At 65.3% G+C, this 57,671-nt stretch carries 45 protein-coding genes, 1 tRNA gene and 2 pseudogenes (1 of these 48 running past the window's edge); 34 read left to right on the forward strand and 14 right to left on the reverse strand.

Annotated elements, in window-relative coordinates; all coding sequences use genetic code 11:
* Positions 1-111: 111 nt before the first annotated feature.
* Positions 112-963, reverse strand: coding sequence for a hypothetical protein (locus tag E1263_RS15955; RefSeq protein WP_132168100.1), 852 nt, complete (start codon positions 961-963; stop codon positions 112-114).
* A 580-nt stretch (positions 964-1,543) separates the two neighbouring features.
* Between E1263_RS15955 and E1263_RS15960 the strand changes: the two genes are divergently transcribed.
* The gene (locus tag E1263_RS15960; protein ID WP_132168101.1) at positions 1,544-2,242 is read left to right on the forward strand and encodes a hypothetical protein; all 699 of its coding nucleotides are present in this window, start codon (positions 1,544-1,546) and stop codon (positions 2,240-2,242) included.
* Between the two features lie 116 nt (positions 2,243-2,358).
* Here the strand turns inward: E1263_RS15960 and E1263_RS15965 are convergent, their stop codons facing one another.
* On the reverse strand, positions 2,359-3,120 hold the full coding sequence (locus tag E1263_RS15965) for a hypothetical protein (RefSeq protein ID WP_132168102.1): 762 nt from the start codon (positions 3,118-3,120) through the stop codon (positions 2,359-2,361).
* 258 nt (positions 3,121-3,378) lie between these two features.
* On the opposite strand from E1263_RS15965, the gene E1263_RS15970 reads away from it, so the two are divergent.
* The 10 genes from E1263_RS15970 to E1263_RS16015 all read left to right on the forward strand — a co-directional run bounded on the left by E1263_RS15970 (position 3,379) and on the right by E1263_RS16015 (position 16,974).
* Positions 3,379-5,106 carry an N-6 DNA methylase gene (locus E1263_RS15970; RefSeq protein ID WP_202868906.1) on the forward strand — a complete coding sequence of 576 codons (1,728 nt, stop codon included), beginning with the start codon at positions 3,379-3,381 and terminating at the stop codon, positions 5,104-5,106.
* Positions 5,107-5,129: 23 nt separating this feature from the next.
* Positions 5,130-7,010: a type I restriction-modification system subunit M gene (locus tag E1263_RS15975; protein WP_202868907.1), complete on the forward strand. Its 1,881-nt coding sequence runs from the start codon at positions 5,130-5,132 to the stop codon at positions 7,008-7,010.
* 63 nt (positions 7,011-7,073) lie between these two features.
* Complete coding sequence (locus E1263_RS15980) at positions 7,074-8,336, forward strand: restriction endonuclease subunit S (RefSeq protein ID WP_132168103.1); 1,263 nt, start codon at positions 7,074-7,076, stop codon at positions 8,334-8,336.
* Complete coding sequence (locus tag E1263_RS15985) at positions 8,333-11,458, forward strand: type I restriction endonuclease subunit R (protein ID WP_132168104.1); 3,126 nt, start codon at positions 8,333-8,335, stop codon at positions 11,456-11,458. Before E1263_RS15980 ends, E1263_RS15985 begins: the two co-directional genes overlap by 4 nt.
* A complete protein-coding gene (locus tag E1263_RS15990) occupies positions 11,455-13,008 on the forward strand; it encodes a serine/threonine-protein kinase (protein ID WP_202868908.1) in 1,554 nt (517 codons plus the stop codon). The genes E1263_RS15985 and E1263_RS15990 overlap by 4 nt, the downstream gene beginning before the upstream one ends.
* Before the next feature lie 61 nt (positions 13,009-13,069).
* Positions 13,070-13,155 (forward strand) — tRNA-Leu (locus E1263_RS15995).
* A 102-nt stretch (positions 13,156-13,257) separates the two neighbouring features.
* Positions 13,258-14,028, forward strand: coding sequence for a transcriptional regulator (locus E1263_RS16000; protein ID WP_132168105.1), 771 nt, complete (start codon positions 13,258-13,260; stop codon positions 14,026-14,028).
* 16 nt (positions 14,029-14,044) lie between these two features.
* Positions 14,045-14,629 (forward strand): ANTAR domain-containing response regulator, encoded by a 585-nt coding sequence (locus E1263_RS16005; protein ID WP_132168106.1) that lies wholly within the window; start codon positions 14,045-14,047, stop codon positions 14,627-14,629.
* Between the two features lie 100 nt (positions 14,630-14,729).
* The gene (locus tag E1263_RS16010; RefSeq protein WP_132168107.1) at positions 14,730-15,335 is read left to right on the forward strand and encodes a hypothetical protein; all 606 of its coding nucleotides are present in this window, start codon (positions 14,730-14,732) and stop codon (positions 15,333-15,335) included.
* A 55-nt stretch (positions 15,336-15,390) separates the two neighbouring features.
* Entirely contained in the window at positions 15,391-16,974 is a 1,584-nt protein-coding gene (locus tag E1263_RS16015) for a hypothetical protein (RefSeq protein ID WP_132168108.1), read from the forward strand.
* On the opposite strand, the gene E1263_RS16020 is transcribed toward E1263_RS16015, so the two are convergent.
* Together E1263_RS16020 and E1263_RS44350 are read right to left on the reverse strand one after the other, a co-directional pair.
* The gene (locus E1263_RS16020) at positions 16,961-19,585 is read right to left on the reverse strand and encodes a BTAD domain-containing putative transcriptional regulator (RefSeq protein ID WP_238161270.1); all 2,625 of its coding nucleotides are present in this window, start codon (positions 19,583-19,585) and stop codon (positions 16,961-16,963) included. The genes E1263_RS16015 and E1263_RS16020 overlap by 14 nt on opposite strands.
* A gap of 54 nt (positions 19,586-19,639) precedes the next feature.
* Positions 19,640-19,885 (reverse strand): annotated as a pseudogene (locus tag E1263_RS44350) (AfsR/SARP family transcriptional regulator); the annotation flags it as partial.
* 554 nt (positions 19,886-20,439) lie between these two features.
* Here E1263_RS44350 and E1263_RS16025 point away from each other — a divergent pair.
* The 5 genes from E1263_RS16025 to E1263_RS16045 all read left to right on the forward strand — a co-directional run bounded on the left by E1263_RS16025 (position 20,440) and on the right by E1263_RS16045 (position 26,487).
* Complete coding sequence (locus E1263_RS16025) at positions 20,440-21,678, forward strand: branched-chain amino acid ABC transporter substrate-binding protein (RefSeq protein WP_238161271.1); 1,239 nt, start codon at positions 20,440-20,442, stop codon at positions 21,676-21,678.
* Positions 21,679-21,762: 84 nt separating this feature from the next.
* Entirely contained in the window at positions 21,763-23,076 is a 1,314-nt protein-coding gene (locus tag E1263_RS16030; protein WP_132168110.1) for a branched-chain amino acid ABC transporter permease, read from the forward strand.
* On the forward strand, positions 23,073-24,782 hold the full coding sequence (locus tag E1263_RS16035) for a branched-chain amino acid ABC transporter permease (RefSeq protein WP_132168111.1): 1,710 nt from the start codon (positions 23,073-23,075) through the stop codon (positions 24,780-24,782). Before E1263_RS16030 ends, E1263_RS16035 begins: the two co-directional genes overlap by 4 nt.
* Entirely contained in the window at positions 24,779-25,747 is a 969-nt protein-coding gene (locus E1263_RS16040) for an ABC transporter ATP-binding protein (protein WP_132168112.1), read from the forward strand. Before E1263_RS16035 ends, E1263_RS16040 begins: the two co-directional genes overlap by 4 nt.
* Entirely contained in the window at positions 25,744-26,487 is a 744-nt protein-coding gene (locus E1263_RS16045) for an ABC transporter ATP-binding protein (RefSeq protein WP_132168113.1), read from the forward strand. The genes E1263_RS16040 and E1263_RS16045 overlap by 4 nt, the downstream gene beginning before the upstream one ends.
* 48 nt (positions 26,488-26,535) lie before the next feature.
* On the opposite strand, the gene E1263_RS16050 is transcribed toward E1263_RS16045, so the two are convergent.
* Positions 26,536-27,276, reverse strand: coding sequence for a DUF554 domain-containing protein (locus tag E1263_RS16050; protein ID WP_132168114.1), 741 nt, complete (start codon positions 27,274-27,276; stop codon positions 26,536-26,538).
* A gap of 116 nt (positions 27,277-27,392) precedes the next feature.
* Here E1263_RS16050 and E1263_RS16055 point away from each other — a divergent pair, with 116 nt between their 5' ends.
* Positions 27,393-28,013: a GNAT family N-acetyltransferase gene (locus E1263_RS16055; protein WP_132168115.1), complete on the forward strand. Its 621-nt coding sequence runs from the start codon at positions 27,393-27,395 to the stop codon at positions 28,011-28,013.
* On the opposite strand, the gene E1263_RS16060 is transcribed toward E1263_RS16055, so the two are convergent.
* Complete coding sequence (locus E1263_RS16060) at positions 27,976-28,395, reverse strand: PaaI family thioesterase (RefSeq protein ID WP_238161272.1); 420 nt, start codon at positions 28,393-28,395, stop codon at positions 27,976-27,978. The two genes, E1263_RS16055 and E1263_RS16060, sit on opposite strands and share 38 nt — an antisense overlap.
* A gap of 85 nt (positions 28,396-28,480) precedes the next feature.
* Between E1263_RS16060 and polA the strand changes: the two genes are divergently transcribed.
* Both polA and E1263_RS16070 read left to right on the forward strand, forming a co-directional pair.
* Entirely contained in the window at positions 28,481-31,198 is a 2,718-nt protein-coding gene (gene polA, locus E1263_RS16065; protein ID WP_132168116.1) for a DNA polymerase I, read from the forward strand.
* A 2-nt stretch (positions 31,199-31,200) separates the two neighbouring features.
* The gene (locus E1263_RS16070; protein WP_132168117.1) at positions 31,201-32,052 is read left to right on the forward strand and encodes a hypothetical protein; all 852 of its coding nucleotides are present in this window, start codon (positions 31,201-31,203) and stop codon (positions 32,050-32,052) included.
* Positions 32,053-32,236: 184 nt separating this feature from the next.
* On the opposite strand, the gene E1263_RS16075 is transcribed toward E1263_RS16070, so the two are convergent.
* Complete coding sequence (locus E1263_RS16075; protein WP_132168118.1) at positions 32,237-33,265, reverse strand: chymotrypsin family serine protease; 1,029 nt, start codon at positions 33,263-33,265, stop codon at positions 32,237-32,239.
* Between the two features lie 143 nt (positions 33,266-33,408).
* Entirely contained in the window at positions 33,409-33,879 is a 471-nt protein-coding gene (locus E1263_RS16080; protein ID WP_132168119.1) for an NUDIX hydrolase, read from the reverse strand.
* Positions 33,880-34,039: 160 nt separating this feature from the next.
* On the opposite strand from E1263_RS16080, the gene E1263_RS16085 reads away from it, so the two are divergent.
* The 3 genes from E1263_RS16085 to E1263_RS16095 are packed head-to-tail and all read left to right on the forward strand — an operon-like array spanning position 34,040 to position 37,680.
* Positions 34,040-35,779 carry an extracellular solute-binding protein gene (locus E1263_RS16085; RefSeq protein WP_132168120.1) on the forward strand — a complete coding sequence of 580 codons (1,740 nt, stop codon included), beginning with the start codon at positions 34,040-34,042 and terminating at the stop codon, positions 35,777-35,779.
* The gene (locus E1263_RS16090; RefSeq protein WP_165956632.1) at positions 35,779-36,699 is read left to right on the forward strand and encodes a carbohydrate ABC transporter permease; all 921 of its coding nucleotides are present in this window, start codon (positions 35,779-35,781) and stop codon (positions 36,697-36,699) included. The genes E1263_RS16085 and E1263_RS16090 overlap by 1 nt, the downstream gene beginning before the upstream one ends.
* A 6-nt stretch (positions 36,700-36,705) precedes the next feature.
* On the forward strand, positions 36,706-37,680 hold the full coding sequence (locus E1263_RS16095; RefSeq protein ID WP_132168122.1) for an ABC transporter permease: 975 nt from the start codon (positions 36,706-36,708) through the stop codon (positions 37,678-37,680).
* Here the strand turns inward: E1263_RS16095 and E1263_RS16100 are convergent.
* Complete coding sequence (locus tag E1263_RS16100; RefSeq protein ID WP_132168123.1) at positions 37,666-38,592, reverse strand: hypothetical protein; 927 nt, start codon at positions 38,590-38,592, stop codon at positions 37,666-37,668. The genes E1263_RS16095 and E1263_RS16100 overlap by 15 nt on opposite strands.
* 60 nt (positions 38,593-38,652) lie before the next feature.
* Positions 38,653-39,876 carry an MATE family efflux transporter gene (locus tag E1263_RS16105; protein ID WP_132168124.1) on the reverse strand — a complete coding sequence of 408 codons (1,224 nt, stop codon included), beginning with the start codon at positions 39,874-39,876 and terminating at the stop codon, positions 38,653-38,655.
* A 134-nt stretch (positions 39,877-40,010) separates the two neighbouring features.
* On the opposite strand from E1263_RS16105, the pseudogene E1263_RS43665 reads away from it, so the two are divergent.
* Positions 40,011-41,792, forward strand: a pseudogene (locus tag E1263_RS43665) (alpha-(1->3)-arabinofuranosyltransferase domain-containing protein); the annotation flags it as partial.
* Positions 41,793-42,372: 580 nt separating this feature from the next.
* Here the strand turns inward: E1263_RS43665 and E1263_RS43670 are convergent.
* From E1263_RS43670 to E1263_RS16125, 4 genes are read right to left on the reverse strand one after another with little or no spacing between them, the layout of a single operon-like run.
* A complete protein-coding gene (locus tag E1263_RS43670) occupies positions 42,373-43,533 on the reverse strand; it encodes an acyltransferase family protein (RefSeq protein WP_238161273.1) in 1,161 nt (386 codons plus the stop codon).
* Positions 43,530-44,330: a class I SAM-dependent methyltransferase gene (locus tag E1263_RS16115; RefSeq protein WP_238161274.1), complete on the reverse strand. Its 801-nt coding sequence runs from the start codon at positions 44,328-44,330 to the stop codon at positions 43,530-43,532. Before E1263_RS16115 ends, E1263_RS43670 begins: the two co-directional genes overlap by 4 nt.
* Positions 44,331-44,339: 9 nt before the next feature.
* The gene (locus E1263_RS16120) at positions 44,340-44,855 is read right to left on the reverse strand and encodes an SRPBCC domain-containing protein (protein WP_132168126.1); all 516 of its coding nucleotides are present in this window, start codon (positions 44,853-44,855) and stop codon (positions 44,340-44,342) included.
* Complete coding sequence (locus E1263_RS16125; RefSeq protein ID WP_132168127.1) at positions 44,852-45,418, reverse strand: TetR/AcrR family transcriptional regulator; 567 nt, start codon at positions 45,416-45,418, stop codon at positions 44,852-44,854. Before E1263_RS16125 ends, E1263_RS16120 begins: the two co-directional genes overlap by 4 nt.
* A gap of 118 nt (positions 45,419-45,536) precedes the next feature.
* On the opposite strand from E1263_RS16125, the gene E1263_RS16130 reads away from it, so the two are divergent.
* From E1263_RS16130 to E1263_RS16185, 11 genes are all read left to right on the forward strand, one after another.
* The gene (locus E1263_RS16130; RefSeq protein WP_202868909.1) at positions 45,537-46,400 is read left to right on the forward strand and encodes an SGNH/GDSL hydrolase family protein; all 864 of its coding nucleotides are present in this window, start codon (positions 45,537-45,539) and stop codon (positions 46,398-46,400) included.
* A 58-nt stretch (positions 46,401-46,458) separates the two neighbouring features.
* On the forward strand, positions 46,459-47,343 hold the full coding sequence (locus E1263_RS16135; protein WP_238161275.1) for a phosphotransferase family protein: 885 nt from the start codon (positions 46,459-46,461) through the stop codon (positions 47,341-47,343).
* Positions 47,344-47,593: 250 nt separating this feature from the next.
* The gene (gene rpsA / locus E1263_RS16140) at positions 47,594-49,090 is read left to right on the forward strand and encodes a 30S ribosomal protein S1 (protein WP_132168128.1); all 1,497 of its coding nucleotides are present in this window, start codon (positions 47,594-47,596) and stop codon (positions 49,088-49,090) included.
* Between the two features lie 87 nt (positions 49,091-49,177).
* Complete coding sequence (coaE, locus tag E1263_RS16145) at positions 49,178-49,786, forward strand: dephospho-CoA kinase (protein ID WP_132168129.1); 609 nt, start codon at positions 49,178-49,180, stop codon at positions 49,784-49,786.
* A gap of 84 nt (positions 49,787-49,870) precedes the next feature.
* Positions 49,871-51,067: a zinc ribbon domain-containing protein gene (locus E1263_RS16150; protein WP_238161276.1), complete on the forward strand. Its 1,197-nt coding sequence runs from the start codon at positions 49,871-49,873 to the stop codon at positions 51,065-51,067.
* On the forward strand, positions 51,064-52,092 hold the full coding sequence (locus E1263_RS43245; RefSeq protein WP_202868910.1) for a hypothetical protein: 1,029 nt from the start codon (positions 51,064-51,066) through the stop codon (positions 52,090-52,092). The genes E1263_RS16150 and E1263_RS43245 overlap by 4 nt, the downstream gene beginning before the upstream one ends.
* Positions 52,089-53,042: a hypothetical protein gene (locus tag E1263_RS16165; RefSeq protein WP_165956633.1), complete on the forward strand. Its 954-nt coding sequence runs from the start codon at positions 52,089-52,091 to the stop codon at positions 53,040-53,042. Before E1263_RS43245 ends, E1263_RS16165 begins: the two co-directional genes overlap by 4 nt.
* A gap of 28 nt (positions 53,043-53,070) precedes the next feature.
* On the forward strand, positions 53,071-53,874 hold the full coding sequence (locus tag E1263_RS16170; RefSeq protein WP_132168133.1) for a hypothetical protein: 804 nt from the start codon (positions 53,071-53,073) through the stop codon (positions 53,872-53,874).
* 64 nt (positions 53,875-53,938) lie between these two features.
* Positions 53,939-56,041: an excinuclease ABC subunit UvrB gene (uvrB, locus tag E1263_RS16175; RefSeq protein WP_132168134.1), complete on the forward strand. Its 2,103-nt coding sequence runs from the start codon at positions 53,939-53,941 to the stop codon at positions 56,039-56,041.
* Between the two features lie 68 nt (positions 56,042-56,109).
* The gene (locus tag E1263_RS16180; protein WP_132168135.1) at positions 56,110-56,820 is read left to right on the forward strand and encodes a nucleotidyltransferase domain-containing protein; all 711 of its coding nucleotides are present in this window, start codon (positions 56,110-56,112) and stop codon (positions 56,818-56,820) included.
* Positions 56,821-56,874: 54 nt separating this feature from the next.
* A protein-coding gene (locus tag E1263_RS16185) for an amidohydrolase family protein (RefSeq protein ID WP_132168136.1) crosses the window boundary here: on the forward strand, positions 56,875-57,671 show its 5' portion. 16 nt of this gene lie beyond the right edge of the window; the window shows 797 of its 813 coding nt (coding positions 1-797); its start codon is at positions 56,875-56,877; the stop codon falls past the right edge of the window.

Raw genomic sequence — 57,671 nt, forward strand, 5'->3', positions numbered from 1 at the left:
CCCTCAACCCCGCAGCCCTCACCAAAACCTTCCTGGCGGCCTACTAAGCCTTCGGCCCCACCAGCTCGTCGAGCCGAGCAACCCCTTCCCGCCGAGCCACCGACAAGGGGCTCAGGAAAGTTGCTCGAGTTCGCGCCTGACTTTGGCAGCGTCGGCTTCGAGTTTGTTGAGTCGGCGGGTAAGTAGTTCACGTTTGGATGGCTTCGGCTTCTGTCGTGGCACCAGCCAGCCCAGGCTGTGATAGCCGACGATCCAGCGAGCGTAGGAGCAGGCCCAGCAGCGCGCCTCCGGGTCCGGAACTGGAAAGCCGTCGTTCAGCCTTCGGTGCCAGTGATCGCGTTCCAGTTGCTCCTGGGCATCGGGGTCCGGCTCCGACGCCCAGGAGGTTTCAGCCTCATCGATCATTTCGCGCTGATGCTCTGGTGTCGCCAATCGACGGGGCTCGTCGCCCGGCTTCCACTCCAGGGGTGTGGTCACCTCAGTCTGGTGATCGCAGGACAGGTGCACAGTCCACCGGGCGCAGATGTGTTCGTGGTCGTTCCGGAAGACTTGCCAGAGTTCAGGCTCGAAATTGTATTTCGGTTCGACCGGATCGGGCGGGAAGGTGACCACGCGACGCTCAAGCCACTCGTCGATGGCCCTGAAGGGTGTTGGCTGGTGGTCATGCTTCAAGCAGAGTCGTTGCCCGGGGGGCAGCGTGCCGCCGTGGAGAAAGTTTCGCAATGGGCGTTCGGAAGGTACTTCACCGTGGGTCAGACGCTCCTCAACACATCCGCAGTCAAGCTTGCTCTGCCACCTCCACAGCCTGTTCCGGTCGTACTTATAGCCGAGCTGGGACGACGGCGCAATCCGCTCGCTGAACTCATCGGCTCCTCTGAGAACCTCTGCGCGGGGGCGAGCAATGCCGGAGATATGCACCTTCCGTGCGACTACGGGTATGTCCGGTTCGGTCTCACTGGCCATGGGGATTTACACTCCCTTCCTTACGCCGTTGAGTGACGGATTCGTATCTCGGTGTAGTTTATCGAGGCTGTGCGCCGCGCGAGAACAACAGTGCTCCTGCGGAGGGACCGTAGAGAACGCCGAGAGGCGTGATCGGGGTGTCCCCCTTCGGAGTTGTTGCCCGATGCCCATGTTGGACGGTTGTCAATAGTGCGCTCTGCGCTTTCGAAGGCGAGGAAATAGTGTGGTTCTGAGAATTCTTAGCGCGTGCGCGTTGGTGCTTGTGCCTGTCGGGTCCTGCGCTGCATTCCGGTACGGGCTGCATGCATGGCCGCTGCCGTTGGCCGATCGTTGGTACCGGCGACGGGTCGTTGGCGCGCCTCGAAACCTCGCTGCGTACGTCACCTTCACCTGGTGGGCGGTGACAGGAACGATCCTCATGATGTACGTCGTCGTCGTTTCGAGCTTGCGGTTGACCAACGGAATCTATGGTTTGGCGTTCGCGATCTGCGTGGTCGTATCGCTGGCAACGATGGTGTTCTGCATGTGCGTTGGCGTCAGGACGCATCTCAGCCCAGGCCGCGTCAGGTGGGTGTGCGGGTTGAAGCCGGACGAAGTGCGGGACGGCCTTCGACTTCTGGCGCGATGGGATCTGTGGACGGCGCTGTGCGGCGTGAGCTTGTTCGACGCGATCATGATGTGGTTCGCTGTGACTGCCATCCGGGGAGCCGATCCTTCTGGTGCGATTGGTGGTGGCCTGGCGGCCGTGCTGGTGGTGTCCGTGGGTGTCGGAGCGATGAGATATCTCGATCGGCGAATGGCGGACGCCCGGTTCCTCGTCGGTGTCGCCATCGCCCTGGGGCGCGGTGCAGGGCAGCCGCTTCGTGGGCTTGTCCAGCGGGTGGTTCCAACGCGGTACTCACTGCACCTCGGCCCGGGCGGCGCAGATCTCCTGGACGCGTTGCCATACCTGCAGGTTTCGCTCGCCGGGACTCTCGGCGCGACGCCTGCCGTCGACCCGAACGCGGGGCTGAAGGCGGCTGACTCCCTATTTGCCGCTCTGCGTGAGCAGGCGGTTTCCGGCTCCGCTGTCGTTGCAACTGCGGAGCTCAAGCAGGCGATTCGTGCAGTCCTCGGGCGGCTCGATCCTGAGTGGGTGCAACTCCGCGAGGTCGCGGCCACGACCGAATGGATTCGTGCTGGCAAGATCTCGTCACCTGCCCGGAGGATGGTCAAGGTCATGACGGCGGCGGTTGCGGCAGTCACTGCGATCACGGGCCTTCTGCAGGCACTGAAGTGAGAAACCTCGATCTGAGGAGCTGACCGAAATGGGCTGCACCCTCGCGGCGGAACTGCGGCACCCGCATCATCGTCCGTAGCCGGTCGAGCCGGGCAACTGGAGACTGCTGAGCCCTGTCAGGGGAGCTGCTCGAGTTCGCGCCTGAGTTCGGCTGCGTCGGCTTCGAGCTTGTTGAGCCGGTTGGTGAGCAATTCGCGTTTGGGTGGCCTCGGATTCGGTGGCTTCGGACGCGGCACCAGCCAATCCAGACTCTGATATCCGACGATCCAGCGGGCGTACGAGCATGTCGAGCACTGTGCCTCTGGGCTTGGACTCGGCCAGCCGTCATTCAGCATGCGCCTCAGATGGTCGCGGATCATCTGCTCCTCGACATCGGGTTCCGGATTCAGCAGCCGGTCGGCTTCGTTTTCCTCCAGCATTTCGCGCTGACGCTCTGCCGTGGTCCTAGGTTCGTCGCCCGGTCTCCAGCCCAGGTCCGTGACCACCTTGGTTTGGTGACTGCAGGACAGTTTGACGGTCCAGTAGGCGACAGTGCGCTCGTAGTCCTTTCGCATGAGTTGCCAGATTCCGGGCGCAAGATCGTATTTCGGTTCGACCGGATCAGGAGGGAAGATAACCTCGCTGCGTTCAAGCCAATCGTCGATAGTCCTGTACGGCGCAGGCCCGGCAGCATGGCTCTTGCAAAGTCGCTGTCCGAGAGGCAGGGGAACGCCCGTGAGGGTATCCCGCATCGGACATTTGTTGGGAGGTTCACCGTAGGTCAGGCATTCCTCGACGGATCCGCAGTCAAGCTTGATCCGCCATCTGTGCAGCTTGTTCGGGTCGTGACCATAGAAGATCTTGAACGGTGCTCGGATTCCGTTGTTGAATGCTTGCACCTCTCTGAGGACCTCTGCGTGAGGACGTGCGGTGCCAGGGATCCGCATCCTTCGCGCGACGACGGGTGCACCCGGCTGAGACTCGCTGACCATGAGACTGGAACCTCCCCCTCGTGTCTGCTGAGTGATGGAATGGCATCAATGACAACGTGCAGATGCCGGCACAGTCACGCGGCTCAGAGCGATTCATCTGTGAACATTGACGTTTATGTACACAGCTGTTGCCCGGGTGGCCTCTATGCAGTAGCGTTCCCTTGGGTGAGCTCGAACCGGTCCGATGTGCTGAGCGCCGCCGCGATTGCTCGGATGACCAACGTCGGTCGTGCCGCTGTATCCAATTGGCGTGCTCGGTACCCGGATTTCCCTCAGCCTGTTGGGGGAACCGAGCTTAGGCCGACGTTCTCCCGGGCGGAGGTCGAAGCGTGGCTGGTCTCGACAGGCAAGGCCGATCAGCTTGCGACTTCGGGTTACACGGGAACCGGAACGCGCATCCTTGGTCATGTCGATCCGGCGGGTGCGTCGGTGGTAGACCTGACCGCCGGGGAGTTGCTCGCCAAGGTCATGGTCTCCTTGCTGCCGCATTTGGGTGCGGACGTTCTCCCGCCGGGTGCTGAGGCGGAACCCGGCGATGCTGCTGACCTGCCTGTGATCGTGGACCCGGCATGCGCGGATGGGACGCTGTTGATCGCTGTCGCCGACCGTTTTGGTGACCAGGTCCGTCTCGCTGGTCAGGAGATGATCGAGGCGGCCGCCACGCTCGGCGCATCGCGGCTGCGAGGCCACTTCAGTGCTCCTCTGTACGAGCTACACATCGGCGACTCGCTGCGTACCGACTGGTTTCGTGAGTACCGGGGAACCGCTGCAGCAGTCGTGTGCAAGCCGCCGTCGGGCCGGCAGCCGCTCGCGCCTGTGAAGGAAGCAGATGCCCGGGGAGAGGTCGGGATTCCGAGACCTGGCGACGCAGAGTTGGCTTGGGTGCAGCACTGTTACTCACTCTTGCGTCCGAACGGCGTGGCGGTGATCGCGGTCTCTCCGCGTACCGGTGTCCAGCCGTCCGGTCGGAGGGTTCGCGCTGAGTTGGTGCGTTCGGGTGCCCTTCGCGATGTCGTCGCCTTGCCGAAGGGGATGGGAACGGCGGTCCGCTCAGATGTCTGCCTCTGGGTTTTGCGGCGTCCGGTTGGCGCGCGAGCGCTGCGATCCGTCCGGATGACTGACTTGTCTGGTATTCCGGATGCGGCGGAGATTCCGCAAGAATACGAGGGCTGGCAGCAGTTGAGAGCGGATGGCGGTTCGGCCGCCTGCCGCCTTGTTCCGCGGAGCGAGTTGGTCGACGGCGATGCAGAACTGTTGCCGGGCCACCATGTCGCCGGACCCGCGGATGTGACGGCTGGCGACCTAGAGCGGGTCACCGAACGCCTGCAGGGTCTATACGCTCTGCTCGGCACGGGAATGCCCCGATTCGGTGCTTCCGAACTGCAGACTAGACGCGAGTCTGTGACGCTGGCGGACCTGGAACGCAGTGGTGCGTTGACAATCCTGTCCAGAGGCTCGACACCTCGAGAAGGTGATCTGCTCCTGCTCACGATGGGGCGCCCACCGGTTGTCGCGACCGGTACCGATGCCGACGACGCCGGAATCGCGCAGGTCATCGAACTGGATGCGGCACGGCTGGACGGATACTTCCTCGCGACGTTTGTATGGGCCGATGCCGCGTCGCTGCCGGTAGCCAGTATGGTCGGTGGGCTCAGCCGTGACGATCTCCGTCGCTGCCGAATCCCGCGCATGACGATCGACGAACAGCGCAGCTACGGAGCGGCTTTTCGACGCCTGCGGGGGTTGGAAGAGGTGCTGAATTCGCTCGCCAAGCTGAGCGCGAGCATCGTCAACGAAACCGTTCGCGGGCTGACAGCCGGTGTGCTATCGCCGGACTCGCTGGCCGCGAAGAACCATAGTGCCCCGATCGAAGGCGAGACGAGAGAGCTGTGACCTCAGGACCTACGCATACCCAGATGGCAAACCACATCTGGTCTGTCGCCGATCTGCTGCGCGGAGACTACAAACGCCACGAGTACGGGCAGGTCATCCTGCCGTTCACATTGCTCCGTCGCCTGGACGCTGTGATGGAGCCGACGCGCGACGCAGTACGGGATCGTGACGCAGACCTTGACATGCAGAACAAGCGGCATCTGCTGGAGAGCGCTGCAAAGCTGCCGTTCTACAACACATCAGCACAGGACTTCGAGTCGATCGCAGCCGATTCGACGACCGTCACCAGGAATCTCCGCGACTACATCAACGGTTTCTCGGTGAATGTCCGGCAAATCCTGGATCGCTTCGACCTGGATAATCAGATTACCCGGCTAGTGAATGCGAAGCTGCTCTACCGCGTTGTTGGCAGCTTTGCCGGAATGCGTGATCTGGATAAGCTCACAAATCATGATATGGGGTACGTTTACGAGCACCTGATCCGCAGATTCGCTGAGGATTCGAACGAGACCGCCGGCGAGCACTTCACCCCGCGCGAAGTTATCAAACTGATGGTGAACCTGGTTATCGCCCCGGATTATGACACGATCATAGGTGAGGGTCAGGTAATCAACATCCTGGATCCCGCGTGTGGCACCGGCGGCATCCTGACTGCGGCTGAGGAGCACATCAAGTCGATCAACCCGAAAGCCGAGGTGTACCTCTTCGGGCAGGAGATCAACGGAGAGGCGTGGGCCATGTGCCAAGCCGACATGCTAATGCGTCACCAGCGTGGCAACATCGCATTCGGAAACTCGTTCTCCGAAGACGCGTATGCCGATCGCAAGTTCGACTACATGTTAACCAATCCGCCGTTCGGCGTAGAGTGGAAGAAGGTCAAGGAGTTCGTCGAAGACGAGGCCGAGCTCGGGGAGTACGGTCGCTTCGGTGCCGGGCTCCCGCGAATCAATGACGGATCATTCCTGTTCCTGCAGAACATGATCGACAAGATGGAGGCGGTCGAGGGTAAAGGAGCTCGGACGGCGATCGTTTTCAATGGGTCGCCGCTCTTTACCGGTGCGGCAGAGTCTGGCGAGTCGAACATCCGTAAGTGGATCCTGGAAGAGGACCTGCTTGAAGGCGTCGTTGCGCTGCCGGATCAGTTGTTCTACAACACGGGTATTTCATCGTACTTTTGGGTGCTGTCCAATCGCAAGGACCAACGGCTACGAGATCAAGTGGTCTTGCTCGATGCGCGCGATCAGTGGGAGAAGATGCCCAAGTCGCTGGGTGACAAACGCAAACGAATCAGTGACGCCCAGATCGACCACATCACGAAGCTATATGTTGATGCTGTTCAGGTTGCGGCCGACGCCAGCCACCCCGATCACGGCAAACTGAAAATCATCCGGTCCCAGGATTTCGGATACCGCCGGATCACTGTCGAGCGGCCACTCAAGCAACGGTTCGAGGTGACGGCGGACACCCTCGAGTCGCTTGAGATCTCGAAGAAGTTGGAGAAGTGGGACGGGCGAGACGCCCTGGTCGATGTACTGCGCGGCTCGGTTGGCTCGGTGTGGTGGACAAAGAAGGACGCGGCCGCTGTCCTGCGTCGGACGATTAGGGAGGCCGGCGCGTCATGGCCGAGCAAAGCGGCACTGTTGAAGGGCTTCTGGGCCGCCGTCGCCGTAGCGGACCCTAAAGGCGAGGTTCAGTTGGACAACGACGGTGGGGTGCTCCCGGACCCGGACCTGCGTGACTACGAGAATGTCCCGCTGGATGAGGATATCAACGTCTACTTCGCCCGCGAGGTCACGCCGCATTGTCCCGGATGCCTGGATCGACTACGAAAAAACAAAGGTCGGCTACGAAGTACCGTTCACCCGCTATTTCCACGTCTATACGCCGCCGCGTCCGCTAGCTGAGATCGACGCTGAGTTGCGTGAGTTGGAAGATCAGATCCAAAAACTCCTCGGTGAGGTGGCGCGTTGAGTCAGACCGTTGAGTGGCGGGAGCTTAGGCTCAAGGACCTATTCTCGTCCGTTAGAAACGGGATATGGGGGGATGATCCTCAGGGTGACGGAAACGTTTTTTGTGCTCGCGGCACAGACTTTGATCGAGGTACCAATCGGATCAGTAGCGACAAACTTCCACGCAGAAGCGTCGAGGCAGTCGCGCTAAGAGTTCATCGGCTGAAGCCCGGCGATCTGGTTCTCGAAAAGTCCGGAGGTAGTGCGGACCAGCCTGTAGGGAGTGTTGCGCGCTTCGATCTTGAAGTTGATGCGGTCTGTTCGAATTTTTGTGCGCGTCTGCAGGTGAACAGTTCCGTCGAATCCCGATTCGTTTGCTACCTCATGAATAGCCTGTACTCGTCGGGGGTAACTCGCCGATTCGTCAAACAGGCGACCGGAATCCAGAACCTCGATGCGGAGGCTCTTCTTACATGGCGCTGCTTCCTCCCGCCGCCTGACGAGCAACGGCGTATCGCCGACCTTCTCGACGCAGAGACGGCCTGGATTGATCAGATGATGAACCGGCGTGATGAGCAAGTTAAAGCAATGGCTGAGATGGTTCAGAGTGCGATAGATGATTCGCTTCGACGCGCGAGTGGATACGCGCGTGTTCGGCTCGGCTATCTTGTCAATGTGCAGACAGGTGTCACGGTCGATGCGAATCGTTCGTCTGGCGGCGAGGTCGTTACTGTGCCTTACCTGCGGGTGGCGAATGTGCAAGCCGGACATGTGGATCTCTCGAAAGTTACAGAGATTACTGTGTCGCGAAGTGTTGCCGCGGCCAGTCGGCTGAAGTACGGGGACGTGTTGATGACCGAGGGTGGCGATCTCGATAAGTTAGGTCGCGGGACAGTGTGGACCGGCGAGATCGATCCTTGTTTGCACCAGAACCATGTTTTTGCCGTCCGTCCTAACCTGACAAAACTCCTTCCGGAGTATCTTTCGGTCTTGACTCGGGCGTCAATAGGTCGAAGTTACTTTGAAAGCACTGGTAGTCGAACGACAAATCTTGCGTCCACGAGCAGTAGTAAGATTCGCGATTTTCGTGTGCCTCTTGTGCAAATAGATATGCAGCGGATAATTGTCGAGGAGGTGGCCGAGCGAATCCAGGCCATCGACCGGCTCAAGCAGGCTGTTGACCGCCAGATCGAGTTGCTTGCTGAGCGGCGCAGGGCCTTGGTTACGGCGGCGGTTACTGGGCAGATTGATGTCGCTACCGCTCGAGGGGGTGCGGTATGAGTCCTGGGCTTCTCACTGAACTTTCCTTTGAGGTGCGAGTCGAGGAAGAGATGCTTGCGTATGGGTGGCAGCGCGCGCAGGGGACGTTCGATGCCGAGTTGGGACTCGATCCGGGGGAGATGTACCGGTTTATCGGTGCGACGCAGATCGAGAGCTGGGATCGGCTCATCGAGCTCTATGGTGGCGATCAGGCGACCGCGCAGCGGCTGTTTGCGCAGCGTGTCGCTGCCGAGGTTGACTCGCGAGGGGTACTTGATGTGCTGCGTCGGGGGGTTCGTGACCGCGGAGTACAGATCGAGCTGGCCTATTTCCGGCCTGGCCACACCCTGGCAGTGGATGCTCTGGCGGAGTACCGGCAGAACGTACTTTCCCTTGCGCGGCAGGTTCGTTTCAGCGCACGCGACCCGAAGCTGTCGGTCGATATGGCGCTCTTCGTCAACGGGCTGCCGGTGGCCACAGTCGAACTCAAGAACCCAAACTCCGGAACGAACGCCGATGACGCCATCGCACAGTACCGCCGCCGCGACCCTAACGAGCTCTTCTTTGCCAAGCGGGCACTGGTGTACTTCGCGGTGGATCCCGATCGTGCGTTTGTCGCCACGCGGCTGACTGGGAAGGACACGCAGTTCCTGCCGTTCAACACTGGTTCCAACGGCCCGGGTGCTTCGGGTGCGTGGGGCAATCCGGCGGCGCTTCCCGACTCCTACAGCGTTTTCTACCTCTGGGAGCAGATTTGGCAGCGGGATAACTGGCTGGAGATTCTGCAGCGGTTCATGCACATCGCGGCTCCTGAGAAGAACGCCACGAAGGTGAATCCGCACACGGCGCCGCGCGTCTTCCCGAGGTATCACCAATGGCATGCGGTCCAGCAGATGGTCGAGCATGCGCGGTTGCACGGATCCGGGCACAGCTATTTGGTTCAGCATTCGGCGGGGTCGGGCAAGTCGAACACGATCTCGTGGCTCGCCCACCGGCTGTCGAACCTCTTCGATGTCGACAACCGGGCGGTGTTCCACAAGACGATCGTGATCACCGACCGCGTGGTTCTTGACCGGCAACTGCAGAAGACGATCTACCAGTTCGATCACACCCCAGGCGTGGTGAAGAAGATCGACATGGACTCCTCTCAACTGGCCGCCGCGCTCGATGATGCGACGTCGAAGATCATCATCAGCACGTTGCAGATGTATCCGTTCGTGCTGCAGAAGATCGCCGACCTGAAGCTGGCCGGCAAGAGGTATGCCGTGATCATCGACGAGGCGCATTCCTCACAGGGTGGTGACGCGGCGTTCCGGCTCAAGCAGGCACTCGGCTCCAACGCGGTCAGGCAGGAGGACGAGGACGAAGTCGAATACATGACGCGGGTGCGGGGCAAGCAGTCGAACCTGTCGTACTTCGCGTTCACTGCGACCCCGAAATCCCCGACGCTGAAGTTGTTCGGCACCTTCGACGAAGACCGTGTGAACCCCCGGACGGGGGAGCAGGGCATGTATGTCCCGTTCCACATTTACTCGATGCGGCAGGCGATCGAGGAGGGCTTCATCCTCGACGTGCTGGCCAACTACCTCACCTATGTGACCAAGTGGAGGTTGCGCAATGCTGCGGTCGAGCAGGTCGAGTCGCGTATCTCCAACCCCGAGGTTGACGCGAAAAAGGCGAGGGCGAGGCTGGTCCGGTTCGCTGAGCAGCACCCGAAGTCGCTGGAGCAGAAGGCCAAGCTCATCGTCGATGACTTCCGGGACAACGTTGCCGGTCGGATGGGTGGCCGGGCGAAGGCAATGGTTGTCACTCCCAGCCGACAGCACGCCGTCGATCTTTATCAGGCGATCCGGAGCTACGTCCAGTTGCGCGGATACACCGACTGTGGCGCGCTCGTGGCTTTCTCCGGGAGCCTGACCGATGAGAAGACGCAACTGGAGTTCACGGAAGCTCAGCTGAACGGATTCGCCGAAAGCAGGCTGCCGGAGCGATTCGGCTACGCGAAAGCAGACGACCCGCACGCCGCCGCGCGTGGCCAGGATGAGTACAGCTTGCTCGTCGTCGCGGAGAAGTACCAGACTGGCTTCGACCAGCCGTTGCTGTGCGGCATGTACGTCGACAAGCCACTGACCGGGGTCGCGGCTGTTCAGACGCTGTCGCGATTGAACCGGATTCACCCGCTGAAGGCACAGGACGACGTCCGGATTCTTGACTTCGTGAACGACGCCACCACGATCCAGGCGGCGTTCGCGGACTGGTTCGAGCGGACGATTACCGAGCCGACCGACCCGAATCTGCTCTACGACAAGCAACGCGAGGTCATGGACTACGCGTTGCTTGTGGTCCCGGAGATGGAGGCTTTCGTCCGGGTGCTGGCGGGCGCCGGCCCGAGTCGGATTCCGGAGGCTGCGGAACGCAAGTTGCACGCCGAGTTGCACAACTATCTGAACCCAGCGATCGAGCGCTTCGAGGCGCTCGCGACCGACGACGAGCGGGAGGGTTTCCGGGGCGCGCTCCAGGGCTACGTACGTGCGTACAGCCTGATCGCACAGATCGTGGACTGGGGCGATCGGGATCTGGAACGGCTGTATCAGTACGGTCGGGTCTTGCTGGTTCGCCTGCCGGGACGGCCGGCGGCGGCGGTGGACATCGGAGATGCGGACCTCAGCCACTTCCGCCTGGAGTTCACTGGGCGGCACAACGTGTCGTTGGCTGAGTCAGGGGACCGTGATGTTCGCGGTCACGCTGCGGATGGCGGTAGCTATGTCGAACCAGAGGTCAAGCCGTTGTCGGAAGTCATCGGTGAGCTTAACGACCGGTTCGGGCTCGACCTCGGCACCTCCGATGAGATCCTGGTTTATCAGCAGGTGGTCAACCTGGTGGAGGACACCGGAATGCAGCAGATTGCGCTGATGAATGACGAAGCGAGGTTCGGGCAAGTCGCCGACGACCGGTTGGACAACATCGTCGCAGACAATGCGGAGCGCAACACCGATTTCGTGAAGTTGTACTTCGACAACAACGAGTTCCGCAGGGCGATCAAGCAAGCGGCTCGTGAGCGCGCCTACCGCATCATCACCGAGCCCGCGCGCGACGAGGCGTTGGCCAGGCTGCGCGCTGAGATGGATCGGACGACCGGGTGAGTGCGCAGCGGCTGCTGGGCGGTCGATACCGGTTGGATGGTTCACTCGGCCGGGGCGGCATGAGTGAGGTCTTCTACGGCTACGACGAACGGCTCGACCGCCGGGTGGCGATCAAGCTGCTGAGGCAGTCGGGTGCGGCTTCGGCAGTGCCGGATAGTCCGGAGGCAGTCGAGGTCCGCGACGCGGCCGAGCGCGATCGCAAGCGCTTCCTCCGCGAGATTCGTACAACTGCGCAATTGGAACACCCAGGCGTCCCAGCCGTCTACGACACCGGAGTTGAAACGGGGCCCGATGGCAGCCCGCAACTGTGGCTCGTGATGCAACTGTTGCGTGGCTCCACGCTGGAAGCAGCGCTCGATGACAGCAACTATGTCACGTCACCTCCTAGCGTGGCCTGGGCCGCGGCGATCGGCGCGCAGATCGCCGCTGTGCTGACCGACGTCCACCGAGTCGACATCGTGCATCGCGACATCAAGCCGGCCAACGTCATGCTGGTCGATGGTGGTCTGGTGAAGATCCTCGATTTCGGCATTGCGATCCTGCGTGGCGCGGGTGCATTGCCCCGGTTGACCCAAGTTGATCGAACGGTCGGAACTCCGGCTTACATGTCGCCGGAGCAGTGCATCGGACGGGTGGTGACGGCGGCGTCGGACATCTATTCGCTCGGGTGCCTGCTGTTCGAGCTTCTGTCCGGTGACGTCCCGTTTCACGGCACGACCGAGATCCCGCTACGTGCACACCATTTGCAGACGCCCGCGCCGCCGGTGCGGGCTCGTCGGCCTGACGTCCCCGAGGAAGTGGACGGTCTGGTCGCGGCGATGCTTGCGAAGGGCGCCTCGGAGCGCCCAACGGCCGACACCGTCTATGAGACGTTGGTTGATCTGGCGCGTGGCATCAGCGGCACGGACGCTGATGAGACCCGGGATCCGACCCGTCCGTTCCGCCGCCCGCTGCTGGCTGGTGCCAGGCATCGGCAGGCGGCACCGGCAGGAGACAGGCTCACTGACGACGAATTTCTGAGGCTCCAGGCCAATGTAGAAGTGCTGCTCGACAACGACAGGCCGTCCGAGGCGATCCGCTTGTTGGAGATCGGCGTCGAGCGATCCGCCCACGATCCCGCTCTGGCGCTGCGCGTGCGCCATTCCTTGGGCGCGGCCTTGTTCTATGCTGGGGAGTACACGCGCGCGGCGAGCGTCCTTGACTCGGTGGGACGCGACTACCGCAGGTACCTGACGCCGGATGATCCCGCGGCCCTCGACTGCGCCTACCACGCTGGTCATGCCTATGCCGAGATCGGCAAGCCTGAACTGGCGCTCAGCCAACTGCGGTACTACACAGAGCACGCGGTGGCGGACGGTACGAGGGCCGAAGCGGTGCTCGAATCCCGCTTTGTCATCGCGCAGATGCTCGTCGCCAGCGAACGTCTCGAGGAAGCTTTGAGCGAACTGCAGGCCGTTCGTCCCTTGCTGGTGGCCATGTTCGGTGCGGACTCGACCCAAGTGCACAACCTCGATCGGCAGGTCGACCGGCTGGGGCAGCCTGAAGCCTGAGGACCGAGGGCCGATTTTCGGAACCGCAGGTCGAGCAGTTACAGTTGTCCAGCAGGGTTTTGCCGAGTTGGCGGAACGGCATACGCAATGGTCTCAAACACCATGGCCCGCAAGGGCTTGTGGGTTCGAATCCCACACTCGGCACCATTTGATCGGCCAAGAGCTGGACCCACCGACAGGGGGTCCAGCTCTTCTGCTTTGTTCGGCTGCCGCCACTGAAAGTGTCGGTGGCTTGTTGGAGCATGAGGCATGGGGCACATCAGGTCGCAGGAGACGGTTGATTCCGCGTTGCGGATGTCGGACAACGGGATCAGTGATCGGGCCAACGCCGAGATACATGGCGTTGCGATCAAGACAATCAAGCGGTGGCGCCGGGTGTACCAGGAGCTCGGGCTGCCGCGGGGGACAGGGTTCCAGCCGACTCCTTGTCCGCAGTGTGACGGGGCTGAGTTGGACGAGGCCGCGTACGCGCTGCTGCTGGGGTGGTATCTGGGGGATGGGTCCATCGCCAAAGCCCGGCGCGGTGTGTTCACGCTGCAGATCGCCAACGACGCCCGGTACGACGATCTCAACCGGGAGATCGCAGAGACGATTATCCGGGTGAAGCCGACCGCGAGTCCCGTTCCACGACGGAGGCCAGGTGTGGTTCTGACCGAGGCGCGGTGGAAGCACTGGCCTTGTGTGTTCCCTCAGCATGGGCCGGGGCGGAAGCATCTGCGGAAGATCGAGCTGGTGGACTGGCAACTGGAGATTGTTGCCAAGTACCCCGAACGGCTCCTGCGCGGGCTGTTCCACTCGGACGGGTGCCGGTTCCTCAACTGGGTGAGCAAGGCGGATGGGCGGCGGTACGAGTACCTCCGATACATGTTCTCGAACGAGTCTGACGACATTCGGAAGATCCTCACGGACACGTTGGATGTGCTGGGGATTCCTTGGCGGCAGCCGCGGCGGAATGTGATCGCCGTGAGTCGGAAGGAAGGCGTGGAGAGGCTCGACACGTTCGTGGGGCCGAAGTCCTGAGTGGGGGATCGATACAGTGGGGCTCGTGACTGCTAAGCGTGTGGTGATCGCTGAGGACGAGGCGTTGATCCGGATGGATCTGGCCGAGATGCTGGCCGAGGAGGGGTATGACGTCGTCGGGCAGGCCGGCGATGGGGAAGAGGCCATTCGGCTGGCGATCGAGCACCGCCCGGATCTGGTGATTCTGGATGTGAAGATGCCGAAGCTGGACGGGCTGAGTGCGGCGGAGAAGATCGCTGGGGAGCGGATCGCGCCGGTGCTGATGCTGACGGCGTTCTCGCAGCGGGAGCTGGTGGAGCGGGCGCGGGACGCGGGGGCGATGGCGTATCTGGTGAAGCCGTTCTCGAAGGCGGATCTGTTGCCGGCGATCGAGATCGCGGCGTCGCGGTATGTGGAGCTGGCGGAGCTGGAGCGCGAGGTGGCGGATCTGGCGGAGCGGCTGGAGACGCGCAAGCTGGTGGACCGGGCCAAGTCGGTGCTGCAGACGAAGTTCGGGCTGTCGGAGCCGGATTCGTTCCGGTGGATCCAGAAGACCGCGATGGACAAGCGGGTGTCGATGCGGCAGGTCGCCGAGCTCGTCGTGGACGAGGCAGGCTCCTAACCGACCGCGGCAGCGAGACGGCAGGCAGACGGCAGGAGGCCCTTCCAGACTGTGACGAGTTGCTGAACGCAACGTAGTCACAGTCATCGGGAGGGCTTTAATGATCAAGAAACTTGCAGTTGGTGTCGCTGCTCTTGCCACTGTCCTGGGGGGTGTCGCCGCCGCGCTGCCGGCCAGCGCTCAGACAGGCACCGCCACGAAGGCCGGCCAGGTTCTCAACCTGCGGGAGAACGGGTACGGCGGCTGCCAGAAGCCCGGCAGCACTTGGGGAGTGAACGGCGCCGAGGCAGTCCTCACTATTACGGACAAGCTGAACTTTCCCAACAAGCAGTCGCTCTACGTGTCGTCCAGCAACAGCGATGCGGTCAACACGGGCTGCTTGAACGGGTACGCGTACAGCGGCGGCACGAAGCGACTGACGAGCTCGTGGACCGTGGGTGGCACGGAGATCCTGTCCTGCAGCATCGGCATCGGTGGCAACTGCACCGTGTCGAGTACTGAGAAGAGCGCCACCGACACCTACGACACCGGGACCAAGCCGAACAACGACGGCGAGTGGTCGGTCTCGTCGGGTGGGGGACGGGTCACTACCGAAGGCACCCTGGGCAAGGTCGACTACTACCGTCACAAGTCCACGGCTACCTTTGCCGCGGGCAGCAAGGCAACCATCGCGACCGCTGAGAACTACGCCGTCAGGAAGTTCTGATCCCGAGGGGTGCGGCGTCCACGCCGCACCCCTGCCGGACGTGGAGGGAGTTGGCATGCGAGCGCAACGAGTGATGACGGTAGGTCTCGGATTCTTGCTGGCGGCACTGTGCGGTTGTGCGGGACCCGCTGAACGATCTGCGCCACCTCCGGTCAGTGAGCGGTCCTCACCACTCGCAGAGTGGCGTCTCAGCACCGGCACGACGATCGGTCGGCTGCTGGTCAAGCAAGGGAAGGCAGCAACGATCGCGCAACCCTCGGGTCAGCCGGTGGTGACAGAGGCCTTGGCGGCCGGTGTCGCGCTGGAACTGGCTCAACGGCCGGGAAAGGTATCCGTGAAGCCGCCGGTGAAAGCCGGACTCGTCCAGGTTGACGGCGTTGATCCATTCTTCGCCACCTGGCTGGCTGTCCGGGCTTCCAGCCGCGCAGTGTCGCGAGACACGGCGGCCAAGGCCGCGCAGCGACGGATGACCGACCTTGCGACTGGGCTGTCCAGAGGCAGCGTCGAGGCTGCCGGAGCCTATGTCGCCGGGCGAGACCTTCTGCGGCTTCTCGGGGTGACACCACCACGCCCGCCGGCGGTGCCTACGGCATGCAGCTTGGTGACTTCGGCGGTGCGGGACCAGGATCTTGTCGCAGCATCCGTGTGGTCCGAACTGGCGATCGCTGCGGGAAGCCCCTGCTCGCCGCCGGTCGCCAAGAAACTGCTGGATCTCGCAGAAGCTCGACTTGCCGCTCAGGACGGAGTCGTTGGGCTGTACACCGCTGCTCAGCTCTGGGCCGGTCAGAAGGTGTTGGCAGCGGCAGGCCGAAATCCAGTCCTTCCCGCCGTATGTACGGCGCTTCTCACCGAGCGGCGGACCATCAGGATCAATCGGGACACGCTGTCGTATCTGGCATGCGCCGACGCAGTGGGTGCTACCGGCGCCCGGCCCCAACTGTCTGACGATGTCGCGAACTGGCTGGACCTGGTTGTGAAGACACAGGGCCGGCTCGCCGGGCAGTTGACGATCGACTCGATGGCCAAGCTGTACCAGACGCAGACGCTCCGTGCGTTGCGGTTCCCGGCGGATGTCATCGCCACGGTCCGGTCTGGTCGAACCACGGACGGGTCCACTGACATCGAGGCGAAACCCTTGAACGCGTTCGCCGCGGGTGAGCTTCCGTCATCCGAGGTGCCTGCAAAGGCCTCACCGTCGATGGTCTTTCTGGCGGCCGCCGGTGTGCTCGGCGGAGCTGCCTGTCCGAAGAATCCCCAAGCCCAGTTCACTCCCCAGCGGGTCGGTGCCGCTGGTCCGGACGTCGACGCGCTGTTCCGCGAAGCGATAGCAGCCAAGGCTTTGGAACGATGCGGTGGGAAAAGTGCCACTTGGGCAGCCTCAGTGCTGAAGCGCTTGGGGGTTGCTGAGAAGTCGCTGGGAGACCGGCCCCTCGACTGGTGGAAGGCGCAGGAGAGCCGCTGCGTACTGAGCGGTCGGCCGACCCTCACCGCGAAGAACACGCTGCGCTTGCTCCCCGACTACTCGCTGGACAACCCGGAGTTCGAGCTGTCGCTGGACTCCTTGTACGGCGCGGTCCGGCTGAGCGAGATTGTGGACAAGGGATGTGCGCGCCCGTTCTGGGACGTCAGTGGGATGTGAGGAAGGCCTCAAGGGTGGTGTCGATGGGAGTGGTGAGGTGGGCGAAGAGGTCAGCGGAGCGGGCTTGGGCTTGGTGAGCGGCGGGAGTCTGACCGAGGTCGGTGAGGACGCGGGCCAGCTGACGGTGGCCCGCGGCTTCGCCGTGCGCGTTGGCCACAGTGCGGCTGATGGCGAGGGCCTGGGCGACGGCGGCCTGGGCTGCAAGGAGCTGCCCGGTACGGCGGAGGACCTCGGAACGAATGAGAAGAGCCACCCATTCGTCCTCGCGGTTTCCCAGGTCGCGACAGACCTCGAGACCGGCTTCCAGGGTGGTCAACGCCAGTTGGTAGTTCCCTTGGTGTGCATGCAGCCGTCCAAGGGCGACGAGCGTGATGCCGGATCCATTCGCATCGTTGCACTGGCGACGGACGGTCAAGCTTCGCTCCAGGCAATCCTGGGCACGGGAATATTCTCCAGCTTCGGACAAGGCTTCGCCCATGTTGTGCAGCAACGAACCGAACCACGCCGGCTCAGCCTGATGGTCGATCAGTTCGAGGCTCTGTGTGTAGTAAGGGATCGCCTCGGTGAGGCGGCCGGTTCGCTGGTAGAACCATGCGAGGTTGTGTAGCGCTAGTCCGGCCAAGGCCGGATCCCCGATGCTCTGGCGGATGGTAGCGGACTGCCGAAGGTTCTCCTCGGCTTCGGCGAACCTGTTGGCTCGCCAGTTGCAGGATGAGAGGCCCGCGAGCAGGGTCGCCTCGGTACGCTGGTCGCCGAGCTGGATAGCAGCCGGGAGGGCGAGCCGGATGAGAGCCTCGATTTCGCGCCAACGTCCGCGTTTCTGGAACTGCCGCACAATCATCGGAATTAGGCGGCAGAGCGGTTCGCGGAAGGAGTCCGGGAGTTGCTGAGCCAAGGCGGAGAGGTTCGGGAGTTCGTGGTCGAGCCAAGCGGTGGCGTCGAGCCGAGTGGACAGGTCCAGAATCGAATCCGTGGTAGCGCTCAGACGCTCGAAGCGGTTTCCGTCGAGTGAGCGGCTGACCTCGGCGACTGCGGTCGCGTACCACTCGAACGCGCGTTTCAGCGCGAGTTCGCAATCTTCGTTCGAATCGTGTTCGCGGGCGAGGTCGCGGCTGTACAGGCGGAGCAGGTCGTGCATGCGGAAGCGGCCCGGCGCTGCGGCCGCTTCGATCAGGTGCAGCTCTGCCAGTTGGCCCAGGGTGGCGACGCTCGCCGGCACGGTGATGTCCAGAAGGGCGCCGAGCAGCGGGGCGGTGACCTCGGGGGTCTGTAACAGACCGATCATCCGGAATCCTTCGGCGGCGTGGTGCTCACCGGTTGAGGGCTGCCGCGCACGCTCGACCAGGTCGAGGTAGCTGATTTCGAGTGAGGATCGCACCGAATCGTCCTCGATGCCGAGATCTCGCCAGTGGCCTGCCTTGAGCCGTTGAGCAGTGTGCCGGATGGTGAGTTCCGGGCTCGCTGCGAGACGTGCGGCGACGACACGCAGCGACAGCGGGTTGTGACCGCAGTACTGGACCAGGTCGAGCGCTGACCCCTGTTCACCGGCAACCCGGTCGGCGCCGAGGATCGCGCTCAGCAGGTCGATTGCTTCGGGAGCTGACAGCGGGGTCGCCCTAAAGGCTGTGCAGGAAAAGGTGGTGATTGGCTGCCTGCTCGTGATCACCACGGCACAGCCTGAGCCTGCGGGCAGCAGGGTCGCAAGCTGATCATCGGTCGCGGCGTTGTCGAGGAGGATCAGGATCCGCCGGTCTGTCGTCTCGGTACGGAGCATCGCGGCGAGCTCACCTTCGGCGGCGGGCAGGGTCACGTCGTACCCGCAGATCGCGCGGAGGATCCGGCTGAGCGCGTCGCCCACTGAGACCTGCTCCAGGCCTGGGCTTGCTCCTTGCAGGTCGATGTAGATCTGGCCGTCCGGATACTGGCTCGCGACAGCATGGCCGGCGCGGATCGCCAAGGCGGACTTGCCGATTCCACCTGGGCCGTGGAGTGCGACAACAGTCGGGCTCGCGAGTTGAACACCCTCGTCGAGAGCAGCGACCAGTGCATCGAGCTCCGCTGCACGGCCGATGAATCTGGTGTCGACGGGAGGGAGCTGTTGTGGACTTCGGACAGTGGGGGGAGCCTTGAGAGTCGCGACGACCGTCGGCTGATTGGGCAGGACGAGGTCGCGCCCGTTGAGGATCGTGTCATGGAGTGCGGAGAGCTGATGGCCCGGGGAGATGCCGAGCTCCTCGTCCATCAGCAGGCTGATGGATTGGTACGCCTCGAGCGCCTCGCCTTGCCTGCCAGTTCGGTACAGCGCTGCCATCAGCTGGTACCAGAACGGCTCGCGCAGCGGATTCTCCGCTGTCAGGGTCCGTAGTTCGGCGATGGTCTCGTGGTCTCTGGCGAGGCGGAGGTCGAGATCAATGCGACGTTCGACGGTCTGCAGCAGCAGTTCGGACAGACGGGACGCCTCGGTCAGCTGCAGCGAGTCCGATGGTACGTCGCTGAGCGGTTTTCCTCTCCACAATTCGGTGGCCTGACGCAACAAATATGATTCGGCGGCCAGGTCGCCGTGGCTTCCGTGATGGCGTCCGCGTCGAACGATGGTGTTGAATTCATTCAAGTCGACATGATCCGGTGGTAACTCAATGACATAGGCGTCCGGGGCGGTCCGGATTAGCTCGGGTTCTCCCAGGCATTGCCGAAGGCGCATGACGTACTGATGGACGGTCGCGCGAGCGGTCTTAACCGGGACTTCAGACCAGAGATTCTCCATCAGTTGATCGATCGAAACCGTCTTGTTGGCCTGCAAAAGAAGGCTTGCGAGAACCACTCGTTGTTTACCTGCCTGGACAGGGAGCTTCCCGGTGGGACCCTGAACTTCCAGTGGGCCGAGTATGCCGAATCGCAGCGCCGATACCATTTAGTTGCCCCAGCCCCCTTCTTGATCCCCCCACGCACCTTAACTCTGTGCTGATCGAGGGACACCCTCTGCGCTCGTGCCAAAACCGGCAATGTGAGCACTATTACGCGGATTGTTGCAGTAGGTGATTGATTGGTCGCAGAAAGCAATTGAATGGGGTGGGTGGGGCCAGTGGGAACTATTGCCGAAGGCCCCTATTCATACCGTGGAGACCTGCTCGTTGGTGGACGAGCCTTAGGGGCCTGCTGGGCAGTCAGTGAAGCCCTTTTAGGCACGGATTGTCACCGCAATGGTGAGCCGCAGCGGGAATCTGTCACTCATTGTGGCGGGCGTCACTCCGCCCCCTGGTCACCCCGTGACTCGATTTGGTCATTCCGTCACTCTCGGTGACCATTTTTTCGGCGAGTCAGTAATCAGGACTGAAGACGACCCTTACGGCGGTAACGACCTCACAACACAGCCTGTGCGTTGTTCGCTTGGGAGCATCAGGCGGTCTAATCTGCGGATGCTCGCGGCAAACGTGAGAGTCCGGGGATCGGCCGGACTATCCAGACATGGGAGGAACAGTGCACCAGCGTTCCGTAGTACGGGTCGGCGCGTCGCTGATCGTTGCGTCGTTGGCCCTGACTGCTTGCGGTTCTCGCAGTGGTGGCGACGCAGGGTCTAACAGCAGCACCACCAAGACCGCCAAGATCGGCATCATCGCACCGCTGTCGGGCGACCTGTCGGCGCTGGGCCTCGGTATCCAGCACTCGGTCGAGCTGGCCATCAAGCAGGCCAACGACACCAATGCGATCCCGGGCTGGAAGCTCGAGGCCGTACCGAAGGACGACGAGGGGCACACAGACCCGGGCAAGAATGCCGCCACCGCGCTCGCCGCTGACGCGGATGTGGTTGGCGTCGTCGGTACACTGAATACCAGCGTTGCCCAACTGGTCCAGCCAGTGCTCGCGGCGAAGATGATCGCCCAGGTCTCGCCGGCGAACACCGGCCCCGGCCTGACCCAGGGCGCGCAGTGGCAGACGGAGCCGAAGCGCCCGTACGCCAACTACTTCCGTACCTGCACCACGGATGCGGTCCAGGGCCCGTTTGCGGCCCGGTACCTGTACGAGACGGCGAAGATCACCAAGGTCGCCACGATCCACGACAAGAAGGCCTACGGCCAGGGTCTGGTCGGCACCTTCACGGAGGAGTTCAAGAAGCTCGGCGGCACCGTCGTCGCGGCCCAGACGGTGAACCCGGACGACGTCAACTACAGCGCGGTCGTCTCGGCGATCAAGCCGTTGGCTCCGCAGGCGGTGTACTTCGGCGGTGAGTTCCCGAACGCCGGACCGCTCTCGCAGCAGATGAAGGCCGGCGGCCTGAACGTCCCGCTGATGGGCGGCGACGGCATCAAAGACCCGAAGTACATCACGCTGGCCGGTAAGAATTCGACCGGCGACCTGTCCACCTCGGTAGGCGCGCCGACCGACACGACCGACGCCGGCAAGAAGTTCCTCACCGACTACGCCGCTGCCGGTTACAAGGAAGACTCCGCCGCGTACGGCGGATACTCCTACGACGCCGCTAACGCGATCATCAACGCGCTGAAGACGTCGCTGGCCGGTGCCACTGACGTCGAGTCTGCCCGTCAGAAGACGATCGATGCCCTCAGCAAGGTGTCATTCGAGGGTGTGACCGGCAAGGTCGCGTTCGATCAGTACGGCGACAGCACCTCGAAGGTGCTGACCGTCTACAAGGTGGATGCCGGCAAGTGGGCCACCGTCGAGACCAAGACGTTCGAAACCAAGTAAGCAAGTCGACCTTCATGTCACGGGGGTGGGAGTGATCCTCCCGCCCCCGTGGCATGTCGGAACTAAGGCAGTTGGGAGGTCGACGTGGACCAGTTCTTCCAGCAGCTCGTCAATGGGCTGACCCTGGGATCGCTGTACGCCCTGATCGCGGTCGGGTACACCGTCGTCTACGGCATCGTGCAGCTCATCAACTTCGCCCACGGCGAGGTGTTCATGATCGGTGCGTTCGGCGCACTGACCACATACTTGTTGTTCTTCAAGGACCAGACCTCGGTCTGGATCCTGCCGGTGATGATCATCGGCGCGATCATCGCGTCGGTCGGCACCGCCGTACTGATGGAACGTGTCGCGTATCGTCCCCTGCGGAACGCGCCACGGCTGGCTCCGCTGATCACCGCGATCGGTATCTCGGTGTTCCTGCAGGAGTTCATCCGGCTGATGTACGACCAGCCGGCCTGGACGGTTGTCTTGTTCGCCGCCGGTGCGTTGGCTCTCGGGTATGCCGTCGGTGCGCGTCCGGGCCGCCCGAACCTGAGCCACCCGGTCTCCAAGTGGTCCGACCGGGCCCCGCTGCTCGGCGCCGCCGGTGGCGCCGTGGTGCTGTGGATCGTTGCCCGCCTGGTCGCGCGTGACCTGGGCGTGCTCTCCGTCGGAGTGATCGTCGTCGGTGCGGCTGTCGGCACAGGGACCGGTCTGCTGGCGGCATCGCTGGCCAAGAAGACGGCCCGCGTCATGTTCGGTCTGCAGACGATCGCCACGGCCGCGGCCGTGGCGGTGGTGACGGCCGAGGTCGGCTGGATCGTCTGGCGCATGCTGATCACGCACGTCGAGTGGCCGAGTGCCAAGCTGGGTATTCCGTTCCCGCAGCTCGACGTCGTGTCCGGTACGGCACTCAACGTCGGCGGCGTGACGATCCAGCGATCGGCGATCTTCACGATCGGCGCGCTGGCGTTGTGCGCGATCCTGCTGTGGTTCTTCATCAACCGGACCCGGACCGGGCGCGGGATGCAGGCCGTCTCGCAGGACCCCGATACCGCCCGGCTCATGGGCATCAACGTCGACAAGATCATCGTGATCGCGTTCGCGCTCGGTGCTGTGCTCGCTGCGGTCGCAGGTGTATCGCAGGGGCTGCAGAACAGCCAGATCCAGTACCGGATGGGCTTCCTGGCCGGTCTGAAGGCATTCACCGCTGCCGTCCTCGGTGGTATCGGCAACATCTACGGCGCCGTCGTGGGTGGCCTAGTGCTCGGTGTGGTCGAGTCGATGGCGACGCAGTACATCCCAGGCCAGTTCGGTGGTAGCACCTGGAAGGACGTCTGGGCGTTCGTGATCCTGATTCTGGTTCTGGTGTTCAGGCCGCAGGGCCTGCTGGGCGCGAGGGTGGTGGACCGCGCATGACGGATGTACAAACGGAGACCCCGGCAGCGCCGGAGGTCGCGGTTGCTCCGAAGGCCAACCCGGTCGCCTGGCCGCTCGGGTTGGCTGGTGTAGTGCTGGTGATCGTCGGATCGTTCCTGTCCTGGAGCTACGACGGCACGATCCTGAATGACCTGTCGATCGACTTCTTCCCCGGTGGGCTGCAGATCCTGGCGATCGTCATCGCCGTGCTGTCGCTTGTACTGTTGCTCGCGGCGAAGGGGCCGCTGGCGGCACTCGGGTCCTGGCTGGACGCGACGCTGGGCCTGCGGACTTTCGGTACCGGTCTGGTCCTGTACATGGCGTTGGTCCTGGTCGCGATCTCGGTGGAGTCCGAGGGCCTGATCAACGTCAACCCGGGTGGGTACGTGACCCTGGTCGGCGCGCTGCTGATCGCGGTCTCGGGCTGGTTGCTGCCGCTGCGGCAGTTGCGGAACATGAAAGCGGCGAAGCTGCCAGGGTGGGTCGACATCCTGGCGATCGCTGTCCTGATGGGGTCGCTGCTGTTCCTCGCGGCCTACGCACTCGGACTCGAGGACGCCTGGTCGTTCATTCTCTGCCTGGTGTTCATCGCGACGGCTGCGACCGGTCTGTTCCGGACCGGTGCGATGTCGTGGGTCGCCCAGGCCGGGCAGCGAAACCGCAAGGTGCTGACGCTGGCGTCGTTCGCGGTGGCGTTCCTGTTCCCGTTCACGCAGGACGGGTCGGACGCGAACATGTCGATCGCGACCTCGGTGCTGGTCTTCGCGGCCACCGCGATGGGCCTGAACATCGTCGTCGGTCTGGCGGGTCTGCTCGACCTCGGGTACATCGCGTTCCTGGGTTCGGGTGCCTATGTCGCGGCGACGCTGTCGCAGTCGGCGTTCGCGACGATCGGCTGGAAGCCGCCGTTCCTGGTTGTCGTGCTGGTCGGTGCCTTGGTGGCGATGTTGCTGGGGCTCGTGATCGGTTCGCCGACGCTGCGGGTCTCGGGCGACTACCTGGCCATCGTGACGCTGGGCTTCGGTGAGATCTTCCGGTTCGCGATGTTCAACCTGGACGGCAACAACGGCCCGAACCTGACCAACGGCCCCAACGGTATTCCGGGCATCCCGGACCTGGAGCTGTTCGGCTTCAACTTCGGTGCCGTGCACCACCCGTTCGGGATCGAGCTCGGCCGGTTCTCGAACTACTACTTCCTGCTGCTGATCCTGACCGGTGGCGTGATTCTGGTCTTCTCCCGGCTGAACAACAGCCGGATCGGGCGCGGCTGGGTCGCGATCCGGGAAGACGAGAAGGCGGCCGAGGCTATGGGCGTGAACGTCTTCGGACTGAAGCTGCTCGCCTTCGCGGTCGGTGCGTTCCTGGCCGGTCTGGCCGGCACCATCAAGGCGCATCAGGACGGTGCAGTCAGCCCGGACCAGTACATCTTCCTGGAGTCGGCGTTCCTGCTGGCGGCGATCGTGCTCGGCGGTATGGGCACCATTGCCGGTGTGTTGCTGGGAGCAACGATCCTGAAGCTGCTGCCGGAGAAGCTGCGGTTCTTCTCGGAGTACCGGCTGCTGCTGTTCGGCATCACGCTGGTGCTGATGATGCGCTTCCGGCCCGAGGGTCTGGTGGCGAGCAGACGGCGGCAGCTCGAGTTCCACGAGGATGACGAGCACCTGGCCGAAGTGGTCGAGAACGAGCTCGTCGAGGAGGCCAAATGACCGTCACGGATGCCCCTCCGGCCGCTGCTGCGGTCGGCGGGACGGTACTCGAAGCCTCCGGCGTCACCATGCGGTTCGGTGGCCTGCTGGCGGTCAACAACGTCAACCTGACGGTGCGCGAAGGCGAGATCGTCGGTCTGATCGGCCCGAACGGGGCCGGCAAGACGACGTTCTTCAACTGCCTCACCGGTCTCTACAAGCCGACCAGCGGTCAGGTCCGGTTCGCCGGGGTGCCGCGGAAGGCGCCGAAACCGCCGAAGCGGAAGCGGGTGAAGAAGGCGCCGTCAGCTGCTGCCGTCGATGCAGTGACTGTCGCCGTACAGGTGCCGTCGTTGCCGAAGCTGTCGCCGTTGCCGCCGAAGCCGCGTGCGGTGGTGCGGGCGGGGATGGCCCGGACGTTCCAGAACATCCGGCTGTTCGCGAACATGACCGCGCTGGAGAACGTGATGGTCGGCCGCTACAGCCGCACCAGCGCGGGCGCGATCACCTCGGTGCTGCGCGGCCCGAAGTTCCGTCGTGAGGAGGCAGCCACCCGGGCCCGCGCCCAGGAGCTGCTCGACTTCGTCGGGCTCGGCAAGTCGACCGAGCACCTGGCCCGGAACATGCCGTACGGCGACCAGCGCCGGCTCGAGATCGCGCGGGCGCTGGCCACCGACCCGAAGCTCATCCTGCTGGACGAGCCGACGGCGGGCATGAACCCGCAGGAGACCAAGCAGGCAATGGATCTGATCTTCAAGATCCGGGACCTGGGTCTGTCGGTCGTGGTGATCGAGCACGACATGCGGTTCATCTTCACCCTCTGCGACCGGGTGCTCTGCCTGGTCCGTGGTGAGACCCTGGTCGAGGGCACACCCGGTGAGGTGCAGTCCGACCCGCGCGTCATCGAGGCCTACATCGGCTCCGGTGAGGACGACGACGAGGACGACGACGGCCCGCAGGACGTTGTCGAGGAGGCGAAGCCATGACCGACAGTACTGAGGAAAAGCCGCTCACGGCGATGCTCGAGGTCCGGGACCTGGAAGTTGCCTACGGCAAGATCGTTGCGGTCAAGAAGATCAGCTTCAGCGTGGAGCAGGGGCAGGTGGTGTCGCTGATCGGCACCAACGGCGCCGGCAAGACCACCACGCTGCGGACGATCTCGGGGCTGCTTCGGCCGACCCACGGCGAGATCTGGTTCCAGGGCGAGCGGATCGACAACGTCGCGGCGCACGACATCGTGACGCGTGGTCTGGCGCACTCGCCGGAGGGCCGGCGGATCTTCCCGCGGCTGACCGTCGAGGAGAACCTGCTGCTCGGTGCGTTCTCGCGCCGGGACCCGGCGGGGATCCGGACCGACCTGGATTCGGCGTACGACCTGTTCCCGATCCTGGGGGAGCGGCGCAAGCAGCCGGCCGGAACGTTCTCCGGTGGTGAGCAGCAGATGCTGGCGATGGGCCGGGCGATGATGAGCCGGCCCAAGCTGATGATGCTCGACGAGCCGTCGATGGGTCTGTCGCCGATCATGATGAAGCGCATCATGTCGACGGTGACGGAGCTGCAGAAGCAGGGCACCACGATCCTGCTGGTGGAGCAGAACGCCCAGGCCGCCCTGAAGCGGGCGGACTACGGCTACGTGCTGGAGGTCGGCCAGATCAAACTGTCCGGCACCGGTCGTGAGCTCCTGGTCAACGACGATGTACGTAAGGCGTACCTCGGCGAGGACTGACAGCGCAGTAACACCTTCTGAGCCCTCGGTCCTTCGTGGACCGGGGGCTCAGTTGCGAATGACGACGAGCAGTTGCACCAACAGCGGCGCGACAATCAACGCGGGCAGCATGTCCGCGACCGCGATCTGCTTGATTTTCAGCAGTCGCAGGGCAACACCGATCAGCATCACCCCGCCAGTGGCCCCCAGGGCGGTCACATGCGCCTCCGGGAGTACGTCGCCCAGTACGGCGCCGACCGCGGTCATCAGGCCCTGGATGACCAGTACGACGAGCGCCGACGCCATCACGCCCCAGCCGAGTGATGCGGCGAAGGCGACCGAGGCGAAACCGTCGAGCACGGCCTTGAGCAGCAGCTGATCCGCACCACGGCCGAGTCCGTCGGACAACGCGCCGAGGAACGTCAGCGGCCCGACACAGAAGACCATTGACGCGGTAACAAAACCTTCGACGAACATGCTCTCACCGTCGGATCGCCGGAAGCGGTGCTGCAGCCAGGCGCCGAAACCCTCCAGCCGCTGCTCGATCCGGAGCAGCGACCCCGTGATGCCGCCGATGAGCATCGCGCCGAGCACGATCAGCACCGGTGCGCTGTCGCCGACCGCGTCGCTGAGCGCCTTGTCGCCCACGGTGAGTGCCGAGGTGATCGCGATCAGCAGCGTGACCAGGCCGAGCGCATCGGTGACGAGGTCGCGGGTCCGGTGACTCAGCCGATGCCCGACGAGCACGCCGAGTGTCGACCCGGCCAGAACCGTTGCGACGTTGACGACAGTGCCGATACCGATGAACAACGCAGGTCTCCGCTCAGCTTTGCAAGTGACCCTCCAGGGCCTACTGTTGCGCGAGGGCGAGCGTATCTCGGGCCCGTTCCGTTCACCTCGGGGGTGGACCAGACCAGGAGGTCGCTGTGGCTGCTGCCATTGCGGTGCGGGACGCCCAGCGGGGTGATGCCACCGCTTTGGTCGCGCTGTGGCGCGAGCTGACCACGGCCGGTGCCGGTCGCCTTCCCGGGGTGCCCACGGTCGCGGCGGTGGAGGTTGCCGTCGGCAAGCATCTGACGGACCCGTGGGGCCGCCTGGTGGTCGGTGAGCTGGACGGTCAGGTGCACGCGATGGCGTATCTGCGCCGTGCGACGGTCAGCCCGCTGCACGAGGACACCACGCTCACGATCGAGTATCTGCACGTCAGCGACGCCGCCCGGCGGCACGGCCTGGGCAAGGCGATGATCGCCGAGGCCGTCGCCTGGGCCGAGCACGAGGGCTGTCCGCACCTGGCCGTCGTCGCGCCGGCGATTGCGCGGGAGGCGAACCGGTTCCTGGCCAGGCTCGGGCTCGGACAGGCCGGCGTACTGAGATTTGCGAACACGCACACGGTGGCCCGCCGGCTCGCGGCCGAGCACGCGCCGAACCTGCTGGCCCTGCTGTCGTCGCGGCGGTCCGTGATCGGTCAGCGCCGGGCGCAGCTCGCGCGGCCGGCGCTCGCCGACTCCGTCAGCTACCCGCCGGAGCCTGGATCAGCTGGCAGGTGATCCGCGCCGTGCAGACCCGCTTGTCGCGGTCGTCGGTGATGACCACCTCGTACGTCGCAGTGGTCCGGCCGAGGTAGATCGGGGTCGCGACGCCGGTGACCACGCCGTCGCGCACCGCGCGGTGATGGGTCGCGTTGATGTCGACCCCGACCGCGACTTTCCCGTACGCCGAAGCGTGCAGCGCGGCACCGACCGAGCCGAGGCTCTCGGCGAGCACGCAGGACGCGCCACCGTGCAGCAGTCCGTACGGCTGGGTGTTGCCCTTCACCGGCATGGTCGCGACAACCCGCTCCGGCGCGGCTTCGCTGATCACGATGCCCATCAGTTGCAGCAGGCTGCCTTCGATGTCCATGCCCGGCGGGAGCGTGTTGTTATCTGTCACATCAGCAGCCTAACTGCCGTGTTCGGAAACTGTCCCAGGGAAGCACTAGAGTCGGTGTGTGGCTCCAGATACCGACACTTCGACGATGACCGAGGACACTCCCGTGGAGACTCCTGCGGCGGCAGCTACCGGCCGCCCGCGGGTTCTGCTGCTGGACGGGCACTCGCTGGCCTACCGCGCGTTCTACGCCCTGCCGGTGGAGAACTTCTCCACCTCGACCGGGCAGCACACCAACGCGGTGTACGGGTTCACCTCGATGCTGATCAACATGCTCCGCGACGAGCAGCCGACGCACATCTGCGTCGCGTTCGACGTGTCCCGCAAGACGTTCCGCTCCGAGCAGTACACGGAGTACAAGGCCGGCCGGTCGAAGTCGCCGGACGAGTTCAAGGGACAGGTGTCGCTGGTCAAGGAGGTGCTGGAGGCGCTCCGGATCCCGACCACGGAGATCGACGGCTGGGAGGCCGACGACATCATCGCGACGCTGGCCACGCAGGCGTCCGACCAGGGGTTCGAGGTGCTGATCAGCTCCGGTGACCGCGACTCGTTCCAGCTCATCAACGAGAACACCACGGTGCTCTACCCCAAGCGCGGGGTCTCCGAGATCGCCCGGATGGACCCGGCCGCCGTCGAGGCGAAGTACGGTGTGCCGCCGCGGATGTATCCGGATCTGGCCGCGCTGGTCGGTGAGAAGAGCGACAACCTGCCCGGCGTGCCGGGCGTGGGTGACAAGACCGCTGCGAAGTGGCTGAACCAGTTCGGTTCGCTGAACGACGTGATCGACCGGGTCAACGAGATCAAGGGCAAGGCCGGTGAGTCGCTGCGCGAGCACCTGTCCGACGTGATCCGGAACCGGCAGATCAACGAGCTGATCCGCGACCTCACCCTCGACGTCACCGTCGACGACCTGGTGCGGGTGCCGTGGGACCGCGAGCAGGTGCACACGCTGTTCGACAGCCTCGAGTTCCGGGTGCTGCGTGAGCGGCTGGTCGCCGAGCACGAAGAGGTCGACGCGACCGTCGAGCACGGGTTCGAGCTGGACGGCGTGCAACTGAAGCCGGGCGAGGTTGCGGCTTGGCTGGAGAAGAACGTGAGTGCCGGCGTGCGCGTCGGTGTCGCAGTGCAGGGCAGCTGGGGCCGGGGGACTGGTGAGATCACCGGGCTGGCGCTCGCCAACACCGAGGGCGCGGCGGCCTGGTTCGACCCGACGACGCTGACTCCGGAGGACGAGACCGCCTGGAAGGCGTGGCTCGCCGACCCGAAGCAGCCGAAGGCACTGCATGATGCGAAGGGTCCGCTGCTCGGTTTCCTCGAGCGCGGCTGGACGCTGGGCGGTCTGAGCTCGGACACCCAGCTCAGTGCGTATCTGGCCCGTCCGGATCAGCGGTCCTACGACCTGGCCGATCTGACCGTGCGCTACCTGAAGCGTGAGCTCCGCACCGAAGAGGTCGAGAACGGTCAGCTCAGCTTCGACGACATCGAGGGCGGCCCGGCCGCCGACCACACGATGCTGCGGGCGCGCGCCATCGCCGACCTCGCCGACACCCTCGACGCCGAGCTCGAGAAACAAGCCGGTACGGCGCTGCTGGCCGACGTGGAGTTGCCGCTGATCGACGTGATCGCCGGGCTCGAGCGGGACGGGATCGCGGTCGACCGCACGTACCTGGAGGAGCTGGAAGAGCGGTTCGCGACAGGGGTGCGTGAGGCGGCGACGGCGGCGTACGAGGTGATCGGTAAGGAGATCAACCTCGGCTCGCCCAAGCAGCTGCAGGTGGTGTTGTTCGACGAGCTGCAGATGCCGAAGACGAAGCGCACCAAGACCGGGTACACGACGGATGCGGATTCGCTGCAGTCGCTGTTCGAGAAGACCGAGCACCCGTTCCTGGCGTTCCTGCTGGCGCACCGTGACGCGACCCGGCTGCGGCAGACCGTCGAGGGTCTGCTGAAGACGATCAGCCCGCGCGACGCGCGGATCCACACGACGTTCAACCAGACGATCGCGGCGACCGGCCGGTTGAGCTCCACCGACCCGAACCTGCAGAACATCCCGATCCGCACCGAGGAAGGCCGCCGGATCCGGCAGGCCTTCGTGGTCGGCGCGGGCTACGAGTCGTTGATGTCGGCCGACTACAGCCAGATCGAGATGCGGATCATGGCGCACGTCTCGAAGGACGAGGGCCTGATCGAGGCCTTCAACTCCGGCATGGACTTCCACTCGGTGACCGCGTCGCGGGTGTTCCAGGTCGAGCCGGGCGACGTGACCCAGGAGCAGCGCGCCAAGATCAAGGCGATGAACTACGGCCTCGCGTACGGCCTCTCGGCGTACGGGCTGAGTCAGCAGCTGAAGATCAGTGTCGGTGAGGCCGAAGGCCTGATGAACGAGTACTTCGAGGGCTTCGGCGGTGTTCGCGACTACCTGCGCAGCATCGTCCTCGCGGCCGGCAAGAGCGGCTACACCGAGACCATCCTCGGCCGCCGCCGCTACCTTCCCGACCTGACCAGCGACAACCGCCAGCGCCGCGAGATGGCCGAGCGGATGGCCCTCAACGCGCCCATCCAGGGCTCGGCCGCCGACGTCATCAAGATGGCCATGCTCAAGGTCGACGCGTCCTTGAAGTCGTCCGGCCTGCAGTCCCGAATGCTCCTCCAGGTCCACGACGAACTGGTCTTCGAGGTAGCCCCCGGCGAGCGCGAGGCCCTCGAAGAGCTCGTCCGCCGCGACATGGGCGCAGCCGTCGAGATGGACGTCCCCCTGGACGTCTCAGTAGGCGTCGGCCGCACCTGGCACGAAGCCGCGCACTAGCCATGGAGCCGATCCGGCCGTTTCGCTGGGACTTGATCCGGCCGGATCAGCTCGGCTCCCTCCTCGACGACGTCGAGGTATGGGAGCTGTTCTTCCTGGACGACCTCATCCGATGCGCGGCCCGCGTGCTGGGTCAATGCGGTAACGGTGAGCTCTACTTTGTCGGCCGCTCCGTCGACAGCCTGTTCGACCTCCTCAGCGGTGCCCTCGACGGCACGGAGTGGAGCTCGCGGCTCCATCCGTTGCCGCTCTCGATGGCAAGGTCTTCGCAGCATCAGGGCGAGTTCAGCGCGGCCGAGATCCGGCAGTTGCGGACGAATCTTGCGGCGAGTGGACTCGCTCCGGCAGACCTGATGCGTGGCCGCCCGACGGTCTTCGTCGATCTCGTCTCCGGGGGTGGGACCTTCGAGCGGCTGTACGCCGTACTGCGGCAGTGGATCGACGACGAGCATGCGCAGTGGGACGTGATCCGGCGGCAGTTGAAGTTCGTCGGGATCACCGGTCGGCGCGAGACCAGCCCTAACACCTTTCGCTGGCAGCAGCAGGCGAACTTCGCGCATGAGCTCCCGGCGTCCGCGATCCGCAACGTTTCGCTCGACCGCCGGATCTGGTCGTACTTCGGCGACTATCAGCACAAGACGGCACGGTCGTTCCGCCGGAACGTCTGGGCGGATCCGGAGGCAGCCGAGCCGCGGCGGGATGGGAAGGCTCGGCTGGCGTTGGCCGAGGCGGTGCGGGTGGTTGCGGCAGGGCGGACGCCGGAGGTGCGGCGGAAGCTGGCTGGGCTGCTGACGCGGGAGCCGGCGATCAAGGAGCGGTGGCTCCGCGAGCTTCAGGTCGCCTTGGCGACGTAGTACGGCAGGTGCGGCCGCTTGGGCGTGTGAGCCGGTCCGGGGGAAGGGGGTGGACGGACCTGCATCACCGTCCAACCCCTTCCGCGGGTGTTGTTGTGGGGGTGCTGAGCGTGGATCGGGAGTGCCGGGCGAAGTTGGACGGTGATGGCGGTCCGCCCCGCGCGGCAGCGGCTGGCGCAGATTGCTATTCGAACTGCAGGACTAGTTGGGTCTTGAGGTTGGGGATGTGTTCGGCGACGGCGTTGATGCGGGTGACGCCGGTCGCGCCGGGGATGCGGGTGACCTTGATCGGCACCGATCTGAGCCCTTGGCTGGGGATGGTGGTCTGCGGCGGAACCTTCGCCGACGTGGATTTGTCGGTCGTCAGGTCGAAGTCCACGCCGATCGTCGGGGCCGGCGCCGAGAGGCGAAGGAAGAGGGTGACTTCGTCCTGCCCCTTGGGGACCCGCAGGACGGGACCGCCGTGGAACCACAGGTTCGCTGTCCGCACCTTGACCTGGAGACGCTCCCGGATCCGGGCAATCGGAACGGCGTAGCCCTGGGTGAAATCCAAGCTCGCGCCGACCAGCAGCCCGATCACCTGGTTCAGGGGGCCGACGACGACCGAGCCCGAATCGCCATGATCGGCGAACTGCCCTTTCAGCGCGCCGATCTGGATCAGACCCTTGAGCTCGTACTCCCGGCCGCCGTGGGTGAACCTCGCGGTCACGTTGGTATTTTCGACCCTTCCCCGCGTGGTTCCGGTCTGCGAGCCGCGCTTGCTGACGGTCAGTTCCCCGTGGTCCTCGTCGGTCACGTCGTACTCGCCGAGCACAGCTCCCAGGCTGATGATCTCCGGCTGGAACTTGTCGGGGTAGCGGAACAGGTCGCAGATCGCGAAGTCCCCGTACGGGTCGTCCTCCAGGAGGACGGCGAGTTGCACCGCACCGAGCACGTCGTTGTCGGTGTTGGTCGGCTGACCGACCGTCGTGCCGATCCCGCCGATGACGTGCGCGGCGGACAGGGCGTACGTGTCGCCGTGTCGCAGGTACTCGTTGTCCCCGTGCGGGCCGCCGTCGGGTCCGGTGTACGTCACGGCGCAACCGAGGGTTCCGTAGACCATCCCGCTGAGTTCGAGGTGCTCCGTGTAGCAGCCGCCCTGCAGGGGACGGATCTTTGCCTTGTCGTAGTAGTCGTCCACCTCGACGACGTCGTCGATGTCCTGTGCGGTCATGCCAGAGGCTCCTTCGGCTCGCTGCGAAATCGCGGAAGGTGATGCACTGCGCATGGACGGTGACTCACTGTAGCTGCCCGATTTGGCCCTGCGGAAGTGGCGTCTCAGGAATGCGTCCGCTCCCAGGAGTAGGTCGCCTGCGCTCAGGTGACGTAGTACGGCGACGGGTCGGGGGACAAGGCTCGCTTGATGAAGCGGAGTTCTTCGTCGCGCAGGGGTGGGAGGTTATCGAGGGGCCACCAGCGGACGTCGGTGGACTCGTCGTCGTTGACGCGGGCCTCGCCGCGGAGGGGCCGGCAGCGGAAGGCCAGGTCGAGGAACTGGACCTGGTCGCCGTTGGGGTACGTGTGGGGATCGAAGGACTCGACGCCGAGGAGGCGTTCGACCTCGGCCACCACGGCGGTCTCTTCGTGGATCTCGCGGACGAGGGCGATGGCGGGTTGTTCGCCGGGTTCGAGGATGCCGGCGGGGAGGGACCAGTGGCCGCTGTCGGCGCGCTGGACCAGGAGGATCTGGTCGTGGTCGTCGAGGACGACGGCGGTCAGGCCGGTGAGCCAGAGCAGGTCGTGACCGATCTTCTCGCGGAGCTCGAGGATGAACTTCGGGGTCGTCATGCCCAGACCCTAAACGACGGCCGGGGCAACTTTCTTTCCGAAGGAAAGTTGCGGGCGGGGCTGCCTTACCCCTTTCGGACAGATCCGATCTCTGCCATCCTTCCGGGCATCCGAATCGTAGATCCTATCGGATATCTCACAGACCGTAGCGGGAGGCGAGATGCGCAGAGACGTAAAACGTCGGACATTCGTAGCCGGCGCAGTAGGGATCGCGGCGACCGGCGGGAGCGGGCTGCTGAGCGGCTGCGGCTCCGGTGCGGCGGATACCGGCGCCGCCCCCGAGAGCCTGACCCAGCCGGTCGCGGAGCTCGGTCCGCTGAAGTCCGGAATCAACTATCCGCCGGGTTACATCGGTCCGAAGGCGCGCCGGCAGCAGACGATCGTGACCGAGCCGGCCACGTTCACCGTCGTCGTACCGCAGAGCCTCACGGTCGGCGACTGGGCGAAGAACGAGTTCACCCGCTGGATGGAGCAGCAGACCGGGATCCGGATCCAGTGGCGGCAGGTGGCCGGCAAGGGCAACGACCCCGAGACGATGACGAAGATCAACGCGATGATGGCGGCCGGTGATATCCCGGACGCGTTCCTCGGGATCACCTTCACCCGCTCGCAGCTCTACCTGTACGGCGCACAGAACCTTTTCGTCGACTTGAATCCGTACCTGGAGCGCTACGCCCCCAATCTCCAGCTGGCGATGAAGGACTACCCGGAGACTCCCAAGCTGTTGAAGGCACCGGACAAAGGCGTCTACAGCTTCCCCGATATCAACGACTGCTATCACTGCCGCGCCTCCAACGGCCGCGCGCTGCTCAACACCGAGTGGCTGCGCAAGGTCGGGCTCGCGATGCCGCAGACCACCGATGAATTCCGCGAGGTACTGCAAGCGTTCAAGCAGGCCGATCTCGCCGGCGGCGGCAAGACGATCCCGTTCGGCGGCTACAAGGATGCGGCGCTCGACACGTTCTTCATGAACTCGTTCCTCTACAACGCCGGTGATCCCTGGCTGGCCGTGAACGACGGCAAGGTCGAGGCCAACTACGTCAAGGACGAGTGGCGCGAGGGTCTCAAGTACCTGCACGGCCTGTACGCCGATGGTCTCCTGGCGCGCGATATCTTCACCGCGAACGAGGACCAGATCAAGCGGTACGGCGACAATCCCGGCGGCCCGGTTCTCGGCGGTGCGCGGGTCTACTACTGGGGCACGTTGATGACGCTCGACCTGGTCGATCCGAAAGCGCGGTGGCACCAGTACGAAACGATGGACCCGCTGAAGGGACCGAACGGCGTACAGGTTGCGCCGTGGGACTACCTCAAGGTCGGTCTCGAGGTGTCGACCCTCGTCGTGACGCGCAAGTGCAAGCGCCCCGATCTGCTCGTCCGGTGGGCCGACTACCAGCTCGATCTCGAGGTTGTCCTGCGGTCGTATGCCGGTCCGGACTTCCGCTGGTCGGTCAAGGGCGACAAGGGCATCAACGGCAAACAGTCGATCTACGGCATGGAGTCGTGGAACACCGACGAGACCAAGGGCAAGACCTGGGACCAGTACGGCGTCATGTACCGCTCCGGCGATTTCCGGCTGGCCGAGCGGGTGGATCCGAAGAAGCCGACGTTCGAGTCGCCGCTGTACGAGCAGACCAGGGACCATCTGTTCCCGCATCGGCAGCCGATGGAGCGGCAGTTCCCGCCGGTCACGCTGGAGGCCGACCAGGCGGCGCTGGACGCGGAGATCGGGCTGAACCTCAAGTCCGAGGTGACCGGCTCGCTGGCCAAGTTCGTCACCGGCCGGCTCGATCCGAATGACGACGGCCAGTGGGCCGACTACAAGTCCCGCATCGGGCAGATCGGATTGCAGCCGTACCTGGAGATTCAGCAGGCCGCCTACGAGACCTACCAGGGGTGATGAGCGTGGCCATCGATACCGCGAGTGCACCCGCGCCGGTCCAGGAGACCAGGTCCGACCGGATCGTGATGATCTGCAACTACACGGCGCTCGGCCTGTTCACGCTGGCCGTCCTCTACCCGTTGGTCTATGTGCTCAGTGCCTCGCTGAGCGATCCGAAGAACGTTGTCTCCGGCAAGGTGTGGCTCTGGCCGGTGGGCTTCAGCATCGAGTCGTTCAAGGCGGTCTTCGACTACGACTCGATCGTCACCGGCTTCTCGAACTCGGTCCTGTACGCCGTCGGCGGGGCGCTGCTCGCGACCGTCCTGACCTTGTTCGCGGCGTACCCGTTGTCGCGCAAGGGCCTGCCGGGCAAGGGCATCATCATGGCGCTGTTCGTGTTCACGATGATGTTCTCCGGCGGCCTGATCCCGTCGTACCTGGTGGTCGACCGGCTCGGCCTGCTGAACAGCCGCTGGGCGATCGTCCTGCCGGCCGCGCTGGCGGTCTGGAACATGATCATCACCCGGACCTTCTTCCAGTCCACGATCCCCGAGGAGCTGGTCGAGGCCGCGAAGGTCGACGGTTGCACCGACTTCGGATTCTTCTGGCGGGTCGTGCTGCCGCTCAGCAAACCGATCATCGCCGTCAACCTGCTCTTCTACGCGGTCGCGCAGTGGAACTCGTGGTTCACCGCGTTGATCTACCTGACCAACGAGCATCTCTTCCCGTTGCAACTGGTGCTGCGCCAGATCATCCTGCAGAGCCAGTTCGACCCGTCCCAGGTCCGCGACACCGCCGAGCTGATCCGGATGAAGGAGCTCCAGGAACAGCTCAAGTACTCGCTGATCGTGATCGCCACCATCCCACCCCTGCTGGTCTACCCCTTTGTGCAGAAGCACTTCGTCAAGGGGGCCATGGTCGGCTCGCTGAAGGGTTGATGACTCATGGCTACTGACACCCTGGTACGACGTACGCCCGCGCGCTCCGGCGCTCGCCCGGCCAAGCACGCGGTGGGGCTGGGGACGCGGATGCGGCGGAACTGGCAGTTGTACGCGATGCTCGCCGTACCGCTGATCTGGCTGGCGATCTTCGCGTACTGGCCGATGTACGGCGCGATCATCGCGTTCAAGGACTACAACGTGGTCGACGGGATCCTGGGCAGCCGCTGGGTCGGCTTCAAACACTTCGAGCGGTTCCTGGAGTCTTACCAGTTCGGGCGGCTGATCAAGAACACGCTGGTCCTGCAGATCTACGAGCTGTTCGCGACGTTCTGGCCGCCGATCCTGCTGGCCCTCGGCCTGAACATGGCCCGGCGCAAGTGGTACCGCCGGTCGGTACAGCTGATCACCTACGCCCCGCACTTCATCTCCACGGTGGTCGTGGTCGGCATCATCGTGGTCCTCGTCGACCCGAACACCGGCGTACTGAACCAGTTCCTGGGTCTGTTCGGTGCCGGGCCGATCGACGTCCTGAACAATCCGGACTACTTCCGCCACCTCTACGTCTGGTCGAGCTCGTGGCAGACGATGGGCTTCTCGGCGATCATCTACCTGGCCGCACTGACCAGCGTCTCGCCGGAACTGCACGAGGCCGCGATCGTCGACGGAGCCTCCAGGTTGCGCCGCGTCTGGCACATCGACCTGCCGGCGATCCGTCCGGTCGCGGTGATCCTGATGATCCTCAACATCGGCACGATCATGACCGCCGGCTTCGAGAAGGTGCTGCTGCTGCAGAACACCCTCAACCTGCAGACCTCCGAGGTCCTCGACACCTACGTCTACAAACTCGGTTTCGCCTCACAGGTCCCGCAGTTCAGCTACGCCGCGGCAATCGGGCTCTTCCGATCCGTCATCGGTCTGGTCCTGCTGGTGCTGGCGAACACCCTGGCCCGCAAGTTCGCGAAATCAAGCCTCTGGTGAGGGGGCGAGCGCCTGGCCGGTCGCACGGATCGCGTCCAGGCGCTGTCGCAGTTGCTCGCGCAGGCCGGTCGCATCCTCGCTCAGATCCTGGATGAGCGCCGTACCGGCAGCAGGCTCGGCGCTCGCAAGCAACTCCACATATGCGTCGTCGTCGTTCTGGACCTGCTCCACCGCGCGCTCGGCCCGTAGCAACGCATCCGCCGAGCGGACCTGTACGGCGTACTTCTCCAACGTCGCGACCTTGCGTTCCATCGCTTGCTCGGTCATCCGCAGTGCGTCGGCCTGACGGGCAACCGTGTCGCCCAGCACGGACAGGGTCTCCGCGCCAAGCTCCCGGTGCCGGCCGCGCAGTACGGTCAGCTTCTGCAGGACCTGGCCGATGTCCCAGAGTTGCTCCGGCAGCACGACGTCGTTCTGAATGTCGTCGAGCAGTCCGAGCCGGGTGACCTCGGCATCGGTCACAGCCTGTACGGCGTCCTGCGCCCGCAGCATCATCTGCTGCGCGTCGACGTCCCAGTCTGCCGGCTGCAGGTATTTGCGGTGGTGCTTACTTGCCGCGTCGCTCTCCGACGAGCTGAGGCTCGAGCCGAGGACAAGGACCAGGAAGAGCAGCAGGCCGAGGAGGCAGACGGCATAGGCCGCCCAGGTGTCCGGCCCATCTGGCAGGACTTCGTCCAGGAATCCGGCGATGAGGAGCGAGAAGAAGGCATCGGCCACGAAGAATTTGACGAGGTATCCGATGGTGGACGTCGGCGACTTTCGGAGATCGGACCGCGGCTTCGGCTTGGGCAGGCTTGCCTGCACCATCACCTCGGGCGACTCGAGCAGCAGCTTGCGGTCCTCTTGCGGCACCTCCGGTGCGAACACGGTCGCGGGCACGCGTGGCCGTACCGTCTCATCGCTCGCCGTCACTCGGTTTCCCTCCTGCACCCCTGGTTGACGCCAGTTGCGCCGTTCTGGTTCCGAGTATGTCTACTGAGAGGCCGACTGCCGATGCAGACCGGTCGCCAGAGTGCCGGCCAGGAGGAGAGCACACGCGCTGGTGAGTGCGACGAGGATCCGCACACCGGTCATCCCGGCACCGTGCAGGATGACGGCGGTCGCTGCCAGCACGATCAGGCCGGCCCAGATCACCAGCGCGGCGCGCTTCTCCTGCTGCGCGATGGCGGCGTACACGACCATCTGCAGTACGGCGTACGCGGAGCCGGCGATCGCGAACATCCAGGTGTAGGGGCCGAGTGCGCCGTACTTCTCGGAGCCACCGATCACCTTGACGACCAGGTCGGGCAGAACCAGTGTGCCGAGGACTGTGCAGACGCCGAGACCAGCGACGGCGAGGATGGCGCGGCGGAGCTTGGCGGTGTCCCCGGGGGAGTTGGCCAGTGCCGGGAACACGATCACGATGACGAACTGTGGCAGGAACAGACAGGCCTTCGCGACAATCACTCCGGCCGCGTAGTAGCCGCTGTGCTGACCGTCGAGCAGCCCGCGCGCCAGCAGTACGTCGGCGTTGGCCATCACGAAGAACGCGAGTAGCGCGTGTGTGCCGTGCGCTGTCTCCCGAAGGAGACTCTTGACGGCCGCAGGGGTGCCGCCGCTCGCTCCGCGCAGGAAGAGACTGCCCAGAACAGGCGGTACGACGGTGCCGAGCGCGAGCCCGACCATGGCCGAGTCCAGCGACGGGTGGATGAACAGCGCGCCGCCACCGAACACGAGCCGTCCGAGCCCCACCGAGATATAGACCGCGGCCAGCTCGGTCCAGCGCTGGCTGCCCTGGAGCACGCCGAGCTGTGAGCCCATCAGAGTCAGCCCTGCGAGCGTCGGGGCGATCAGGAGGACTGCGAGGACGGAGTCGATGTGCAGCAGCCACATGAGCAACGGTGTGGCGAGCAGACAGACCGCAGCGAGACCAGCCGCCGTACGGCGACCTGCTTGGAGCATGGCGTGAGCCAGTGAGCCGTCGTCGGCCTCCGTGGCCAGCCGGCGCGCACCGGTGGCTTGCAGCCCGAGTGAGGCGACGTTGCCGATCAGCAACAGCCCGAGCAACGCAGTGATGGCGCCGAACTGCTCCGGGACCAGGCGGTGCGTTCCGATCAGCGTGAAGCCGTAGGCGGCGACATTCATGATCGCCATACCGACCGCGACGACGGTGGCACTCCGGAGGAAGCTGAGCCGCGGCTCTGTGACGGAATTCATTGCTGTCCACCGTAGGTCGCCGGGAGTTCGATATCACTATGGCCACGCCCAGCGATTGAGTGCTCCTGATCCGTTAAGGTCCGCCTGTGCTGAAGGCAGGAACGTCCGAGCAGGTGGTCTGGCGAGCGAGGCTCGTGCTGGGCTGTCTGTTGCTGTCGGCACTTTGTTTTCACCGCGCGCCCGGACCGGTCGCGCCCGGGTCACGGATCGATGACCCGGGTGCGCTGCTGAGCGGTGCACTGCATCTGTGGGACCCGAACAGCGGGCTTGGCCAGCTGCAGAGCCAGGCCTTCGGGTATCTGCTGCCAGTGGGGCCGTTCCAGTGGCTCATGCACGCCATGTCGATGCCGGACTGGATCGGGCAGCGGCTGTGGTGGTGCGTGGTGCTGTGCGTCGCGTTCCTCGGTGTGTGGAAGCTGGCCAACGCCTGGCGGTACGGCGTGCCCTGGACGCGGTTCGCCGTCGCACTGCTCTACGCGCTGAGCCCCCTGCTCCTGAGCGGTATGTCGATCACCTCGGTGGAGGTGTGGCCGCTGGCCATGGCTCCGTGGGTGCTCCTGCCGCTGGTGACGCCGCGTGCGCGATCTGGCTGGTGGCGGGCCGGCTGGTCGGCCATGGCGTTCGCGTTGATCGGTGGAGCCGATCCGGTCGCGGCGGGGCTGACGCTGGTGCTCCCGATCGTCTGGCTGCTCACTCGCCGCCACGATCGCTGGACACTCAAGATGGCCGTCGGTTGGCTTGGCTGCGTGCTGGCCGTCTCGGTCTGGTGGCTCGTTCCACTGCTGCTGGTCGTGCAGTACGGCACTCCAGCGGACCGGACCGCCGCGTTCGCTCAACCGCGGACCGACACGAACGAGGTCGACTCTGCACAGTGGCGAGCGTGGATCGACAAGCAGAACACCAGCGGCAACGTGCTCGTCGTACCGGCTGTCAAAGCGCAGTGGCTCGATGACGAGGTGGAGCGGCGGCTCGCCTCCGGTGTCGGCGACCGCAGCTTCCAGCAGATGCTCGCCCACGCCGGCGTCCGCTACCTCGTCATCCGCAACGATCGGGCGGCGGGAGTGCCACCTGCCGCGGCTGTCCACGAGACGCTGGGCGAGGCGGGCCTGAAGCGCGTCGCCCACTTCGGTACGGCGATCGGCGACTACCCGAGCGTGGAGATCTACGACGCCGGTACGGCGAGCGTCGCCCGGCTGATCCCCGAGTCGCGACTCGTCGAGGTGCGTGGCACGACGAGCGACGTACCGGCTGTGTTGTCGGCGCTGGGTGGTGACCGAGAGGCGATCACCAGCGTTGATGTGAGTGGTGCGCAGGCCGAGCTGCCGTTGATCCAGAGCGATGGGCTGCAGCGTCGCGAGCTCGGTGTGGACCAGCCTGCGGGCAGTAGGGCTGAGCGGGTGGATGTGCCGGCCGCTTCACGCCAGCCGAGTGCACTGGTGCTCCGGAACCCGCAAATCGGGCGGTCTGCCTGTCTGCACCTGGACAGCCGGTCGCTGTGCGCCCCAGCCCCAGCGCGGGACGCTGATGAGCCAGGTGGGCTGTTGCGGACAGTGGACCTGCCGCGGACTGCGTCGTACTGGCTGAACGGCACTGCGCTGCCGCAGGACGGGCCTGCGCTTGAGCGACTGTTGGCGGGGCCGATCGGTGTTAGCGCCTCGTCACGTGCGGTCGCAGCGCCGGAAGGGCGGCCAGGTGTGGTGGTCGATCAGGACATCACCACCACGTGGGTCGCCGACGCTGCTGACCGGAAGCCGACGCTCACGCTGAGCTTGCCGTCGGCAAGGAAGCTGACCGGGTTCCAGTTCCGCACCCAGCTGGCGTCCTCGGCCGGCACTCCGACCGAGGTCACGCTCGGATTCGACGGCGGACCGGCCACGGTCTACAAGCCGGATGCGGATGGCTATGTGCGTTTCGTGGAGCGGACTGCTCGGATCGTCGAGTTCGGGTTCGCTCCGACGGCCAAGCCGGTCGCGGTGTCGGAGATCCGCGTGGTCGGTGCGGATGAGCTCCGGCAGGCCCTGCGGCTCGACGACAAGGTCGGACAGTCGTGTGGGTCCGGACCGGTCGTCAAGGTGGACGGCGAGCCGACCATGACTCAGGTGACTGCGACTATGCGCGATCTGCTGCAGCGGCGTCCGGTCGCGTTCACCACCTGCGACCCGGGACCTGTCGTCCTGCAGACCGGCCGGCACGAGGTGGATGTGCTCACCAACGGCGGTCTGGTCCCGACCGAGGTCACGCTGACCAAGGCCGGCTTCGGCGATGTCTCCGTGACACCTGTGCAGGGAGTGAACCTGTGGCGGCCGAACCCCGCTGTGCTGACCCTCGAAGTCCCAGCGACGAGCAAGCAGTCGGTGCTAACGGTCGCGCAGAACTACAACGAAGGCTGGGTCGCGTACGACGGCACTGGCCGCGAGTTGACGCCGATCCGGGTGGCCGGATGGCAGCAGGGCTGGGTGCTTCCCCCAGGCGAAGAGCAGTTGGTCAACGCACGGTTCATGCCGGACCGGGCGTATCGGGCTGGTCTCCTGGTCGGCTCGGCTGCAGTGCTCGCCGTGATGGCGATGGCGGTGTTCTACCGGCGCCGGACCCGTTCCGGACACCAGCTAAAGGCCGCTCGATGGTGTAGTAGCTGGCTGCAGCGAGCGCGATGGACGCGAGCAGCGTCGTAACGAACAGGAAGACGAACTGCGTGCTGATCCGTTCGAGCAGGGTCAGCGCAATCACCTGGTAGGCGAAGACGCCGTACGTGAGATTGCTGGCCAGCCGCACTCTTGAGCCGCCCAGGTATTGCAGCGCGCGTTCGGTCGGCGCCAAGGCTGGGAACAACACGCACGCGGCGATGCCCGTGTAGAGAAGGCTCTTCACCGCTGACTGGCCAGGGGAGGCGGGGGACAGGTCGTACGGACCGGCCAGTGGGGTCGCGGCCAACAGCAGGAGGGCAGCGGCGACACCCCAGACGGTTCCGGGGATCTTGGTGAGGATGTCGAGCGCCGACGAACCCAGGCGACCCGTACTGCGAGCCACCTGCCACAGCGCGAGGCCCATGCCGACGGCGAACCAGCCGATGTACCCGGGCAGCCAGAGCCCTGCGTTCGGATGATGCGTCGCGCTCATGGCAGTCAGCCAGGCCGGGCCGATGACGGTCAGCACAGCCAGCACGCTGAGCCTCCAGCGGACGCTGCGCCGGGTCGGACGCTCGTAGCCGGTCAGAAGCTTCGCCAGCGCCGGAAGGATCACGTAGAACGCCGCAATCGCGGCCAGGCTCCACAGCTGAGTCAGTCCCGGTGCAGGTGGGCCCTCGAAGTACACCTGGCTGAGCGTCGCGTGCTGCAGGTAGGTCGACCAGTCGGCAGAGTGCAGCAGAACAACAGCCAGCAGTACGGCGACCCACAGCACCGGCAGGATGCGCACTGCCCGGTTCCGCAGGTACGGCAGGGTCAGCGGCGGCAGGGTGCCCCCGAACCACGCCTCCACGTGTGGCCGGTAGAGCAGGAAGCCGGAGATCGCGCAGAACACCGCAGCACCGACATCCAGTCGCGACAGCAGTCCACCGAGCGCTCCGGCATCGCTGTGCAGAGCGACCTGCGCAGTCAGCATCGCTAGTGCGGCCAGAACGCGCAGACCGTCCAGTGCCGGGAACCTGCGCGGCGTCATCCGGCCACCACTCTCTTGTGTGCGGACCAAATCGCCGTACCGGGGACGTACTGGCCGCGCTCTGGGCCCCAGCCGCCCCAGACACCGGTGTGACCAGCCGGCCACTCCGGCTCAAGCAGGTCGTCGACGACGAAGCCGGCCTCGGTCAGGTCGCGGATCCAGTCGCCGACCGTGCGGTGGTACTCCGCGTAGATCGGCGTACCGGCGTCAACCTCCACGTACGGCGTCCGGTCGAAGTACGAGTGGATGATCCGCAGACCGTGCGGCGACGGGTCGTCCGGCATCGACCAGCGGAACGGGTGCGTCACCGAGAACACCAGCAGGCCCCCGGGCTTCAGAGCCCGGGCGATCTCCCGCAAGACGGTCCCGGCGTCGGCCACGAACGGCAGCGCGCCGAAGGCCGAGCAGGCGATGTCGAACGTGGCGTCGGCGAACGGGATCGCGGTGGCGTCGGCGGCGACCGCGCGGGCCGTCGTACCGGTCTTGCGATCGAGTGTTCTGCTGACCTGGAGCTGCTCGACCGAGATGTCGAAGGCAACGGCCTGGGCGCCCTGCGCGGTCAGCCAGCGGGTGCACTGACCGGCGCCGCAGCCGACCTCCAGGATGCTTTTGCCGCGGACGTTGCCGAGCAGCTGGGCATCGGCTTCGTCGACACCCTCGGGACACCAGACGAAGCGGTCGTCACCGAGGAAGTCACCGTGCTCGGCGAGATACTCGGCCGCGGCCGAGTTCCAGTAGGTCCGGCTGGCCTTCGAGGCCTGGGCCTCGGTCAGCTCGATACGTCGCGGCTCGACCACGCGGTCACCCTATCGAGCAGTGGCGGCCCGAGTCGCGATCGCCTGGTTCATCGCGCGGAACTGTGGCTCGATCGTGTCGCGCAGCATGCCGGCGGTGAACGGGACGGCGGCGCCGCGGAAGATCTCCTCCTGGACGAGCCGGGAGCGGCCGTCCGGCAGTGCCTCGATCCGGAACGCGTGCTCGCCGTCGAAGATCCCGCCGAATCCGATCCGGCCGATCCAGCGCAGCTCGCGACCCGGTTCGACGGCCAGCAGTTCGGGGGTGAAGGTCGTCTCCGCACCCTTGGTGTCGCGCAGCACGTTGGTGATGGTCGCGCCGACGGTGAGCTCACCGGTCGACGAGACGATGAACGGGTTCCAGGCCGGGTAGTTCGCGCGGTCGGTGAGCACCTTCCAGACCTGATCGGGGGAGGCGCTGATCTCGAGCTCGGTGCGGAGGACGGTCGGCCGGACGATCGTGTAGGTGGTGTAACCGACGAGCAGCAGGACGAAGGCGCCGAGACCGATCAGCAAACGACGTTTCATGGGGACTCCTCAGGTCCTAGGACGCTCACGACGAGCGTCCGGGCGTATTCAGGGGTGAGCGGCTCGCCGGTGACGAGGAGCCGGTAGTAGAGCGGGCCGACCAACTGGTCGACCAGGACGGCGGGCGCGACGTGATCGAGCACCACTCCGGCCTGCTGCGCCTTCGCGACGACAGCCGTGACGGCTCGATGGCGCTCCGACCAGAGCGCGCGGACGCTCTCGCCGACGCGGGGATCGCGGGCGGCCGCGGCCGCCAGGTCGGCGACCAGGCTGGTCGGCGTCGAGGCCAGCCCGGCAGCGATCGTGCTGACGAGGCGGGTCAGGTCGGCCCGCGGGTCGTCGGACGGCTCGAACGGGACCTCCTCGCGCATTGTGGTGATCAGTGCGACGACGAGCTCGGCCTTGGACGCCCAGCGCCGGTACAGCGTGGTCTTGGCAACCCCCGCCCGATCCGCGACCCGGTCGATCGACAGTCCGTCGTACCCGCCGTGCCGTAGCTCTTCGGCGGCGGCGGCCAGCAGTCTTCCTTCGATCGCGGTGTCGCGGGGTCGGCCTCGGGTCATGGCAATTACGATACTGCGGTAGCGTAAATAAATCAACCGGGGTGAGCTCTTGCCGAAAAGCTGAAAGCTGCTCAGGGTTGCTGTTACCGGTTGGTCACTTAACGTCAAAGGCGGCGGTATGAAGAGAATGTTGATAGCGGTGGCGGCCACGACGGGTCTGCTGGCGAGCGGCCTGACGCCGCTGCCGGCGATGGCAGCGGCGCCCCTGGTGTACGTCGCGATGGGGGACTCGTTCGCCGCCGGGTCGCTGGTGCTGCCGGCCAAGGAATTGCTGACTTGCGCACGCTCGGCGGTCAACTACGCGTCGCTGGTCGCCAAGGAACTGAAGCCCGCGAAGTTCCGCGACGTGACCTGTGGTGGCGCGACGACCACCCACTTCGCGAACCCGCAGTCCGGCATCATCGCCGGCAAGGCAGCGCCGCAGTACGACGCTCTGAGCGAGGACACCACCGTTGTCTCGGTCGGGATCGGTGGCAACGACATCGGACTGGTCGGACTCGCGTTCTCGTGCGTGAACCTGCTGCCGCAAGGTGTCGGGACCTCCTGCAAGGCGACCAACACCGCTGGTGGGGTGGACAAGCTCGCGCAGAAGATCGACGCGTTCGCAGCGACCTACGGCACGGTGATCGAGGAGATCCGGTCGCGGGCGCCGCACGCGAAGATCCTGATGGTCAGCTACCCGACCGGGATCAAGAAGAGTGGCTGCTGGCCGGTTGTCCCGGTGTGGAGCCAGGACGCTGACTACCTGCAGTCGGCGCTGACCCGGCTGAACCTCCGGATGAAGGAGCAGGCGAGCGCGCACGGCGCGACGTACGTCGATCTGGCGACGCCGAGCGTCGGCCACGACATGTGCAAGCCCGCGGGCACGCGGTGGATCGAGGGGCTGATCCCGAGCCTGACGACCAACGGCCTGGTGCCGCTGCACCCGAACGCGGCCGGCCTGCGGAACGCCGTACCGACGGTCCTGGCTGCGCTGGGCTGAATCATCTACTTGGCTTCCAAGGTCTGATCTGTCGGTGGGCGCTGGCAGGATCGTCGAGGTGAGTTTATTCGAGACGATGACTGCCAGCGCCGTTCCGTTGACCGGTGGGTATCAAGGACAGACCTTCGCGGTGAGTGCGGGCGGCGAGGATGCTGTCCTCAAGCTCTATGTGAACGATCCGGAGCGAGCGGTCGTCGACGCGGCGCTGCTGCAACTCGTGCGTGGGCTGCTCCCGGTGCCGCGGATCCTCGATCTGAAGCGGGAAGGGTCGTATGAAGACCCGCCGTACCTGTTGATGGAGCGGCTGCCCGGCGTGAACCTGCAGGTCTACCTGGAGACGGCCGGACCGGACGAACGGCGGAAGGTCGGAACGCAACTGGGGGAGTTGCTGGTCCGGCTGAGCGGGATGCCGTTCCTGACCGTCGGCATGTTCCGGGGCGGCGACCTGACCGTGGAGCCGCTCGGCAGTGCCGACCTGGAGGAGTACGCCGCCGGGCTCGGTGTGGCGCGTGACGGACTACTGCAAGTGTTCGCGGAGGCGGAGGATCTCCTGGACAGCGCCGGGAGTCGGGTCTGTCTCGTCCACAGTGACTTCAATCCGAAAAACCTGCTCGTCGACCCGGAAACAGCCCGGATCACCGGCCTGATCGACTGGGAGTTCGCGTACGCCGGTTCGCCGTACGCCGATCTTGGCAACCTGCTGCGGTTCGAGAGCGACCCCGTCCTGGCGGGAGCGGTCCTTGGCGCGCTGCGGGGGAGCGGGCTGGAGCTCCCGGAGCCACTCGTGGAGCTAGGCCGCGCGGCCGATCTGTGGGCGCTGCTGGAGCTGGCTTCGCGGGCAGTGGAGAACCCGATCGCGGCTGCGGCGGCCGCTCTGGTCGCCCGGATGGCGGACACTCAGGAGTTGTCCGGAGACCGTCCTGACCTTGAGGTCGTAGATTAAGCCGAGCAGTACGTCGGGGCGCCTCGGCGGGCGGCCGGTGCTGACCGGGTGCCCCCGGTTGTGTTGCCTCCGTCAAGACCGGTATTCTGTGATCTGCGCTATGAGCCTGCGCGACCTCGGACGGAGCAGGCTCGTGCTCGCAGCTTGTCGGTGGTGAATCTGTGCTTTTCGTGCAGTCCAGCGGTGTGGTGCGATCCAACGGCTCATGCGCAACTTGCCTAGACCACCAGTCCACGGAGCAACCCACCACATGACGGCCAGCATCGAGGCACCTCTCGACCCCGCAGTACGCACCACCCCGCAGGTAGCGGTCAATGACATCGGGTCGGAGGAAGACTTCCTCGCGGCGATCGATCTGACCATCAAGTACTTCAACGACGGCGACATCGTTGAGGGCACCATCGTCAAGGTCGACCGCGACGAGGTTCTCCTCGACATCGGTTACAAGACCGAAGGCGTGATTCCCTCCCGCGAGCTGTCGATCAAGCACGACGTCGACCCGAACGAGGTCGTCAAGGTCGGCGACCACGTCGAGGCCCTGGTTCTCCAGAAGGAGGACAAAGAAGGCCGCCTGATCCTTTCGAAGAAGCGCGCCCAGTACGAGAAGGCCTGGGGCACGATCGAGAAGATCAAGGAAGAGGACGGCGTCGTCACCGGTACCGTCATCGAGGTTGTCAAGGGTGGACTCATCCTGGACATCGGCCTCCGTGGCTTCCTGCCGGCCTCGCTCGTCGAGATGCGTCGGGTCCGCGACCTCCAGCCGTACGTCGGCCAGGAGATCGAGGCGAAGATCATCGAGCTCGACAAGAACCGCAACAACGTGGTTCTGTCGCGTCGCGCGTGGCTCGAGCAGACGCAGTCCGAGGTGCGGATGAACTTCCTCACCCAGCTGCAGAAGGGCCAGATCCGCAAGGGTGTCGTCTCCTCGATCGTCAACTTCGGTGCGTTCGTGGACCTCGGCGGCGTCGACGGTCTGGTGCACGTCTCGGAGCTGTCCTGGAAGCACATCGACCACCCGACCGAGGTTGTCGAGGTCGGCCAGGAAGTCACCGTCGAGGTGCTGGACGTCGACATGGAGCGCGAGCGCGTCTCCCTGTCGCTCAAGGCGACCCAGGAAGACCCGTGGCAGCAGTTCGCCCGGACCCACCAGATGGGTCAGATCGTTCCCGGTAAGGTCACCAAGCTGGTGCCGTTCGGTGCGTTCGTCCGGGTGGAAGAGGGCATCGAGGGCCTGGTGCACATCTCCGAGCTCGCCGAGCGTCACGTCGAGATCCCGGAGCAGGTCGTTCAGGTGAACGACGATGTGATGGTCAAGATCATCGACATCGACCTCGAGCGTCGCCGGATCTCGTTGTCGCTGAAGCAGGCCAACGAGGGTGTCGACACCGTGTCGGACGACTTCGACCCCACGCTCTACGGCATGGCGGCGACGTACGACAAGGAAGGCAACTACATCTACCCCGACGGCTTCGACCCCGAAACGGGCGAGTGGCTCGAGGGCTTCGATGCTCAGCGTGAGGAGTGGGAGCGGCAGTACGCCGAGGCCCACACGCGCTGGGAGGCTCACAAGAAGCAGATCGAGGACGCCAAGACGGCGGACGTCGAGGCCGGCGAGGCCTCCACGTACTCCTCGGCCACCGGTGGCGGTAGCGATGCGGCTCCGGCCGACGACGCGCCCGCCGAGGGTGCGCTCGCTTCGGACGAGGCGCTGCAGGCACTGCGTGAGAAGCTGACCGGCCAGGGCTGAACCCCTGCTGGTAGCTAGTACTGCCGAGACCCCCGCATCCGTTTGGGTGCGGGGGTCTCGCACGTCCGCGGCGAGTAGGGTGCTCCCGTGCTACGAGTTGGACTGACCGGCGGAATCGGGGCCGGCAAGAGTGCAGTGTCGTCGCGGCTGGCTGCGCGCGGTGCGATCGTGATCGATTCCGACGTGCTGGCGCGTGAGGTGGTCGCCAAGGGGACCGAGGGGCTGGCCGAAGTCGTGGCCGCGTTCGGGCCCGAGGTGCTGACGGCTGACGGGGAGATGGATCGGCCGGCGGTCGGGCGGATCGTCTTCGGTGACGCAGCGGCGCGCAAGCGGCTTGAGGCCGTCATCCATCCGCGGGTGCGGGCTCGCGCGGCCGAGATCGAGGCGGGTGCCCCGGACGACTCGATCGTCGTGCACGACATCCCGCTGCTCGTCGAGACCGGTCAGGCGGACAAGTTCGATCTGGTGCTTGTGGTCGACGTACCGGCGGCTCTGCAGCTGGAGAGGCTGACGAAGCAACGAGGTATGGCGGCCGCCGAGGCCGAGCAACGGATCGCCAGCCAGGCAACCCGCGAGCAGCGGCTGGCTGTTGCGGACGTGGTCGTCGACAACGCGGGCACTCTTGCCGAGCTGGATCAGCGCCTCGATGAGGTGTGGGACACGTTGCGAGGGCACGGTCCCACAACGAAAGCGTGACCCCTGCGCGCGAAATGATGAATCCCGGACCTGCTGTACGAGAATCTGTGCGGTCCAACAGCCCGAACTAGGGAGGATGGCGTGGTGTGTCCGCGCTGTAACTCTGACGTCCCCGATGTCTCGCGGTACTGCCACCACTGTGGCAACGACCTGCGGTCCGGCGACACAGAGCGCAAGAACGCGTATGCGGCGAGGCCGGACGAGCCGGTGGCGTCGTTCAAGCTGGTCTCCACGATCATGCCGCAGGGCTCGGGGCAGCAGCCTTACACCTACAAGGTCGCCCTCGGCGCCGCGCTGTTGCTGACGATCGTGACGGCCGCCCTCGGGGCGCTGCCGGTCGCGATCATGATCGCCGCGTTCTCGATCCCGATCGTCTACATCCTCTACTTGTACGACGTGAACCTGTGGGAGGACGAGCCGATCCCGGTCGTCGCGGCAGCCTTTGTGCTGACCGGCGTCCTGGCGGCGGTCTTCACCTGGCTGTGGTCGGACAAGATCTCGTTGTCCACCGACACGATCGGCGCGAACAACGTCGGTCCGTCCGGGCACGACCTGCTGATCCTCCTGCTGCTGGTTCCGGTCGTCTCGGAGCTGGTCCGGCAGATCGGCCCGCTCTACCTGGCCTCACGGCCCCGGTACGACGACCTGATGGACGGCTTCACCTTCGGTGTCGTGGCCGGCGTCGGGTACGCGTGTTTCGAGACACTCGTTCTGCACTGGGGCTGGATCAGCGGCGGTTTCGCCGGTCCGGGCAGCAGCGCCGGCACGTGGATCTCGATCGTGGTCCTGCACGGTTTCATCAAGCCGCTGATCTACGGCTCGGCGACCGGCCTGGCCGGGGCGGAGTTCTCCGGCCTCGGTGCCGGGTACGACGGCTTCACGCCGCGCTGGGTGGTCGGGCTGCTGCAGGCCATCGCGGTGAACGTCTTGTTCCAGGGCGGTGTCTACCTGCTCGGGTTCGTCGGCGGCCACGGTTCGACGATCGGCGCCGTACTGGGTGTCGTCTGGGGCCTTTTGCTGCTGGGCGCGCTGATCATCCGCGTGCGGACTGTGCTGCACAAGGGACTGCTTGAGGCGGCGCTGGAGTCGGCCGCCCGCGGTGGTTCCAACCACGCCTCCGGCGACCAGGCCTTCTGCTCGCGCTGTGAGATGCCGCTGCTGCCGCACTCGGACTTCTGCTCCGCCTGTGGCAACTCCGTCCGCTCGGTGCCGAAGTCGGACCGCGGCGTGACGGCACCGGCGAGTGGGTACGACGTGACAACTGGGGAGACGCAGGCATGAGCAACCAGCAACCTCCGTACGGTCAGGGGCAGCCGCCGCAGGGTCCTCCGCCTGGGTATGGTCCGCCTCCGCAGGGGCCGCCGCCTGGTTACGGGCCGCCTCCGCAGGGGCCTCCGCCGCAGGGTCCTCCGCCTGGGTATGGTCCGCCTCCGCAGGGACCGCCGCCTGGGTACGGGCCGCCTCCGCAGGGCCGCCCGCCGCAGGGTCCGCCTCCGGGATACGGCCAGCAGCCGGGGCAGCCGCCGTACGGGCAGCAGCCGCCGTACGGGCAGCAGCCCCCGCAGGGGCCGCCGCCTGGCTATGGGCAGCAGCAGTACCCGCCGCAGCAGGGCTATCCCGGTCAGCAGCAGGGGTACCCGGGACAGCCGCAGTACGGCGGCCAGCCGCAGCGCGGTAAGGGCAGCAGCAAGATCCTGTACCTGGCCGGTGGTGGACTGGTCGTGGTCGCGGTGATCGGTGTCGTCCTGGCGCTGATCTTCGGTGGTGGCGACGACAGCAAGCAGGTCCAGCCGACGCCGACGACCGACGGCGGTGGCGACAACGGCACCAACCAGCCGACCGGAGTCGACGAGGGCATCGAGGTCGGCGAAGGCGTCTTCGTGAAGCCGCAGACGGGCTACGTCCGCAAGGAGCTCAAGGACTTCAAGGGCGTCTACCTGCTCAAGACCGGTGAGGCCTACTTCATGGTCCAGGTGTTGAAGGTGCAGGGTGAGACGGCCGAGTCCGTCCTGCCGAAGCTCCTGACCGCCGAGACCAAGGGCGCCACCTCGGTGAAGACCAAGGAGCCGCGGCGGATCACGCCGGGCGCGAACGAGAAGACCCCGGTCAAGGTCGTCATCACGCAGGCCTACTCGGCGCTGTCGACCGGACAGCAGGGCAGCACCGAGATCGTCGGTTTCGTCGGCGCGATCGAGCGCAACGACGGCGTCATCACGCTGATTCGGGTGCTCGCCCGCAAGGACAAGATCTCGACCGCCAACCCGGACAGCACCGCGATGCTCCAGTCGGTGCTCAAGAGCCAGTGAACGGGAAACGTGACAAGGGGGCTGCGGACAGCAACCCCTGGGTGAGCAAGGCCGGCCCCGACGACGATTCCACGGCAGCACCGGCACCGGCGCTGCCGCCGTCGCCGTGGAACCTCGAGGTCCCACCGGCGCCCGCCGGCTCCGGGTCGCCGTGGTCGGGGGACAAGGTTCCGGAGGCCGAAGCGGCAGCTGCTGCTGCGGCTGCGGCTGCTGCGGCTGCGGCTGCCGCCGCGGCTCCGGCTGCTGGTGGTCCGGCGGCCGGTACGTCGTCGGCGTGGGGTGACAAGGTTCCTGCGCCGTCGCTGCGTCGGCCGGTGCCCGAGAAGAAGCGGCCGCGAATCCCACCGCTGCTGCTGCCGATCGGTGCCGGTGCGCTCGTGGTGATCGCGGTCGCGATCGCGCTGATTCTGGTGTCCGGTGGCGACAAGACCGCCGACCCGGGCCCCGGTACGTCGACCACGCCCGCCACACCGACTGCGCCGTACACGCCACCGGCCGGGGCGATCCCGGTCGAGTTCGGAGTTTCCGTCGTACCGCTGCCGGGGTGGACCGTCCTGGAGACCGAGAAGCGGGGCAAGGAGCTCGTCACGTACGCACCGAACGGGGATCCGCGCGGGTTCTTCTGGGTTCGGCAGAAGCAGAACGTGGCGGCGGGTGCCTACCTGCTCGCGATCATCGAGGGCGAGACCGAGAACGAGATCGCGCACCTCGGCAAACAGCGGAACCTGCCGTGCCCCAAGGACGTCTTGGAGGAGTGCATCGCGATGAGCTACACCTCCACCGCCAAGGACAAGACCGGCGCGGACGTCGCGGTCCAGGGGTACGTGGAGGTCTACGTGCGCAAGGACAAGGTCGCCACCGCGATCGACTTCCGGACCCGCGTCGACTACGCGCCGAAGGCCGAGGCGGACGCCATCCAGATGAAGACGTCGGTTCTCAACAGCTTGTGACGAACCCCCGACACCACGAGGAACAGCTATGAGTCAGCAGTACGGACCACCTCCGGGCCCGCCGCCGGCCGCCGCGCCTGGGGGCTGGGGATCAGGTCCTGGCGGTCCGGCGCCAGTTGGTCCCGGTGGCTGGGGTCCCGGACCGGGGCGTCCGCAGCAGGGGCGCCCGGCCAAGTCGAACCGGTCGCAGCTGATCATCATCGGTTGCGCGGTACTGGCCGTCGTACTGGTTGCGGTGGGGGTTGTCCTGCTGGTGACCGGCGGTGGCGGCGATGACAAGCCGGCCGCGGTTCAGACCCCGGATGCGCCGGGGACGTACTACACGCCGCCGGCGGGCTCGGAGCCGGACGACTCCAAGGGCCCGAACGACGTCGGCGTCAAGGTCGGCCGCGGGATCTGGTTCACCCCGGCCAAGGGATGGCTGCCGGACCCGAGATCCAAGTCGGGACAGAACTACATCCTGCAGCAGTTCAACGTGCGCGGCCTGATCGACGGGTACTTCTGGGTCCGCCAGACCGAGCTGTACGACGCGAAGGGGTTCGCCGAGCACTTGGTCGACATCGAGTCGAACGGGATGCAGAACGTGGTGATCGGCAAGGGTGAGGAGTGCAAGCCCGCCAACGAGGCGATCAAGGCCTGCTACCGGCTGAACTACACGGCCAAGATCAAGACCGCCAAGAACGGGCTGATCGACTACCAGGGCTTCGTCACGGCCTACTCGGACAAGTGGGACCGGATCACGGCGACCGACGTCGGGCTGGAGACGCGGGTCTACGAGCGCCGCAAGGACAACCTCAAGTCGATGAACGACAGCGTCGAGAAGAGTTTCTGATCCTTTAGAGCCTCTGACCTGGGCTTTTCAGTTTTTGTCGGCGGTGCCACGTACGGTTGGTGGCATGAGACAGGTCACGGATCTTCAACGTATGGTGGCGCCGCTCGAGGTGGTGTCCGACTTCGATCCGGCCGGTGACCAGCCGGCCGCGATCGCGGAGCTGGAGCGACGCATCAACGCCGGCGAGCAGGACGTCGTGCTGCTCGGTGCCACGGGTACCGGTAAGACGGCGACCATCGCCTGGCTGGCCGAGAAGATCCAGCGTCCGATGCTGATCCTGCAGCCGAACAAGACGCTGGCCGCGCAGTTCGCGACCGAGCTCCGGCACTTCTTCCCGCAGAACGCCGTCGAGTACTTCGTCTCGTACTACGACTACTACCAGCCCGAGGCGTATGTCCCGCAGACGGACACCTACATCGAGAAGGACTCCTCGATCAACGAGGAGGTCGAGCGGCTGCGGCACTCGGCGACCTGGTCGCTGCTGACCCGGCGCGACGTGATGGTGGTGGCGACCGTCTCCTGTATCTACGGCCTCGGATCCGCGGATGAATACCTGAACCGCATGATCCACGTGAAGGTCGGCGACGAGATGGACCGCGACGGTCTGCTCCGCAAACTGGTCGGCGTGCAGTATGCGCGCAACGACCTGGCCGGCACCCGCGGCACCTTCCGGGTCCGCGGCGACACGCTCGAGGTCTTCCCGGTCTACCAGGAGCTCGCCGTCCGGGTGGAGTTCTTCGGTGACGAGATCGAGCGGGTGATGACGCTGCACCCGTTGACCGGCGAGGTGCTGAGCGAGGAGCAGGAGCTCTACATCGGTGCCGCGACGCACTACGTGACCGCGCCCGAGAAGATGGAGAAGGCGATCACATCGATCGAGGCCGAGCTGGCCGATCGACTCGCCGAGCTCGAGCGGGGTGGCCAGTTGCTGGAAGCCCAGCGGCTGCGGATGCGGACGACGTACGACATCGAGATGATGCGTCAGATCGGCACCTGTTCCGGGATCGAGAACTACTCCCGGCACACTGACGGCCGGGAGACCGGGACGGCGCCGCACTGTCTGCTGGACTACTTCCCCGAGGACTTCCTGCTCGTCATCGACGAGTCTCACGTGACGGTTCCGCAGATCGGCGGGATGTACGAGGGCGACATGTCGCGCAAGCGCACCCTGGTCGAGCACGGCTTCCGCCTGCCCTCGGCGATGGACAACCGGCCGCTGCGCTGGGAGGAGTTCCTGGAGCGGATCGGCCAGACCGTCTACCTGTCGGCGACTCCCGGCCAGTACGAGCAGGACAAGTCCGACGGCTTCGTCGAGCAGATCATCCGCCCGACCGGCCTGATCGACCCTGAGGTCATCGTCAAACCCACCAAGGGCCAGATCGACGACCTCATCCACGAGATCCGGCTCCGCGTCGAGCGCGACGAGCGGGTCCTCGTCACCACGCTGACCAAGAAGATGTCCGAGGACCTGACCGACTACCTGCTGGAGATGGGGATCCGGACCAGGTACCTGCACAGCGAGGTCGATACTCTCCGCCGCGTCGAACTGCTCCGCGAGCTGCGGATGGGTGAGTACGACGTTCTGGTCGGCATCAACCTTCTCCGCGAAGGACTCGACCTGCCCGAGGTATCGCTGGTCGCGATCCTGGACGCGGACAAGGAAGGCTTCCTGCGGTCGGGGCGCTCGCTGATCCAGACCATCGGGCGAGCGGCCCGAAACGTCTCCGGCCAGGTCTTCATGTACGCGGACAAGATCACCGCGTCGATGGAGCTGGCGATCGACGAGACCAACCGGCGCCGCGCGAAACAGATCGCCTACAACCTGGAGAAGGGTGTCGACCCGCAACCGCTGCGGAAGAAGATCGCCGACATCACCGACATGCTCGCCCGCGAAGACGCCGACACCGCCGAATTGCTGGGCTCCGGCCGAAGCCAGTCCCGTGGCAAGGCACCCGTCCCCGGCGGCAAGCTCCGAGCAGGCGAAAAGGCGAGGGAGCTGGCCGGCGGCCTGCCCTCCTCCGACCTCGCCGACCTCATCCAGCAACTCACCGACCAAATGCACAACGCCGCGGCCGAGCTCCAGTTCGAGGTGGCCGCCCGCTACCGCGACGAAATCTCCGAGCTGAAGAAGGAGCTCCGCCAGATGACCAACGCCGGCGCCCAGTAGTTGCCTGGAGCCCCTGAGTCGCAGCTATTTCGGTTGCCGCTGCGCTCAGGGGTTGGCAGGCTGATCGCATGAGCCGTGATGACCCGATAGGTGATGCGACTGCTGTCGTCGCCGAGTTCTATCCGCAGGCGCGGTGGGCGCTCCTGTCCGGCAGCGTTCTCACCTCGTCGCGCACAACCGGCTCCGACCTCGACATCGTCGTACTGCTTCCCGACGGGGACCCACAGGCGCCGTGCCGAGAGTCGCGGCGTTTCCGTGGCTGGCCGGTCGAGCTGTTCGTGTACGACGAGAAGAGCCTCGACCACTACCTCGCGGAGCTCCCCAGTCGTCGCCCGGTCCTGACTCGCATGGTGGCGACCGGCGTTCAGTTGATGGGTGACGCCGCACACGCCGACCGGCTTCAAGCGCGCTGCGCACAGGTGCTGGCAGCAGGCCCGGCTGCGCTGACCGATGCCGAGCGAGACGCCCTTCGCTACAAACTCACCGATCTGCTCGATGACCTCACCCATACCGCCGATCCAGGCGAGCGCACGGTGATTGCTACGACCGCATGGACCGTTGCAGCAGAACAAGCCCTCGCCTTCAATCGCCGCTGGACCGGCGGCGGCAAATGGCTCCTCCGGGAACTCCGCGCACTCGATCCCGAGCTCGCCGAACGCTGGCTGTCAGCGCATGGCGATCCCGCAGCCATCGCCGACTTCAGCCAGCACGTACTCGACCAAGCCGGCGGCCCGCTGTTCGCCGGCTATCGCGCCGCAGGATCAGCGGGTAGCCGCTGACCTATTCTGGCCATCCCCGATTGTCGGCCCGGGTCCTCGCCTAGTGTGCCGCTCATGGCACGGTACGAGGGCCCGATCATCGACGTACACGCCCACCTGGAGCTCGAGGCCGGCGCGGGGATGTCCGGCCTGATGCCGCACCGGGCCGAGGACTACTGGGCCGCGGCAGCCGGACTCGACGTACGAGCTGCGGCCGCACTGGTGATGGCACCGCTCGGCAGGCCGGACGAGGTTCGACTGCGTAACAACCAAGTGCTCGCCCTGAGCGCCAAGGATCGACGCTGGTTGCCGTTGTGCTCAGTCCATCCGTTCGATGGCGATTTCGCGCTGGAGGAGATAGGCCGGGTGGCGGCGGCGGGTGCGGCAGGATTCAAACTGCATCCCAACACGCAGTCCTTCGACCTCGGCGATGACCGCGTGACCGCGATCGTTCAAGAGATCGGCAGACAGGGGCTCCCGGTGCTGTTTGACGGTTACTCGCCGTTCGATCCCCACCAGCCTGGCAAGTTCGTACAGCTCAGCATGAGCGCACCGGACACCCGGATCATCATCGCCCACGCTCTGGGCCCCCGCTTCGGCGAACTCGTCGTGTACGACGTGCTGGCGTCATTCCCCGGCCTGTGGAACCGCAATGTCTGGGTCGACCTGTCCTATATGGGAGCCCTGTACGCCGACTCGCCGCACCGCGATCACTATGCCTGGAGCCTGCGCAAGCTCGGCGTAGACCGCATCCTGCTCGGGTCCGATTACCCACTCGGCACCCTCGACTCGGCCTTCGCCGCGCTGGAAACCCTCGGCTTCTCCGCCGCCGAGCAGCGTCAAATAGCCCACACCAATGCCGCCACCCTCTT

It is taken from the genome of Kribbella antibiotica, from assembly GCF_004349055.1.
In the GTDB taxonomy this organism is placed as follows: domain Bacteria; phylum Actinomycetota; class Actinomycetes; order Propionibacteriales; family Kribbellaceae; genus Kribbella; species Kribbella antibiotica.

Bases quoted from the DNA above. Each gene is read 5' to 3' on its own strand.
- E1263_RS16105 (WP_132168124.1), bottom strand. From the start codon at position 39,876: ATGAATTCCGTCACAGAGCCGCGGCTCAGCTTCCTCCGGAGTGCCACC.
- E1263_RS43670 (WP_238161273.1), bottom strand. From the start codon at position 43,533: ATGACGCCGCGCAGGTTCCCGGCACTGGACGGTCTGCGCGTTCTGGCC.
- E1263_RS16075 (WP_132168118.1), bottom strand. From the start codon at position 33,265: ATGACCGCACAGGACATCGACGACGTCGTCGAGGTGGACGACTACTAC.
- E1263_RS16095 (WP_132168122.1), top strand. From the start codon at position 36,706: ATGGCTACTGACACCCTGGTACGACGTACGCCCGCGCGCTCCGGCGCT.
- E1263_RS16040 (WP_132168112.1), top strand. From the start codon at position 24,779: ATGACCGTCACGGATGCCCCTCCGGCCGCTGCTGCGGTCGGCGGGACG.
- E1263_RS16180 (WP_132168135.1), top strand. From the start codon at position 56,110: ATGAGCCGTGATGACCCGATAGGTGATGCGACTGCTGTCGTCGCCGAG.
- E1263_RS15955 (WP_132168100.1), bottom strand. From the start codon at position 963: ATGGCCAGTGAGACCGAACCGGACATACCCGTAGTCGCACGGAAGGTG.
- E1263_RS16035 (WP_132168111.1), top strand. From the start codon at position 23,073: ATGACGGATGTACAAACGGAGACCCCGGCAGCGCCGGAGGTCGCGGTT.
- uvrB (WP_132168134.1), top strand. From the start codon at position 53,939: ATGAGACAGGTCACGGATCTTCAACGTATGGTGGCGCCGCTCGAGGTG.
- E1263_RS16170 (WP_132168133.1), top strand. From the start codon at position 53,071: ATGAGTCAGCAGTACGGACCACCTCCGGGCCCGCCGCCGGCCGCCGCG.
- E1263_RS16045 (WP_132168113.1), top strand. From the start codon at position 25,744: ATGACCGACAGTACTGAGGAAAAGCCGCTCACGGCGATGCTCGAGGTC.
- E1263_RS43245 (WP_202868910.1), top strand. From the start codon at position 51,064: ATGAGCAACCAGCAACCTCCGTACGGTCAGGGGCAGCCGCCGCAGGGT.
- E1263_RS16010 (WP_132168107.1), top strand. From the start codon at position 14,730: ATGATCAAGAAACTTGCAGTTGGTGTCGCTGCTCTTGCCACTGTCCTG.
- polA (WP_132168116.1), top strand. From the start codon at position 28,481: ATGACCGAGGACACTCCCGTGGAGACTCCTGCGGCGGCAGCTACCGGC.
- E1263_RS16125 (WP_132168127.1), bottom strand. From the start codon at position 45,418: ATGACCCGAGGCCGACCCCGCGACACCGCGATCGAAGGAAGACTGCTG.
- E1263_RS16015 (WP_132168108.1), top strand. From the start codon at position 15,391: ATGCGAGCGCAACGAGTGATGACGGTAGGTCTCGGATTCTTGCTGGCG.
- E1263_RS16085 (WP_132168120.1), top strand. From the start codon at position 34,040: ATGCGCAGAGACGTAAAACGTCGGACATTCGTAGCCGGCGCAGTAGGG.
- E1263_RS15975 (WP_202868907.1), top strand. From the start codon at position 5,130: ATGGCAAACCACATCTGGTCTGTCGCCGATCTGCTGCGCGGAGACTAC.
- E1263_RS16090 (WP_165956632.1), top strand. From the start codon at position 35,779: ATGAGCGTGGCCATCGATACCGCGAGTGCACCCGCGCCGGTCCAGGAG.
- E1263_RS16070 (WP_132168117.1), top strand. From the start codon at position 31,201: ATGGAGCCGATCCGGCCGTTTCGCTGGGACTTGATCCGGCCGGATCAG.
- E1263_RS16080 (WP_132168119.1), bottom strand. From the start codon at position 33,879: ATGACGACCCCGAAGTTCATCCTCGAGCTCCGCGAGAAGATCGGTCAC.
- E1263_RS16025 (WP_238161271.1), top strand. From the start codon at position 20,440: ATGGGAGGAACAGTGCACCAGCGTTCCGTAGTACGGGTCGGCGCGTCG.
- E1263_RS16130 (WP_202868909.1), top strand. From the start codon at position 45,537: ATGAAGAGAATGTTGATAGCGGTGGCGGCCACGACGGGTCTGCTGGCG.
- E1263_RS16000 (WP_132168105.1), top strand. From the start codon at position 13,258: ATGGGGCACATCAGGTCGCAGGAGACGGTTGATTCCGCGTTGCGGATG.
- rpsA (WP_132168128.1), top strand. From the start codon at position 47,594: ATGACGGCCAGCATCGAGGCACCTCTCGACCCCGCAGTACGCACCACC.
- E1263_RS16120 (WP_132168126.1), bottom strand. From the start codon at position 44,855: ATGAAACGTCGTTTGCTGATCGGTCTCGGCGCCTTCGTCCTGCTGCTC.
- E1263_RS15985 (WP_132168104.1), top strand. From the start codon at position 8,333: ATGAGTCCTGGGCTTCTCACTGAACTTTCCTTTGAGGTGCGAGTCGAG.